Source organism: Rhizobium aethiopicum (assembly GCF_900094625.1).
GTDB lineage: Bacteria > Pseudomonadota > Alphaproteobacteria > Rhizobiales > Rhizobiaceae > Rhizobium > Rhizobium aethiopicum.
Window position 1 is genome coordinate 1 of sequence record NZ_FMAJ01000026.1, and the last position, 42800, is coordinate 42800.

The following is a 42800-nucleotide window of genomic DNA, read 5'->3' on the forward strand; positions in this document are numbered from 1 at the left end:
GCCCGGTCGTCGGTCACCGTCGCATCGACGACGATCGAAGCCGCATCGTTGGCGCCGGTGATGGCGACGACGATGTTGTGGCTGGCCGTGCCGTCGAGCGAGCTGACGCTCAGCGTGTCACTGACGGCGTCGCCCTGATTGAGCGCCTGCGTCGCCGCCCGGTCATTGTCGAGCGTATAGGTCCAGCTGCCGGTGGCGGCATTGAAGCTGAAGCTGCCATAGATGCCGTCGAGCGAGGCCGGGGCGGCAAACACCGCCTCGCCGTCGTCGACATCGCTGACCGTCAGCTTGCCGGAGGCACTCGGATCGCCGCTGCCGGCCGCACCCGCCTCGACCGTTGCCCGGTCGTCGGTGACCGTCGCATCGACGACGATCGAAGCCGCATCGTTGGCGCCGGTGAGCGAAATCGTGACATTTGCCTCGCTCAGCGTGCCGTTGCCGAGCCGTATCGCGTAGACGAAACTATCTTTGAGGATTTCACCGGCAGACAGCGTGTTGATATCCGCGCCCGAGCCAGCGATGCCGCTTCCATCGCTAAGACGGTATTCGATCTTTCCATTGTTGATCCTGACCCAATTGCCGAGCAGGGTCTTCTCCCAGGCAGATGCCCCGTTCGCTCCGACATCTTTCGCAAGTAGCTCATAGTCGGTGGTAATTGGATTGCCGTCTCCATCGTCGACGGAGAACAGGGATTTGGCATTCCCGCCAAGATCATTCGACATCACGTCGAGGGTTATGGTTTTGGTGGCCGCATTGTAGAGCTGGAGACTGAGCAGCTGGTCTTCCGTCCAAATGTAAGAGTCATCCGTCGCCTGTGGCGTATTGGTGAAAGAAGTCGTGCTGCCACCGCCGCTGCTCTGCGTACCCATCAAAATACCCCCCACAATAGAAAATAAGTAAACCAGCATGGATTCAAGATTATAAAACCGGCAGCAAGCGCAGAATCGCACCGCCATGCCGATATTTTCGGGAACAACGCCCATTTTTCTTAAATCTAAACCGTAATACTCCCCATCCCTAATAAAGTGTTAACATATATACTTTGAAATGGAAGACGATTTTCTTGCGACGGTTAATTTCTTCCCGAATTCGCTGCGAGAGAGGCCTCTGTCAGCGCGGCACGCGCGCGCCGGCGATCGCCGACGCTGAAATCGCAGACCTGGATCCTAATGAGCAATGAGGTGCGACGGCGCGCGCGAGGTGTTGACGAAGCGTCAGGAACTTCAGAGCGTTTCCATTTTCAAGCGATCAGGTCAGCATCGTCTGAGTCGACGCCGATCATTTCATCGACATGTCATGAAACTTCTAGCCCCGGATCGGCTTTCTACCAACGAAGCCAAACAAGGAGCTCCAAATGTCCGGCGAAGCCGAAAACAATGCTAAAACCGCGATTGTTCCAGTTCAGAACGCGTCAGCAGCCGAACAAGCCGCTACCGCGTCCGTGCTCGAAGAGATGCAGAAAGCACTCCCGAAGACCCGCCAGCCGGAACAGACGGTCGCGCTGTTTTCCTGGGAACTCGATCCACAGGAAGTCGCCAAGCTGATCTCTGAGGCGATGACACTGCCGATGGTCTTGTGGTCGACGGGCATATCCCTGACCTATTCCCTGTGGCTGTCTTCGCTGCTTCCCGCGCGCTAGACGATCAGCACAATCAAGCCAAGCGCTCATTGCGCTTAGAATTCGGCCGACCGCGGCCGACCACCCCCAGCCCCTGCAACTCCCGCCTCTCCGCCCCTACCACAGAATATTGTGGAATGACGGGCGGAGAAGTGGCAAGCGGCTGCGCGGCGCCGCTCGTCTAGTCTCGCGCATTTGCATCATTCGTTGATGTCAGGCTCGACCACCCGGGCCAGATTGCGGAGCGACTCCTGCCAGCCGAGGTAGCAGGCTTCGGGCGGGATGAGGTCTGGCACGCCGGCCTGGGTGATGTCCACTTCGGTGCCGACCGAAACCTTTTTCAGGGCAACGGTGACTTCCATTTCGCCCGGCAGGTTCGGGTCTTCGAACTTGTCCGTATAGCGAATGCGTTCGCCCGGGACGAGCTCGCGAAACTCACCGCCGAAGGCGTGGCTGTTGCCGGTCGTGAAATTGCGGAAAGACATTCTGAACGTGCCGCCGACAGTCGGCTCCAGGTGATGCACGGTGCAGAGGAAGCCGTTCGGCGGCAGCCATTTGGCGAGCGCGTCTGCTTCGATGAAGGCGCGATAAACCTTCTCCGGGCTGGTCGCAAAAACGCGGTGCAGGCGTATGGTGCTTGGCATGGTCGTGATCCTTTTAAGGTGACGGAATGAACGAGCTAAGGACGGACAAGCCTTCGCCGACCCGACACGGAGCCAATCTTTTCTCTAAGAAAAATCGAACGAAGCCGAACGGCACCGCACCGCAGACACGTTTCGCGTCATGCTGCGGCCTGATTGCCAAGCGCGTTGAGCAGCAGGCGCGCGGCCTGCTTCGACGAGGCCGGGTTCTGTCCGGTGATCAGCGGCCCATCTTGGACGACATGCACGGCCCAGTCCACGGTCGCCGAAAACTTCGCCTCCTGTTCTCTCAGCACGTCTTCGAGCAGATAGGGCACGACCTCGACGAGTTGGACGGCGGCCTCCTCGGAATTGGTAAAGCCGGTCACCGTCCGACCCTTTGCGATCGGCCCGCCGTCTGGCGCCTTGACATTGGTCAGGATGCCCGGCGCGTGGCAGACGAGCGCCAGTGGCTTTCCCGCCGCGAGCGTCTCCTCGATCAACGCGTGCGCATTGCGGTCGTTCGTCAGGTCCCAAAGCGGGCCATGGCCGCCGGGGAAGAACACGGTGTCATAATCCGCCTGGTCGATGTCGGACAGCCTCAACGTGTTGGCGAGGGCATCCGTCGCGGCCGGGTCTCTTTCAAATCGCCTCGTGTCTTCCGTCTGAAACGCTGGCTCGTTGCTCTTAGGATCCAGTGGAGGCTGCCCCCCTTTTGGCGACGCCAGCACGACCTCGGCGCCGGCGTCGCGGAAGACGAAGTAAGGGGCCGCGAGCTCCTCGAGCCAGAAGCCGGTCTTCTTGCCGGTATTTCCCAGCTGATCATGCGATGTGAGAACCATGAGGACTTTCATTGCTCAGTTCCTTCGACCCGGCCGGAAGCCAAAGCCTCCCGCGTCCGGTTTAACGGTGAAATACTGGCTGCAATCTCATGCTGAATTGTGAGAAATCATAGATCGGCTGCACCCGCGAAACAAGCTTTGCGTTGCGTCACTGCCTGTGCGTTGTGGCGCTCGGCTGTATGAAGAAGAAAAATTTACCCATAGGCTCGATCACATCGCGTTGGCATCCGAAGGACTTGGAAAGTGAGCAAGCCGAATTACCAGGATATCGCCCGCCATGCCGGCGTCGGAACGGCGACGGTCGAGCGGGTCCTGAACGGACGCGGGGGCGTTCGCCCGGAACTGGTCGAGAAGGTCATATCCGCCGCGCGTCTCCTGGACTACCCGCGCAAGCTTCCCGACGCCCATCGCGGCCTGCTCAGGATCGAAGTGCTGATGGTCCGTCCGGAAACGAGCTTTTACCGTCGCCTCTCCCACGCCTTCGAAAGGATTGCGGCGACCCTTGATCCATTGGTCGTCGTGCACCGCAGCTTCACCGACGAGATGAACGCGGAGGCGATTGCCCGACGCATCCTCTCCACCGAGCTTTCCCGTGCCGGCTTGATCCTCGCCGTGCCAAGCAGCCCTTTGATCAGCGCCGCAGTGGAAAAGGTAAATTCGCAGGGTCTGCCGGTGGTCCACGTCGTCACCCGCGCTTCCGAGTGGGTCGGGGAATTCGTCGGCATCGACAACAATGCAGCCGGCCGGACGGCCGCGCTCTATATCAGTCGAATGGCCCTTCGGGCCGGGCCTGTCGTTGCGATCTGCCATCCGATCTATCAGGTGCATCGCGATCGGATCCGCGGCTTTTCGGACTATTTTCGCGATCATCCCGGCGCCTCCAATTTCGAATGGCTGGGATTGGGTGGCGATGATGAGCGCGCCAGCGCCGATCTGTTGTGGCAGGCCCTGGAGATCTATCCCGGCCTTGCCGGCCTCTACAATGCCGGCGGCGCCAATTCCGCCCTCATCGAAGTGCTTCGCCGGCATCCGCGCGGTCGCGACGTCTTCTACGTCGGGCATGAATTGACGGACTATACCCGCGCGGCGCTAAAGGACGGCATCATGGATGTCGTGCTGGATCAGGCGCCGGAAGCGCAGGCGCGGCGGGCGCTCGACCTCATCCTGCGCCGCATCGGCTTGACCGATATCAATCCGGACCAGGCACCCATCCGTTTCATTACCATCACCAAGGAAGCGCTTTGATCTAATCAGATCAAGGAAGGCTTCGGCGTTCGCAACTGCCCCTGCTACTTTCGCGTCGGGAGAAGATCCGCGCGAGGTGCTCTCCTTATCCGAACGAGTCTGGCCCGCGGAGGAGATGCAATGGATGATCTGAACTTCGGCAAGCGTAACAAGCGCGGCGATTGGGCGCCGAACCAGCCGGTCGAAACCGCGCCGCTTTTCGCCTTCCCGCCGCAACTGACGGCAATCCGGAAATGGCTGCCGCACTATTTCCTTCCCTGGAACCTGATGTTTGCGGCGTCTGCGCTCGCCTATTGGGCCTGGATCATTCCCCCGGTCGCCACCTTGCAGACCTTGAGCCTCGGCTGGATCGCCTGGCTTTACGCCGTCAACGCCATTTCGGTCCTCCTTTTCTACGGCGCCTTCGAACTGCATCTCTATGTGTTGAAGCGGCAGGAAAACCGGTTCAAGTACAATGGCAAGTTCCCCGCCGAACAGACGAACAGCGCCTTCTGGTTTCAAAGCCAGAACCCCGACAATATCCTGCGTACCTTCCTGTCGGGCGTGGTGATCTGGACCGCCGTCGAAATCGGTATGCTCTGGGCCTATGCCAACGGCTATGCACCGTGGCTCGGCTTCGCCGAAAATCCATGGATATTGGCGCTCGTCGCGCTCGTTGTTCCGGTCATTCACGAGTTCCACTTCTTCTGCATCCACCGGCTCATCCACACGCCGTTTCTCTATAAATGGGTGCATTCGGTCCACCACAATTCCGTCAACCCCTCGCCCTGGTCGTCGCTGTCGATGCATCCGGTCGAGCATCTGCTCTATTTCGGAACGGCGTTTTACCACCTGATCCTGCCCTCCAACCCGGTCATCATGCTCTATCAGCTGCACTATGCCGGCTTCGGGGCAATTCCCGGCCATGTCGGCTTCGACAAGGTCGAGGTCGGCAAGGACAGGCTGGTCGATAGCCACGCCTATGCGCATTACCTCCACCACAAGTACTTCGAGGTGAACTACGGCGACGCCCTGATCCCGCTCGATAAGTGGTTCGGCACCTGGCACGACGGCTCCCCTGAAGGCGAGGCGCAGATGCAGGAGCGCTACCGCAGGCGGAAGGAAAAACTCGCCGCCCGCAAGGCGCGCCTGGAAGCCGAAGGAGCCGCCGAATGACCTGGGTTTCAGCTGGCAAACTCGACGACATCGAACAGGAAGGCGCCATCCGCTTCGACCATGGCGGACGCACCTACGCGATCTACCGCGGCCCGGATGACAGCGTCTACTGCACGGCCGGGCTCTGCACACACGAGGCGATCCATCTCGCCGACGGACTGGTGATGGACTTCGAGGTCGAATGTCCGAAACATTCCGGCGCCTTCGACTATCGCACCGGCGAGGCACTGAGGCTACCGGCCTGCGAGAACCTGAAGACCTATTCGGCGCAGGTGGTCGACGGCGAGGTGCACGTGGCCCTCGGCTAGGGGGCCTCTCGGACAGGCCCGTCGGCCTTCCGCGAGGAGAGCGGTGACCCGCACACAAGGGAGGGTGACCTGAAATCAATCTGTATTTCGGAGAACAGGATGGACGGTATCGTCATCATCGGCGCGGGCGAGTGCGGAACGCGGGCGGCCTTTGCACTGCGCGAGGCGGGCTATCGCGGATCCGTGACGCTGGTCGGAGCCGAACCCCACCTGCCTTATGAGCGGCCGCCTCTGTCGAAACCGGTCGGCGACGCGGTACAGATGAAGCTGATCTGCGCGTCGGATACGCTGGCGGCAGCGGGCGTCACCTATCTGAACGGATTGTCAGCCGCCAGGCTGGATGCCGCCGCTGCTACCGTAACGTTAAGCGACGGTCGCCTATTACCTTACGAAAAGCTGCTTCTGGCCACGGGCGCACGGCCGAGGCGGCTTGCATGTGCGGGCGCAGCGCGCGCGCTCGACTTCCGCACCCACGCCGACGCCGAAGCGATCTTCTCCCATGTCGCGCCCGGCCAGAGCGTCGCGATTGTCGGCGCCGGTCTGATCGGGATGGAGCTCGCATCCGTGCTTCGCGGAAAGGGCGTCACGGTCTGCATCATCGAAGCCGCGCCGAAAGCTTTGGGCCGCGCCGTCCCTGCCCGCTTTGCGGACAAGCTGCATGCCCGGCATGCCGCCGAAGGTGTGCGCTTCCACCTCAATCGAAGCGTTGCGGCAATCGGCGAGGATGGTGTCGTTCTGAGCGATGGCAGCATCCTGCCCGCTGATCTCGTCGTCAGCGCCATCGGGGTCCAGCCTGAAATCGCCCTTGCGGAAGCATCGGGACTGGCGACAGGCAACGGAATCCTGACGGACGCATGTCTTCGCACCAGCGCGCCGAACATATTTGCCGCGGGCGATTGCGCCGCCGTGGCCCAACCAGGCGGAGGGCATATCCGCTACGAAAGCTGGCGCAACGCCAGAATGCAGGCCGAGACCGCGGCGCGCAACATGGCCGGCGCCGCCGAGATTTTTGCCGCCATTCCCTGGTTCTGGTCCGATCAGTACGAGCTTGGACTCCAGGTAGCAGGACAGCCGCAGCCCGCGCACCAGACCGTCCTGCGTTCGGCGGTGGAGGGAGAGCTCGAATTCTATCTCGACAATGGGCGATTGGTGGCCGCCGCGGGTCTTGGCATCGGCAATGGCCTGGCCAAGCATATCAAGCTTGCCGAGATGCTGATTGCCGCTTCTATCAGTCCCGAGCCTGCAACTTTGGCCGACCCGGACGTGAACCTCAAGACCCTTCTGAAAAGCGCGCGGGCCGCATGATGCAGAAGCTGCTGATCTTCCAGTCGCTCTGGGCCATGGAACGCCGGCACACGGACGGGTTCGAGCCCAGTCGGGACGACAATATCGCCGCGATCTCAGAAGCGGGCTTCGACGGCATCAGCGCGCATTACACCAATCGTGAGGATGTCATCCGCCTCGATCAGGCACTGCGGGGCACCGGCTTGAAGATCGAGGCGGTCTGCTTCCCCCGCTGTGTCGAGGATCTGCGTCTGCCGCTGGAACTTGCCGCGGCCTTTCCGGTCAGCCACATCAACCTGCAGCCCGATATCCGCCTCCGCCGCATCGAGGACTGCCTGCCGCTTCTCGATGGCTGGATGCGGCTCGCCGAAGATGCGGGTGTTCCGGTATTCATCGAAACCCATCGCGACAGGATGACAACGGACCTGTTCTTTACGCTGGATCTGCTCGATCGCCGTCCAGATCTGCCTTTGCTGGCCGATCTGTCGCATTTCCTGGTCGGTCGCGAATTCGCCTTTCCGGTCGATGAGGAAAATCACGCGCCCATCCGGCGCATCCTGCAGAATGCCCATGCCTTTCACGGCCGCGTCGCTTCGCGCGAACAGGTGCAGATCGAAATCTCCTTTCCGCACCACCGGCCCTGGGTCGATCTCTTCATGCAATGGTGGGAGTACGGCTTTCGCCATTGGCGATCACGCGCGGCCGATGACGCCGAGCTGGTCTTTACCTGCGAATTAGGCCCCAAACCCTATGCCATCACCGGCAGAGACGGCAACGATTCCACGGACCGATGGGCCGAATCTCTGGCGCTGCGCCAGATGGTGCGGGAGCTATGGGCTGCCATTGCCTGAGCCGGAGCGCACGAACAACCGAGCTGAAATTCGTTTTTCCGTCAGCCCTGCCGCGGCTTCTCGACGGCGGTAACCCCTCCCCAGATCAGTGCGGGGGGTCCATAGCCGCCAGCGTGTCGGGCAGAGGTTGGGGATTGTTAATCAGAATTGCCTAATGTATTTCTTGACGTGCACAAGTTGTGCGGCAGTTAAGTTGCTATAATGTCTGGTATGACGTCCTATTGGGGAGAGCCTCCGACATGCGGAAAATTCCTGCTGCCCGCTTGGCCCTCGGAAAAACGGAGGCAGTAGCTTCGAGCTTGATCGAGCGGCTTTTGTTCTTTGACCGCGATCTGAATCCCATCGAAAATCTGCTTGGCAATGCACTGCCGGCTTCTGTCAAGCCAGCCGCGTCCTTTTGGGAGCATTTTCCCGAGCTGGACAAATCGTCGATCATGCTCGCTTTCCGTTCACTGGATGACAACGCCCAGCCTTTGCGAATATCGGGCGACTTCGGCAGCCCTGGAACGCACGGCCTGACGATCTATCGCATCGGCGACCTGTTTGCCGTGGTCCGGTCCGAGGAAGACGTTGACGATGAGCGCGCAACCCTTTTGCATCTCGCCACCCATGATCCGCTGACCGGACTGCCGAACCGGCGCCAGTTCAGCGAGGACCTGACCTCGCTGTTAGGGGAAACCGCAGGCTCGAGCGAAACGCTCTCATTGATGCAACTCGACCTCGACGACTTCAAGCCGGTCAACGACACGCTCGGGCATGCGGCCGGCGACAAGCTTCTTCAATCGGCTGCAAGGCGTATTCAAGCCTGCCTCTCCGGCGACGACAGCGCCTATCGATTGGCCGGTGATGAATTCACGGTGATTTCCGTTGGCGCGGGCCATCCAGCCAAAGCGCATCGCTTGGCGGAAGATTTGGTTGCCGCCTTCAAAAAACCCTTCACGATAAACGGCATCGCAGTCTTTGTCGGCACCAGCATCGGCATATCCACGGCTCCATCGGACGGCACGAGTCCGGAGCAGCTTATGAAGGCATCCGACCTCGCGCTCTACACTGCCAAGAAAGAAGGGCGCGGCCGTGCAAAGGCCTTCGACCCGGCCATGCTTGAATTGCTGGAGCAACGGGAACTGCTGCGCCGCAGCCTGCGCATGGCCCTGGAACAAAAGCAATTCTTTGTCGAATACCAGCCCATTGCCGAGTGCGGCAGCATTGTCGGCTTCGAGGCATTGCTGAGATGGCACCACCCGCTGCTTGGAAAAATTCCCCCGGCTGCATTCATTCCGATGGCAGAGGCGGATGGAATGATGCCGGACATCGGCGCCTGGGTTTTGGAGCAGGCATGTCGTGAGGCGATGAAGTGGCCGGAGCACTACATCGTCGCCGTCAATTTGTCGGTGGCCGAATTCCTGACCAGCGGCCTCACCGACCGGATCTCCCAGACGCTGGACCTGGTCGGACTTCCACCCGAGCGCCTGGAGCTCGAAATAACCGAAAGCGTGCTGCTCGAGCGCACGGTCAACAACATCGACACCCTGAACACCCTCAACGTGTTAGGAATACGAATTTCACTTGACGATTTCGGCACCGAATATTCTTCTCTGAGCTATCTGAAGACTTTCCCTTTCGACACGATCAAGATCGACAAATATTTCATCACCGATCTCGAAACCGATCTGAAAAGCCAGGCAATCGTCCGCTGTGTCGTGAATCTCGCCCATGACCTGGACATGCAGGTGACAGCCGAGGGGGTTGAGACGCCGGGTCAGGCGGAATGGTTGCGCAGCGTCGGCTGCGACAGGCTTCAGGGCTATTTGGTAAGCAGGCCACTTGCGGTCGAAGCGATTGACGCATTTATTACCCGGGCGGAAGCATCCAAGAGCCACGCTCGACCATAACGCGACCGCCTTTTGCCGTGCTTGAACCGCATGCAATCTGACTCCAGACAAACGAATGGAGGGGATATTGGAAGAGGAAGCATCCCGCTTCGACGACCACGCATTTTCGCCGATGGTATCGCTGGAAATGAATGTTGCAGCATTCAAGTCTCAATGGCAGTTTTGCGACGAGATAACCGAATATCTTTCCGACATTCTTGGCCAGGGTCACACCGATCCCGCTCGCTACTCCAACTTTCTCTCTGTCGCTGCGAACGAGCTCGTCGAACTCGCCTTCCGTGCGACGGATGGGCGCGGAAGAATAAGTTTCAGTCTCTATCGCAGCGCGACGTTCAATCGGCTGAGAATTGCCTTTCCTTGCGAGGGAGAATTCAGCCGCAAATCCAGGAAGCCACGATCAGGTGAAAGACAGCCTGCTCTCGACGGCGGGTCCGCTCACCTGATCGCCAACTCTGATGGGGCGGTTTTGCTCAGCAATCTGGCGGCAATATTCGGCGCCGCGATCCGCGTCGAGCAAGACGGCGCGGACGGGATCGAAGTGATTGCGGATTTCCCCTCGGGCGAGGACTTCCGATGAGCCTTATTCCCCTGCCCTTCACTGTCCGGTCTGATCCGACAAATCAAGAGCTCGTGCTGTCCGGCAAGATGCGGCCAGAAAGCACCGCCGAGATCGCCGACGCTCTCGAGCTGGTGCGGCAAAGTCTGGAAAGATACAGCGGAGTGGTTTACCTCAATGTCAAACGCCTGACGCACATCAATATGACGGCCTTCGCCGCCCTGTCCGAGGTGCTGGCGGCAGGCTGCCGAACCAGGCCGGAACGGCAGATCAAGATCATTACGTCGAGCGTGATGGCGTGGTCTGCCTCGCTGTTCGAGACCTTGGCGGCATCGCAGCCGAACCTGTCGGTTGAAATCTACGATTCGGCCTTTTATCCCGGGCAAAGCTTCGTCGAGGACGAGAGCTTCATTCCCATTCTGCGCACGCAGACGAAAATGACGTGGAGGCACGAACGCGAGCTCTTGCCACGCCATGGACTGCGCAGCGGTGTTGTCATGGCGGATATCTGTTGCGGCATTGGTGATTTCGCTGGCCTGGTTCAGCGGGAATTCAAACCGACGCGCCTTGTCGCACTGGACCATTCCGTGCGTAGTCTCGACTATGCCCGCAAGGTCGCCGCCGACTTCGGTCTGGAGGGCATCGAGTACACCTATGGCGATGCTTCGCAGATGCTGCTTCGGGACAATCAATTCGATTTTGTGACCTGCCGACATTCGCTACAGATTTTCAACCGCCCCGAGATGCTTCTGCGGGAGCTTTATCGCATCTGCAAGCCCGGAGGCCGTGTCTACATCACGAACGAAAAGAATTCGCATTGCCTGGGAGAGCCGCATGCGGAATCAATAAGATGGACCTACGAGGAAGTCGCGAAATTGTTCAGGCACTTCGACATGGACGTGGAGATGGGACCGAAAAGCCGTCATCTCCTTCTCAACGCCGGATTCGAGGACATCATGGTCGACTGCTTCATGGTGACGAACCTTGACGGCGATCCCCAGGATTTCGCCGATATCATCGAAGCCTGGGAAAATGTCTATGCAGGCGAGATGGCGGTGCGCCGCGGCGACTCGCCGGATTTCATTCGCAGGTTCCGGCAAGGGTTCAAGGATCACGTCTTTGCTGCTCTTCACCCCAAAGGTTACGCAGGCTGGCCGATCTGGGCAGCCTCTGGTCGAAAGCCGCTGTAATGGATGGGGGATTAGCAAAAAGGCCGATGGGACTGGGCTCGTTTCGAGCGAAATTCATCCTGCTCGTCGGTGGAGCCGTTCTCTTCGACTTGCTGGTCAGCGGTGGCCTGGCTCTTTGGAATGTTCAGCGGCTGTCGCGTGACGCAACGCTCGAGGTCGGCCAGGGCCTTGAAGCCGCCAGCCAGGAATATATACGCACCTATGCGGATTCGACCGCAGCCCAGGTAAGCCTGCTCCTGCGGCAGGTTCACAACGACGTCGACACTTTGGCAGGCGTGCTCCAGGGGCAGATCGACAATCCTGCCCGCAATTCCGACGTCGGCGCGGCGATCGCCCGCACATCGCCGGGCAGCGTCAGTCTGTCCTACGATGAGAAGGGAAAATGGTCTCAGAACGCGCCCGGCTCCGCTTCCGTCGTGAGCGTCTGGAGCTACCTGCTCGGACAGGACCACCAGCCGACAGCCGATGTCAAGCGTGACATAGAGACAAGCGCGGTTCTCGACCTCGTTGCGCCGAGCCTGCTGGAGCACGGCGCTTCGAAGCTGCAAATGTATTACATCGGATCGAAGGAAAGGCCGATCTTCAGGACGGCGCCCTACACCGACCAGGCTCAGACCTTCGACCGCCTTTATCCCGGGCACAACGAGGCCGATTTCTGGGACTTCTTTTTTCCGGGGCTTTACGAGTCCTGGCAGGCCTGGGCCAAGGACGCAAAAACGCGACCGGTCGCGGACGAGATCACACAGACGGCTCCCTATACCGACGCCATCACCGGCAAGCTGATCGTCAGTTTCTTTCATCCGCTTTGGACCGCCGACAGGAAGGATGTCGCCGGCACAGCCGGCGCCGACATTACGCTCGACCAGCTCGCCCAGACGGTTGAAAATGTGAAAGTGGCCCAGTCCGGCTTCGGATTTCTGGCGATGTCCGACGGAAACGTGATCGCGATCAACAGCACAGGCGAAGAAACGCTGGGCCTTCGTTCCGCAAGCGGTGCGAGCGGAACCGGAGTGACCGGGCTGGAGCGTTCCTTGAAAGGGAGCTCCCAGCCTGCGATTGCGAAACTGGCTCTCGACCGGGAACAGGGCATTCAACATCTGCTGCTGCAGCGAGATGGCAACGAGGTCCCCTATCTCGTCACCGTAAAGAAACTGCCGGCGACCAATCTCTGGTCCAGCGGCCCGGTTCGACAAGAGGCGATGCTGCTGGGCGTGGTTGTGCCGGAGCGGGAAATCGATGCCTCCCTCTATGCCGCCCAGGCGAAAATCTCCGAGGCCACCAACCGGATCGTGATCTACCAGATCGTGGCGATCCTGATGTCGCTGATCATCGTGGCGATCGCCGTGTTTGCGGCATCGAAACGCATAACGAGCGGAATCAGCGCACTTGCGGGCGCCGCCAAGCGGATTCAGGCGCAGGACTATTCCGTCAGGGTGGCGATAACAAGCAAGGACGAGGTCGGTGCTGCCGGTGAAGCATTCAACCGGATGGCCGAACAGATCAGCTATCACACCGAAAATCTCGAGCAAATCGTCGAAGAACGAACGGCCCAGATCGAAGACCAGAAGGAAGAGATTTCGGCGCTGAACGCTCAGCTCCAGCGAGAAAATCGCCGTCTCGGAACAGAGCTCGCCGTCGCCGAGAGAATCCAGCTCATGGTTCTTCCGTTGCAAGAGGAGCTGGAGGAATTTCACGACATCGAGATCGCAGCTTATATGAGACCCGCGGAAGAAGTCGGCGGTGATTATTACGACGTATTGAAGAACGGGACGCGGCTGAAGATCGGCATCGGCGACGTCACCGGCCATGGGCTGGAAAGCGGCGTATTGATGCTGATGGTCCAGTCTGTCGCCCGCGCTCTTCAGGAGGCAGGAAACACCGACGCCGTCGAATTTCTGGCGAATCTAAACAGCGCCCTGTTCAAAAACATAGTGAGGACCAGAATAGACAAGCATCTCACCCTGGCCTTTCTCGATTATGACGGCAAGGAGATGATCTTGTCCGGGCAGCACGAGGAAATTGTCATTGTGAGGGCGAACGGTGAGATCCAACGCGTCGACACCATGGATCTGGGCATACCGATCGGGTTGGAAGCCGATATTTCTGCATTCATCAAAACCCGTAGAATAGCCTTCGAGAAAGGCGACCTCATACTCCTGCACACCGACGGCGTAACAGAGGCCGCAAACGACGCCGGAGAAATGTTCGGCATCGAACGTCTCTGCAGCGAAGCGCTGCGATTGAAGGGTCAGAGCGCCGACAATGTTGTTTCCGGAATTATCGCGACGCTGATGTTGTTTATCGGATCGCAGAAAATCTATGACGACATCACGCTTCTTGCAGTAAGGCATAGGTGAGGCATGATGACGCCCAAAATATACGGCATCGAATCTCTGACGGACATCAGCCTGGATGCCGGCGCTCGCCTGACATTGAGCGATGGGCCGCTTCAGCTTGGGTGGAAGCATTCGGGAATGACGTCGGACTTCATAGCGGAGATCATGGCGCTGCCCTATTCGCGTTCGAGGAAGGATTACCTGCAGGCGCACCATGACATCGGATACCTCAGCAACGAGCTGATCGAAAATGCCGTCAAATTCCGACAGCCCGGCGAAATCCTCATCGAAGCCGGCATGATCGACGGAAGCTTCTTGCTGAGGGTGAAGAATGCCATCGACAGCGCAACAGCCTCTCGCTTTCAAGCACTGCTGCATCGCCTCCAATCGGACGAACCCGGCGCGCTTCTTCTTGAGCAAATCGAAACCAACGCCATATCGCCAGAAAGCGGTTCCGGCTTGGGTTTACTCACCCTTCTGAGCGACTACGATGCGAGAATGGCATGGACATTCGAAGAGAATGATGACGAGCATATCATACTGACGACGACTGCAGCTGTGGCGATGCCCCCCTCCTCCAATCTGTGAGCGAAGAATGGAAATCAGCGACGAAAACTTCCGCGTATGGGCGGAAAAGAACGAAGTGTATTTCGATGGCGTCTTCCGTCTGGCAGGACCGGACGCCTACGCGCCGATTTATTCATTGATAACAGGCCTCCTCCACGAAGGACACAAACAGGTGACGTTCAACCTGACCGGCCTCGAGTTCCTCAATTCCTCCGGCATCAATCTCCTGGCGAAGCTGACGATCGAAGCGAGAAAAATGGGCGACCTCCTGCTCGTCATCAAAGGCACCAATCAACATCCGTGGCAGGCGAAGTCGCTTCCGAATTTGAAGAAGTTGCACCCGCTTCTCGATTTGCGGCTGGCGTAATTTGCGGCGAGTTGTAGGCGCGCCATACGTACGACCGCGGTAATGCCCACCCAATTGACTTCCCACGTCGACATCACCGCCGTGACGGAGACAGCAGCTTCGCGCTCACCAGCGATCCTGCGAGGCAGGCACCTCAGGTCGATCGGCCGAACAAAAGCAAGAGGCTTGCTTCGCCGCCCTCAATGACGTCTCTGTGTGGACGAAAGCCGGCAGACAACGAACAGCGAATGGCTACCTTGTTCGCTTTCGCATGACAGACGAAACAATTGAGGGTTCCGGAAAAAAGGGAAGGAACCACATCCTGCACATACGAGCGAAGCATTGCTTTACCAAGGCCCTGCCCCATGAACCTCTCGTCACCAATGAACAGGTCGATGGCCACCCCGTCATCTTCGCCTATCTCAGCCGCGAAGTCAGGATAATCTTGCAGTAAATAGCACTGTATTTTCCCGAAAGGCTCGCCCTGATAACAAGCCAAGTGGCAGCGAGTTGGATGGCTTGGACTAAGACGCGGCGAATATTTTTTCTCAACATCCGCAATTTCTACAGGCACCTTTTGATAGTGCGCGCGCATATGCGGTCGATTTAACCAATCACACAATCTGGGGAAATCCGTTTCGGTGAGCGGTCTGAAATCGATCATCCTATCACTCCTTTGGGCGATGACTGTTACCCCTACTTCGCTCGTCCGGCCAGGAAACTGCATGCTGCACAGCAGCACGATCTCACCCGTCCGGATGATTGCAATCACTGGTCCGGTCTGTAGCTTAGAGCAGGTTTCCGACGACGGCACGCGAGATGTCGTCGATTTCGGGCTCGATCTTTCGCGACGAGATCATGCCCGAGCAAGAGATGTGGCTGGTTAAAGGAACTTTCATGGCTGGAGCAGCCTTGATCGATCCGATAGGCTCCATGTCATTGGATGATGTTTGAGGGGTAACGACATGCACAGAACAATAGCAGTCGGCCTGGCCGGCTTGATCGCAATATACTTTCTCGGCGGCATGAGCGCGAGACAGGAGATCTTTCCTTGGCCACAACTTTCTGCGCTGAAGAAAATGGTTGGCGGAGAGAAGCCGGCGGCTCCGAGCCGTTATACTTTCGACGACAAGGAACGCCTCGTCGGGGATGAATCGAAAACGCTTGTGACCTGCCCGACGCAAACTGATCGAACTGCTGTCTTACTCATTCTTGGCCAATCGAACGCCGCCAACTACGGTGGACAACGGCACAGGTCAAATCATGGCGCTCGCGTCGTCAACGCCTTTGACAAACGGTGCTTCATCGCGGCGTCGCCGCTTCTTGGATCGACCAATACCAGGGGAGAGTACTGGACGCTTCTGGGGAACAAACTGATCGATTCGGGACAAAATGACAGCGTCGTCCTCGCACCTCTTGCATATTCGGGGTCTGAGGTCGCACGATGGGCGGCAGGCGGCGACTTCAATCCTGTGCTGGTCGATGCAATGAAAAAGCTGCAGGAATCCGGTTATCGGGTAACGAGCGTCCTCTGGGTGCAAGGAGAGGCGGATCTGGTTATCGGCACCACTGCGGAGGCCTATCGGGAGCGTTTCATGTCGATGGTTGACACAATGCGTCAGCACGGCGTCGAAGCACCCGTCTACATTTCGATCGCATCGAAATGCCTCGAACCGAGCAACGGCGGCTTCAAGGAGCATATTCCAGAGAATGCGGTCGTACAGGCACAACTGGCGCTGGCAAAAAGCGGCAACGGTATTCGACAGGGCGTGAATTCCGACGCGTTGCTCGATGGCGATGACCGGTACGACGATTGCCATTTCGGGGCTACAGGCGGAGAGAAAGCGGCGCAAGCCTGGCTGAACCTTCTGCGCAGCGATAGCGGCCTGGAAAGCTCGCGATAGTCTTCCCTGAACCGGTTTTTGCGCCTTCGCGAGCGTCGACCATCACCGCCGCTCGCACGCCGCGTCCCGAAGGCTTAGGACCATAGCCGGTCCCACGAACAGGACCTCAGTCCGATGTGCAACGGCCGATAGCACTCTATCCTCCAAGTCAGGTTACGTCGTGCAGTTGCATGGCACCTGATGGTCTCATTCGGAGGAAAACGATGCGGATAGCAACCTTAGCATCCCTGGCCGTGCTTTCACTGACGCTCGCAGCAAGCCCGGCAACGATTGTCGGACTCGACATGACCGCCCTTGCAAAGGACGGTGGAAACGGTGGCGGCAATGGGGGCGGCAACGGCGGCGGCAATGGCGGCGGCAACGGAAACGGTGGCGGCCAGAACAGCGGTTCAAACCATGGCAGCTCCAAATCGTCCGGCGTGAAAGGCAAATCGTCGGAGGCTGGAAGCAAGTCCAAATCCAAGAAGACGGACAAGGCAGCAGCCGGCACGAAAGAGAAGAACCTGTCGGCGCAACTTGCCGGCCTGAACTCCCTGAAGCGGAATTATCGGGCGCTGATGAATACATCGGACCCACGCATGGCCGCCATCTCGGCCTACGCCGTGGCTTATGCCCAGTATGAACTCGACAACGGTATCGAGCCTGCGGCCGATGATCCCCTGCTGGGCGACCAGGCGCTGGAGGATGCCTTGGCTTCCGCAACGAAGACCGGTGAGGTCAGCCCGGCGGTCCTGGATGAAGCCAAGACCATTCTCGGGGTCGGCGATGCCGACGGCAAGATCGACCAGATCCGCACCTCGCTGGAAAACGCCGCGTCGGCGGCGCCAGACGAATAGCCACGGGTGAGGTGCGTGCGGTGCGAAGCTGAGTCTGGTAGGGCTTCGCACCAAACTAGGAGAGCATTTCCGTTTTGTTTGAGTACCGGAAATGCTCTATTTTTTTCTAAATTTCCCGGCGGTTTTCGGCCTTTATGCCTCGGCCAGCTCAGCGTTCAGATCGGCAAAGGCCTCTTTCACATAATCAGCGAACGGCCTGCCGCCCTGCTCTTCCGCCCAGCGGTCGGCAGCAAGGCGCAACGCGCCGACAGACACCATAACCACTACGCGTACCGGCTTGCTTCGCGCCGGTTGCGGCGAGATTTCGCACAGCACCTCGAACCTCGCCTGTTGGAGCAGCGCTGCGGCGGGTGCTTCGAGGCTCCGCCCTTTAGGCCAACCGGTCGCTTACGAAGCTGGTCCAGGATCACCCTTTCCGCAGCATCGACGCCAACCGATCAGCTCCTCTCGTCCGCCTAAGGCTGCCCCTGGAGCCGATCGCCACCGTCATCTCCTGTTTCAGATCTTCGACCGAGAAAGGCTTACCGACCACCGGACAGCCGGCATATTCCTCCGGCAAGCTGCCTTTTCCGTAGCCGGTGCTGAACATGAACGGTATTCCCCGTTCGCGCAAAATTTCGGCGACAGGAAAACTCGGCTGACCGGCCAGGTTGACATCGAGAACAGCCAGATCGAATTCGCTGCCTGCGGCGGCTGCGCATGCTTCAGGCAGCCGCGCCACCGATGCCGCGATGCTGCAGCCGAGATCCTCGAGCATGTCCTCTATCATCAGCGCTACGACGCCCTCATCCTCGACGACAAGAACCTTAAGATCGGAAAACTCAATCATCTGCTGACCCGCAACGGGATCGAGATCCTGCAGATGACACCCGCAGGCTCGAAGGCGAGATCGATTGTGCCGCCGAGATCCCGCTCGATGCAGCGCTCCATCAGGCGGCTGCCGATGCCCCGCCGCATAGGTGCTTGTACTCTCGGACCTCCCTGCTCCTGCCAATGGAGAAGCAACTCCCGTTCGGACCCGGTTTCATCAGCGAGGCGCCAGTGCAGCGAAAGCGTACCTGCATCCGATGACAAGGCTCCGTATTTGAGTGCGTTCGTTGCGAGTTCGTTGAGAACAACCGTCAGGCTGAGAGCGGTTTGGGGCTCGATATCCGCCGAAGCCCCGCTGATCGTCACCCTGCTCGCAGCCTCGTCCAGAAGCGGCGTCAGCACCTCGCGAGCAAGGCTATCCAGAGGAGTGTCCTTCCACTGCCGCTTCGTCAGCAGATCATGGGCGCGCGAAAGAGCCAGCACACGCGCTTCGAACCGCTGCCGAAAATCGTCCAGATCGCTGGAATACCTTGCCGTTTGCCCCGCCAGCGACTGCACGGTCACAAGCGTGTTTTTGACGCGGTGATTAAGCTCATCGATCAGCAGCTTCTGCCGGCTCTCGGCATCCTTGCGCTCGGTAATGTCGACAAGCATGTTTATCGCCCCGATAAGCTTTCCGTCGGCATCGTGAAGGGGCGTCGGATAGGGAATGAACGGAACCCGGCTGCCGTCGGGACGTTCGGCGATGGCTTCGGCCCCGCGGACCGGGCGGTCTTCCTTGAGGGCGATGGCCATCGGGCACTGGTCATGCGGCAGAGGCGTTCCATCGGTATTGTATAGACGCCAGGTAACGCACCACATGTCGCCGGGTTGGGGTACACGGCCGGACATCTCGATTGCCGCCTTGTTGTAGAAGGTGATGCGGCCTTCAGCGTCTGTCGTATAGACGGCCGCCGGCAGAGCTTCCAAAAGGTCGCGCATGCGCTGTTCGCTCGCTCGGATCTGATCCTCCATCTGCTTTGCCGCAGTGACGTCCTGGATCACCCGAACGCCATAGCGGAAGTGACCGGATTCATCCCGCACGGACGAGCTGTGAATATCAAGGTAGATGGTCTGCCCATCCGGCGTCACCGAACGTTTGCGCAACGCATAGCTGTCCAACTCGCCACGCACCTGGCGCTCATAGAGCGCGCCATCCTCGGCGCGATCGCTTTCATGCGTGTAATCGAAGAAGCTCATGCTGAGAAGTTCCTCGCGCGAGCGCTTCAACATCTCGCAGAGGGCGTCGTTCACCCGCAGAAGCCGGCCCCCGGCATCGGCTTCCGCGATCCCGATCGTCGCAGCATTATATGTTGCCGCCAGCCGCTCCTCGCTTTCGCGGCGCGCGCTTTCGGCCTCGTGAAGATCGGTCACATCGGTCGTGAAGCAGCGGGTACTGACGAATTTGCCGTCCTGAAGGCGGCTGTTCGAGGTAATCAGCACATGCTTGATCGACCCGTCCTTTGCCCGCAGCCGCGCCGGATAGCGGTCCAGCTTCTCGCCGCATGACAATCTCTGAAGGATATCTCCGATGACAGGCGCATCGGCGTGAAACTCGGCAATGTGGCGGCCGACATATTCGTCGGCGCTATAGCCGAGCAGAGCAAGCTCAGCCTTGTTGGCGCGGCGGATGATGCCGTCGCCGCTAACGATATGAAGGCCAACAGCGCTGTTTTCGAAAAAGTCCTCGAGCTCTCCGATCTTGCGGCGCACCTCTTCCTCGGCCGCTTTATGCGCCGAGATGTCCTGGAAGCAATTGATCGCGCCCTGAATATTTCCCTGGTGATCTCTGAGCGCGCGAATGTTCACCAGTGCAGGAAAACGAAAACCATCCGGCCGCTCGATGATGACTTCGGCATTGTGCGCCGGCGTGCCCAGCGAAACGGCCGCCGCCATCGGGCAATCGCCGTGCGGCAAGGGCGTGCCGTCGGGCAGAAAAAGGCGGTAAGATCCGCAGAAACGGTCATGCTTCTGATCGAGCGCCGGCGCGCGCCCCCAAAGCTCGGCAGCCTCGGAGTTGTAGCGCACCAGCCAGCCTTCATGGTCGCAGACGTAGACGGCGCCGGGCATGGCATCGAGCACGCTCGGCGCCAGACTGAGAAGCGCCTCGAATTCGCTCAGCTTTCGTGAGGCGGCCGCAGGGAATTCTTCTACATTCGACATCAAACGTCCTAACTCAATGCCTCCGCCAGCCTTCAGCTATCGCAGACGGGAACAGCAGCGGGATATTGAGAGTCCGCCCTGCATGACTCCACAACGGGTCAACAGCCACAAACGCCTGACTCGCGGATTGGTTTCAACGACTGGCGAAGATTTGTTCGGCGTGGCTCCTACAGCCCACGGCAGCCAGGCCGCGCCGCCGACGTGATCGGCCTCCGAAATCACTTCCGGCCGGAGCCGCCGGCGGACTGGTCGCCTGCGGCTCGGAGCAGATAGCCTTGCCCCTACCGCGAGAAAGCGAGGGAAGGCCCCGTCGATCGCCGGACTCGCGTTCGGCAGCTCACTCCTGCGCAAGCAATATCTTTCCCGGCGCAAATCGGAGTTCATAGAAAATCCGCACGGACAGAACGACGCCGGCGATCAGGACGACAATCCCGGCACCTTCGATCGGGGTCGGCCAACGAGCATGCACGACAAGTCCGCCGATCACGCCGAAGGCCGTTTCCGAGACGATCAATTGCGCCGCCAAGGCAACCGGCAGGCTCCGCGACGCAATGTTCCAGGCCCAGACGCCGCCTACGGTTGCCAGCAGCGCGAAAGAAACGCCCCAAACATACAAGCTGCCGGCGGCACTCCAACCGAATCCCAGCGTTGGAAGCCGGAAGAGGTCCAGCGCGGCACCGAAGGGGTAGAAGGCCAGCATCAGGATACCACCTCCGACCAATATCAGGGCAGCCCACACACCAGAGGGCATTTCCGGCCGGGCCGCCAGTGCAGCCTGATTGGCAAGCGCGAACCAGACCCAAAGTCCCACGGCGGCGAGCGCCAGCGGCACACCAACCCACAATGATCGCACGGAATTCAATCCTTCGGCCGTGAATGCCGTGCCGTTGACGAGAGCAAGGCCGGCCAGCACCAGTGCGAGCGGTATCATGAGGGATCGCCATGGCAATGATCCCTGACGCTTGTTACAAATGACCATCAATACGATCGGCACCAGGCCGAGAAAGGCGGGAGCGATGACCGGGCCGGCAAAGACGGCCGCGCCCGTCACGGTCAGGAAGTAGCCGACATATCCGATGAAAGCGAGCCAGATGGCATTCAGGCAGTTGCGAAGTGTGAGGTGGCGCAGGACACCCTTTTCGGAAAACAGGATGTAAAGCCCGACGAGCGCCGAGACAACATGACGGATGAGGGCAAAATCAAAGGTGGAATAGCCGCCGATGATGAAGGGCACGATAAAGTTGAGCGAAAAGGCAAAGGCCGCAAACAGAGCGGCCGACACGCCAACGCAGAAGAGTCTGTCCATGACGATTACCCCTTGAGTTGCGTCTCCTTGATCGGATGGGGGAAATGTACCGGCCGGGAGCCCCGGCCGGCAGCCGCTGAAAATGGGAGCCACCCTCTCGATGCTCATCCACCGGATCGTGAAGCGGTTCTGCATCATCGAGGCCGTTTGAACGACAAGAGGTTAGCCGGGGTGATGATGAGGCGGCGCCCGCGGCCATTGCTGTTCATCAGAACCGATTTCCCATATCCTCAAGATCGAGGCTTTCAATCGTCGGGGTGTCATGGATCGGCTTGATGCAATGCGGGTTCTGCTTGCGGTGGTTGACGCCGGCAGCTTGTCGGCGGGCAGCCGGAAGCTGAACGCGCCGCTGCCGAGCGTCAGCCGCAAGGTCGCCGATCTGGAGCGATATCTCGGCGCAAACCTCATCATCCGGACAAGCCGCAACCTGCAGCTCACCGATGCCGGTCGCGACTATGTCGATGCGGCGCGCAGGATCATCGCCGATCTCGAGGAGGTCGAACGCAGGGCGTCAGGCGAATATCAGACGCCACGGGGACTGCTGACCATCACGATGCCGATCGAGTTTGGCCACCGCTACGTTCTGCCGATCGCGCTCGATTTCATGAACAAGCATCCCGAAGTGACCTTGAACCTCCTGTCCCTCGACCGCTCTGTGCATCTGGTCAACGAACAGGTCGACGTCGCCATCCGACTTGGCGAGTTGGCCGACAGTTCGCTCCATGCGGTGAAGGCCGGCGAGTTCCGTCTGTTGACCTGCGCAAGCCCGGCCTATCTGGAACGGCACGGCATTCCCCGGCATCCGACCGAGCTCGCCGATCACGACGGCATCATGTTCAACGACAGGTCCTTCTTCTGGAATTTCGAGATCGACGGGAAGCCGGTCGAGGTAATGCCACGGAGCCGGATCGAGGTGAATACGGCGGCCAACTGCGTCGCCGCCGCGTGCAATGGAGCCGGGATCGCCCGCCTCTTCGACTATCAAGTTCCGGAGGAGCTGTCTTCGGGCATGCTCGTGCAGATCTTGAAGGATTATGACGGCGGGCCCAAGCCCATCCACATCGTTTATTCCCGTCAGGGCCTGCTTGCCCTCAAGCTGCGCGCCTTCATCGATTGGATTCTGCCGCGGCTTCGCGCGGCCTGCAACAATTATGGCAATGCGCCATCACCGGAATGAAACGCGTACTTCCCGACCGTCCGCGCCAAATCCTGTAGATGCTGATCGTCAAGCATAGTCATTTGTCAAGCCGGCCGCCGAGGTTCTGTTCGTCAGCGGACGATGCGGTCGACCTGCGCCTGAAGCTGTGGGCCAATCAGCAGGATGGCGGGAATGACGATGAGATAGGCGATGCTCCACGAGCGCAGCCACGTCAGCACGAATCCCTCGGAAAAACCCAGATTGAGCGCGAGCAGCGTGAAAGAGATGAGCCCTGTCGTTACGATGCCCATCGACAGGGCGAAGGCGATCTTGCGTTTGAGATGCGTGTTCATGTCCGTCTCCCGACTGGATGAGAGATCAAGACCGCCTCGGCAGGTCTCAATCCCGGTTAGCGCTTCGAAGATCGCGCAATGGCGGCACCGGCGGTAGCGCGGAAACCTGAGAGGCAGCCTCTTGAGTTCGGCAAGTTTCGAACGGCGGGCAATCCTCGGCAGTTGGGAGCGATATGCCCCGCAACGCGCTGCTTTTCGACATCCTCCACATCGCTCCGGCTTCTCGCAACCTGATGCAAGACTGAGCGAAAACGAGAGGCTTGCTCTCACTTCTGCTCGCTACCGGACGCATCTTGCCGAACTCATATTCCCGTCATTGCCGCCCGGAACCCTGCTGGGCTGTGGCGGCGCTCAACCAGCAGTGCGCTGTCTCACCAGCTGAAATTGAACAAGGAGCATCCAAATGTCGAAAGTCATCTATACCGGCACCACCAACACGACCGGCGGACGGGACGGCGCGTCTCGCACGTCCGACGGTCGCCTCGATGTGAAACTCTCCCCTCCCGGTTCCTCGGCTCCGGGCACCAATCCCGAACAGCTCTTCGCTGCGGCCTGGTCCGCCTGTTTTCTCAGTGCGATCGGACGAGCCGCTGCCGAACGCCAGCTTCGCGTGCCCGCCGATGCTGCCGTCAATGCCGAGATCGACCTCCTCTCGAACGATGACGGCGGCTATGTCCTGCAGGCGCGACTGAACGCGAAGCTGCCGGGCATCGAGACTGACATCGCCAAGTCCCTGGTCGAGCGCGCTCACCAGCTCTGCCCCTACTCCAAAGCCACCCGCGGCAACATCGCCGTCGAACTCAACGCTGCCTGATCGGCCTCAATTCAACGTCGCGCCGGTGCCCCGGCAATGCCGGTCACGACTGGCGCGACCACAAAGGATTATGTCATGACCACGACCGCAAGAGCCCTCGCAACGGCAGCTTTCCTGCTCGCCGGCACATCCCTCCACGCGCAGACGCCGCATCAGGCGGCCACGCAGTTCCTTCCGATCAAGAACGAAGCCGCACCCGAGCTCTTCGTGGATCAGCCCCTTGCAGAACCGCTGGCCACCAGAGGCGTGGCCATCATCCCCTATCGAACCGAGAACTTCCGCATCCTGCCCATTTTCGGCGCCAGCGCGACCGATGTCTCGCCTCGGGCCGGGCACCTTCATGTCAGCATCGACGACCTGCCATGGCGGTGGGCCGATGCGGGCGGCACCGGCGCCATCGTGCTGACCGGCCTGCCGCCCGGCGAACACAAGGTACTCATCGAACTCGCCACACCAGTGCACGAAGTGCTGGGCGGAAAGCTTGTGAAATTCACAGTACCATCAATCGGCGGTGCGCAACATTAGAGGTCTGTTTTCCGATCTCCCCAATTTCACCCAAGCACCATGGTAGTGAACTTGGATGAGGGGAATCTGGGATGTCGATCTTGCTGAGAAGTTTGTCGCTGCTGGTTGGAATAACATTGGCGGTACCGGCCTTTAGCAACTGCTTGACCGCCAATGAGACCAAACAGGGCGTGCTGCTGACCAGAGAAGCGCCTTTCTATTCCGTATTCTACAAGCCGGACGGCCCGGGTCTCACCGAACAACGGCTGATGGAGCGCGACGGTTCACTGCAGCCGGTTTCGGCGGTCTATCTGCACCCCTTGCTCGTCGAAAAGAGAGTGAGTGCCAGCGGGACGCATGAGCTGAAATACGCGAATGCGATTGCGTTGGACGATCTGCCACAGAAGAAGAACTGGCAATCTGACACCACGCTTTTCATCAATGGCAAAAAATCCGTTTCGGGCACGACTTTTATCAGGTTCGACGGCTTGGGAGAGGAAACGATTGGATCTTGTTCCTACAAAGTCTGGGCCATCAACAGCCGTCTGAAACTGACGGAATTGCCTCCGATCATTTTCGAACAATACTATTCCCCCGAGCTTCATCTCGTTCTTCGTTCGGTAAGGCTAAACCCCTCCAACCAGCCATTGAGCGAGGTTCGATTTGATCGGTTCCAAATTGGCTGGGGCAACTAGGGGGACATTGTGTCGCCTCTATCATCTCAGAAAGCCCGCCGGGCGCTCCCTCCCTTCCTGCCACTCTGTCGTCGCGAGTCGATGGCGACCATCTTCGTATGTGACTTTCGCCGTCCTACCGACGCAGATATGCACGATAACCGACTGTAGTTCCTATCCCTGGTGGGGCACTCTGCATAATTATGGCTACGGCTTGTCGAGGAATATGACTCCCGCCTTTCCAAGACGATCAAGAAAATCCTGCACATTTTTGAAGCCACGGCTGTCTTGTGCGAACGTAAACTTGATGCGCTCTCTTGCCCTCGAAAGGGCAACAAGGAAAACATTCGCGTCATCACCACTCTTCCAGAACGCATCGTCGTTCAGCTCTACGAATATGACGGTATGGAATTCCAATCCTTTGGACTTGTGGATTGTCATGAGTTTGACGACCCCGCGGCCCTCGATCAGGTCGACGCAGTCCTTCCATTCGGCGTGTTGTCTGGCACTTTCGTCGAAGAGGAGACAAAAAGCATCCACGACCTCCGCAAGGCGACTTGAGCCCCGGTATTCATTGTATGCGCGCGAGAACTGGTGCCGTCTCGACTGAGACATCACTAGGTTTACGATCTCCTGGCCGCTGATATCGGCGGCGCGTTTGGCGACCAAAGCTCCGCTAAGGTCGCTGACAAGCCTCTGAACTGCCTGCAAACTACTGGAGCTCCCTCGCTCAGTGGAAATGTCGTGTCCGTCGAGGTCGGCAAGCGTGTCTCGGCAGACCTGAAACGGATCGCCTTGTCGTACGCCCACCGCCATCTTAAGCGCGGCCATGATGAACCGGAACACTTGCTCCTTCATCAAATCCTGTATTTCGAGTTCGCCCACTTTTCGGGACTCGTTGCGCAGGCGCAGCCCGGCCTTAACAAAGTGGGGTTTGATGCGCTGCTCAACGTTATCGACACGAACCCGCGCAAGCAGCACGAAATCATCGGGCACCCTCGTAGGATGCGCCCCAAGCTCTTCCTGTATGAAGCGTGCAATGTATTCCCCCTCTGCCTCTCGATCCTTAAACACCCATCCTTCGATCGCGTCGGGAGGAACCGGATCGTCTTTCCGTGCCGCCTGCGTCATTACAGGATTGGCTTCAAACATCGAAGCGAGGCTATTGATAAGGGTTACAATCGGCCTATTGGAGCGGAAGTTGAACAACAGCTTCGATGATACAGCGGCGAAGTCGACGTTGAAGCGGTTGAAGATGTCGGGAAGCGCACCCGCCCATGCCATGATAGCTTGGTTGGTGTCTCCCACGGCGGTGACGACCGCGTCACCGCCGTGGAACGCGGCCTTTATCAGCCTGTACTGCAGCTCATTGACGTCCTGAAACTCGTCTAGGAAGACGTGAGAGTACGTTTGCCTAAGGGCGGAAACGATCGACTTCTGGGTCTCAAGAATTCGAACGGCCAGGAGCATCACCATTTCGAATGTGATTGTGGACCGGCCTATACAGTAGGTCCACCAGGCACTGCGAATGCCGTCAGCAGCGTTGGCAAACAGATCTCCGGATGGAAAGGAATGGACGAGCTTATAGAGGTCGCGGTCGTTATAGTTCATGACGGAAGGAAATTGGGGGGAGACCGAGTTTCTGAAGTCGTCCCATATGCCACGATTTGGAGAAAAGATGCGGTAACCGGGTGACGGTCTTGCGTCCTTCGGCAGCGCTTCGAGGAACTGGTCGAGCAGTCTTTTTGCGAAGCTGTGCAGGGTGAGGGATTCGAATCTAGCCGAGAGGTTTGGGTCGCATCTCGCCGCCACTCGCTCCTGGAGGTTTCTCGCCGCGTCGACTTTGAACGCAACGGCAAGGATTCGTCTAGGATTGGGGCAGGCGCCTGTTGTGAGCAAGAAGTTGGCTCGCTGCGCAAGCAACTCCGTTTTTCCGGCACCCGGCCCTGCGAGAATGGAGCGCGAATTCGTAGAGCGTACAATTTCCAGCGCGTCGCCTTCCAGGGAGACACCCTTGGACGGCTTCCAATGTCCGGGATCCAGGTAGGTCACGGCATCACCTCAGTCTGTGCCTTGCCCGCGGACACGAGAGACCTCGCCTTTTCGATGAGCGCTTGTAGTGGTTCCGGGCAGCCAGTCTCCAGCCGTTCCTTCGAGAGCTTCGAAAATGCAAGAAGATGTGAACCGGGCTTTGACGACGATTTGAAGAGTTCTCGATAGATGTGCACCTGCTGCTCGGTAATCTTGTTCCCCGTTGCCTCGATCTCGGGCGGTCCCTTGCCGGACTCGCTGAAGACGGCCTCCATCAACTTCTTTCTTGTCTCGTCGTTGTAGTTCTCCGCCACATATGGCTTCTCGGCAGTGTATGCCTCGGGAAACGCCTGGATCATCATCATGTCGAGGTCTAGGGGCGCTGAGTAATAGATTCCCCACTTCCGTAACCACTTCACCCAGCTGTCATAGTTCTGAGGGGTGATGTCGTCGTTCTTGGGTATACCGTTGACGGTAGCGGGAACTTCCACGTCCGGTTGGCTGGTGTGAAAGTAGGTCGGGATGAACTCCGGGCCAAGCGCGGTCAGCCATGTAACGGCGTTCTTTAGCCGCCCGGTGCCGCCTCCGTACCGCCCCAGGTCGAAATCGAGCAAGGTGAGGTGAGGTATTTCTAGCCCATTCAAAAGTTTCCAGAGATGCTGGGCGTGACGCCCACCGATGGAAACGTATGCGATGAAGGACGGATCGAGGCTTGCCCCGCGCGCTTCGGCAAGTTTGGGAATGACGATCCGCTCTGTGTCGCCCTCCCCGATGATAACGAGACGGGCAAAGTAGATCTCCGGATTGGCAAGGATCACTTGCTGGATGAATTTGTCCTCTTCCGTCTTCTCCGGCGGCAAGGGGAGCGGCAAGGCTGTACTTGTGAGGGTCTGCGGCGAATTTCGGAAATACCGGACGTTCTTCGGAGGCACGCGGCTGAGGATACTTGTGGCATGGCTTGTCACGATAGCCTGCGCCGATCCGGTCGTGTTCAGGCTGTCCAGAAGAGCGATTAGGCGAGGTAGATAAAATGGCGAAAGATGGTTTTCAGGCTCCTCAAGCGCAAAGATCGTAAGGGCGGGCATTGTGAAATCGGATGTTCTGAAGCCTGCGAGATTGCCGGGTAGCGAATTCTGCATTTGCCACATGAGTGTCTGGTAGGTCGCCGCCAGAGCGAAGTAGAGCAAGGATGTTTGCCCCTCGCTGAGCTCGTCGAGATATCGTTGGCCGCCACCGGGAGACTTGGTGAATCTCAGGGTCAAATCCTTGATGAGTTTCTGAAACTCGGTAGCAACAACGCCGAGCTGAGGTGTGCCGTCATAATGGCCGTCATGGAGCGACTTCCAGAAACCGTCGAGAGTCGCGCTGACGTACTTCATAGCATCAGTGGAATTTAGATTCTGCTCGAGATCCGCAGCGAATCCTTTTGATTTCGACCGTGTGTCCTCGCTCCAGTCCGCAGCGCTTTCGAGGCGACTGAGAAGGTTTTTAAGCGCTGTCTGGCTTACTCCGCGAGCGTCACGGTGCGCCGGGATGTAGATCACTTCGGCGTACTGCGTCGGACGACCCCGGAGAGGACTTTTCCGTTCGTCGTCTGGCCCGAATGGAACGGCATCTAGCGTCTTAACGGAGTATATTTTTGTTTCGAGATCGTCGGTCAGGACGTCGGAGGTCGAATACTTGCATTCTAGACGAATCCTGACCCGGAGTTTGCTGTCAGCCGCCGAAAAGAATAGATCGCTGAAGACCATGGGATACGCCGCTGGACTCTCAAATCCAAAAACGGCATCGATCACGATTTCCCTCTCTAGTCCTTTCAGCATTTGGAGATCTTCGGTAGGCCCAAAATGGACGTCTGTCTTCCGGATCTGACGCTCCGCCGCAATTGGCGAAAACAGTCGTTTCAGAGCCTCGAGAGCTGCGGTCTTTCCCGAGCCGTTGTTGCCGACGAAAGCGTTTATGCCGGACTTGAAGGTAATGGCTACGGGCTTCTGGCCGAAGCAGCGGAAATTTTGGAGGGTCAATGTTTCTAAATGCACAGCAATGCTCGGTGTCGGAATCGATGGCTAAGATTGTCGCATAGGTGAAGGTGAAAGCAACTAGGGCTTGTGCGAGATCGCATCACTCCGTGGCAGAGAATAGTCGCGTGCAGACCCAACACCGTTGCGCCTCTTCCGACAAGGCGCTTCTTTTAGTAAGACATCTCAATGAAAAACGAACTGATCCACGAAATCTGGCTCGACCCCGGGCCTGATGGTCAGATGCTTCCCGGCCTTTGTCTTGCCGGCCCCATGGGAAACAGCTTCAGGTCCCTCCTCAATCAAGGAGCTGTGAAGGTCGGCGAGGTAACCGGGCATAGCCACTTCGATGTGATGGCGAAATTCTGGAAGCTTCGGGGCTGGGGTGAGTACCAGACGGCGCATCAGCAAGATCACGAGCCATATCCTGACGAATGGGTCGCAATCCAACGGGCCATTATCGATAGCCTGTGAATTTGCGGATTGACGGCGATCGATGCACAGTTGCCTTGGCTTTCAAAGGCAACTGGCTTTCGAAACTAACGCTGTCCACTTTCCCTAATTGCCTTTCTAGGCGCGCCGTCCCCTCACCCCGCCAACTCCACAATCGCACATCCATACCCCTCAAGCTCCAGCCTCCCCGCCACCCTCTTCTCCCCATCCAGCAGATCCCGCCCCGCCGGCACCCCGCCAACCGTCACAGCCTGATCCATATAATTCTGTACGAACAGCAGCCGCCTCTCTTCATTCATCCGCATCGTCACCTCCACCCCCTCAGGCAGCCCGCCGACCAGCGGCTCGATGCCGGCGGGTGCGAACAACCGCTCCGTCAGCGCCTCGGTCAGCTCCGGCGTCAGATACGTCCCGAGATAGACCACCCGCCCCTTGCCGACCTTGCGGGAGGTCGCCATCGGCTGACCTTCGGCGTAGCGGTTGGACCAGGCGGCGATAATCTCGACGTCGGGGGCGACGGTGAGGTTTTCGTAGAAATGGCCGGCGGCCATTTCGCGGTTGCCGATCTTGAAGCGGCGGACGCGGCGGTGGCTTTCGGCCGGTTTGTTCGGCGGGATGACGAGGCCGCCGGAGCGCTCCATCACGTCGAAGAGGCCGTTGGCGCCGGGGGCGGCCAAGCGGCCGAAATCTTCGACGCGCACACCCGTCAGCCTGGAAAGCGCAGTGCCCGGTGCGGTTTCGCGGATGACGTGGTTATCTTGCGTGCGGGTGCCGGTGCGCGCGCCGATGACGACGGTGCCGCCGGATGCGGCGAAGGCTTCGAGCCTTGCCGTCCATTCGTCCTTCCACATCACCCAATGGGGCACATAGAAGAGCTTCAGCTTGGAGAGATCGTCCTCCGGGTGGATGAAGCCGCAGGCGATGCCGCGATCGTAGCAATGCTGATGCAGCAGGATCGCGTCGTCCTGCGGGCTCGGCAGGCCGATCGGATAGGTCTTGTGGGCCTCCTGATTGTCGAAATCGGAGCCGGCGATGCCGACATCCATGCGCACATAAGTGCCGAGGATCTTGTCTTTCAGCGCCGTCATCTCGGTCGCGAAGCGCGTCGCCTCCTCATAGCGGTGGCGGCCGATATCGTCATGGTCGATGATGCCCATCCAATAGATCTCGGCGCCGAAATGGGCGGGCCGCCAGCGGAAGAACATCAGGCCGTCGGCACCATGGGCAACGGAGGAGAGCGCCATGCGGCGCAGTTCGCCCGGCTCCGGCGTCAGCGTGCAGAAGCCCGGCTGGCTGCCGAAACCCGATTGCTGCTCGGGCACGATGTAATTGCCGGAGAAGCCGCGGCAGATATCGAGGTGCAGCGCCTGCACCTTGGCGTGATTGCCGAGCCGCATGAACTCGTCATAGAGCATGGGATAGATGTCGTAGCCGACGAAATCGAGATCCTTGCTGAACTGGCCGCGGAAATCGATATCGCGCAAGCCGCCGAGATTGTGGAAGACGAACCAGGAGGATTTCACCTCCCTGAGGATCTCCACCTGATCGTGCTGGAAGCGCGCCGTGGAGAAGGCGAGGAAGCGGTGGTAATCCTGCAGATGGCCGGGGCTCGGGAAGGTCGGGCCGAATTCGATCGGCAGCACCACCTGATCGAAACTGTCATAGGCCGTCGCCCAGAAATCGCCGCCCCAGGCGGCGTTGAGCTTTGATATCTCGCGGTATTTATCGGCGAGGAAGGCCTGGAATTCGCTGAGCGTCGCCTGGGAAAAGCTCTCCGGCATGCTGGTGTTCAGCTCATTGTCGGTCTGCCATCCCACAACAAAAGGATTGCCGCGATAATGCTCGGCCATCGCCCGAGTGATGCGCTTGCTGTGCTCGCGGAAAACAGGGCTTGCCGTATCGCAATGCTGGCGCGAGCCGTGGCTCATCGGCCGGCCCTTGCCATCGACCCTTAAAATTTCAGGGTGTTCAGCCGTCAGCCAGCGCGGCGGCGTCGCCGTCGGCGTGCACATGATCGAATCGATGCCGTGGCGCCCGAGGATTGCTATGGCGCGGTCGAAGAGATCGAAATCATAGGTGCCGAGCTTCGGCTCCAGAATGTGCCAGGCGAATTCGGCCATGCGCACGACATTGAAGCCGGCTTTCGCCATGCGCTCGGCATCGCGCTCCCAATAGCTTTCGTCGACATGTTCGGGATAATGCGGCACACCGACGAGGAAGCGGTCGGTCTGGACGGTGTTCCATGCGGAGAGGGTCTTGTCGGACACGGGCGGTCTTTCCTTATTTGTCGAGAATGGTCTTGCGGGCGCTGATCGTGCGGCCGCCATCGGGCGAGAAGAGATAGAGTTCGTTCGCATCGAGCTTCAGCGCCACCTTCTGCCCGGCGGCAAAGGGCGCGACATAGGAGAGCTGCGCGGTGATGTTGCCGGTGCCGCTTTCTGACGCGATGGTGCGAAGATTGCCGGCATCGACATAGAGGATGGTCTCGCGGCCGAGATGCTCGACGAGGCGGACTTCGCCGTGCACAGCCCCACCCTCGCTGCCCTCGGCGACAACGGAGATCGCCTCCGGCCGCACGCCGAGCGTGAGAGCCGCTCCTTTCGCAAGCGTCGTCGGCTGGGTAAGCTCCACGGTCAGCGGTGCGAGGCCAGGTGCGGAAACGGTCACGCTGCGGCCGGAGACGGCGTCGAGGGTGACGCCGAGGAAATTCATTCTGGGCGCGCCGAGGAAGCCGGCGACGAAGAGATTGTCAGGGTTGCGATAAAGCTCCAGCGGCGAGCCGACCTGCTCGATGATGCCCTTGTTCAACACGACGATGCGGCTTGCCATGGTCATCGCCTCCACCTGGTCATGGGTGACGTAGACCATGGTGGCGCCGAGCTCGGCATGCAGGCTGCTCAATTCGACGCGCATCTGGGTTCTGAGCGCCGCGTCGAGGTTCGACAGCGGCTCGTCGAACAGGAAGACCTCGGGCGAGCGGGTGATCGCCCGGCCGATCGCGACGCGCTGCCGCTGGCCGCCGGAAAGCTGCTTCGGCCGCTTGTCCAGCTGGTCGTCGATACGCAGGATCCTGGCGGCGCGGGCGACCGCCGCATCGATCTCGGCCTTGGGGCGCTTGGCCATGCGCAGGCCGAAGCCCATATTCTCCGCCACCGTCATGTGCGGATAGAGCGCATAGGATTGGAAAACCATGGCGATGCCGCGATCGCCCGGTTCCTGCCGGCTGACGTCCCGGCCGTTGATCAGGATCTGGCCTGAGGAGATCGCCTCCAGGCCGGCAATGCTCTTCAGAAGCGTGGACTTGCCGCAGCCGGACGGACCGACCATGACGATGAACTCGCCCTGCGCCACGGAAAGATCGATGCCGCGCAGCGCGTGATAGGCGCCATAATTCTTGTTGATCTCACGAAGTTCGAGACTGGTCATATCCTGGCCCTCTCTTGTTGAAACGGAAGACGCCGGCTCATCCCTTCACCGCGCCCATGGTGAGGCCGGCGATGAAATGCCGCTGCATCAGGAAGAACATCACGACGGGCGGCACGGCGACGACGATCGTGCCCGCCGAAACGAGGTTCCAGGCCGAGACCCACTCGCCGCGCAGATTGGCAAGGCCCGCCGTCACCGGCTTGACGCTGTCGCTGACGGTCAGCACCACGGCCCAGAAATAATCGTTCCAGACGAAGGTGAAGATCAGGATGGCGAGCGCGGCGAGCGCCGGCCGCACCAGCGGGATCGCCACATGGATGAGCGTCTGGAAGGGCGAGGCCCCTTCGGCGCGCGCCGCCTGGAACAGCTCATCGGGAAGGGCCGCGATGAAATTGCGCATGAAGAGCGTGGCGAACCCCGTCTGGAAGGCGACGTGGAAGATGATCAGCGCCACGGTCGTATCGATCAGGTCGAGGCGCACCATCAGGTCGCGCACCGGGATCATCATGATCTGGTGCGGCAGGAAATTGCCGCCGACGAAGAGCGCGAAGATCAGCATGTTGCCGCGAAAGCGGTAACGCGACAGCACGAAGCCGGCGAGCGTCGACATGACGAGCACGCCGATGACCGAGGGAATGGTGATGATCAGGCTGTTGAGGAAATAGCGCGCCATCGGCGTGTCGGTGAAGACGGCCCTGTAATTGTCGATGACGCCGATCTCGGTCGGCCAGCCCCAGAGATTGCCGCCCATCACATCGGCCGTCGAGCGGAAGGAGGTCAGCACGATCGCAAAGAGCGGGCAGAGCCAGAGGATGAGCACGACGACGACGGCGAACACATAGAAGTGGCGCTGCCAGATCGCGGTTTCGGGTATCGGACGAGGGTACATCAGCCTCCCCTCTCTTCGCTGCGGATGATGTGGGTGAGATACCAGGCGATGAACACGGCCATGATCACGAAGAGCACCGAGGCGATCGCCGCGCCGTAGCCGAAGCGGTAGGAGAAGATCGACTGCTCGTACATCTGGTAGGCGAGCACCGAGGAGGAGCCGAACGGCCCGCCCGCGGTCATGACGGAGATCATGTCGAAGGAGCGCAGCGCGCCCACGACCGTCACGGCAATGGCGATGAAGGTGACCTGCGTCAGCTGCGGCAGCACGATGTGGCGCAGCATGTTCCAGCCCCGAGCGCCATCGACGCGGCCGGCTCCGATCAGCTCTTCGCTCAGATTGTTGAGGCCGGCGAGATAGAGCACCATGCAGAACGTGATCTGCGGCCAGAGTGCGGCGATGACGATCGCGAAGGTGACGAAATGCTCATCGGAAAGCACGGCCGGCGCCACCGCCCCGAAGGCCTTGAAGATCAGCGCCAGCAGCCCGAATTCCGGCGTATAGACCCAGGTGAAGACGACGCCCACGGTCACCGATGCCAGCACCAGCGGAATGAAGAACAGCGACTTCAGGAAGCGCATGCCTGATATTTTCTGGTTGACCAGCAGCGCGATCGCGAGCCCGATCGGCGGTGCCGCCATGAACATGATCAGCCAGATCAGATTGTTCTTCAGCGACACGTAGAATTGCGGATCGTTGTAGAGCTCGACGTAATTGCCGAGCCCGATCCACACCATGTCGCCGAAACCGTCCCACTCGTGAAAGCTGATCCAGACGCTGCGCACCGCCGAGAGCAGGATGACGGTGAAGAACAGCGCGATCGCAGGCGCGATGAGCAAGACCGGAGTCAGCCACCACCGCTGGCGGCGCCATAATGTCTGCATGTCAGGAGCCCTCATTTACGGCAAGAGTGTTTGGCGCATGCCCCTCATCCGGCTGCCGCCACCTTCTCCCCGTAAACGGGGCGAAGGGACCGAGCCGCACGCTTTCCGTCCCCCGCACACGTCAAGCAGGGCACGTCCCCTCTCCCCGTGTCTACGGGGAGAGGGTTAGGGTGAGGGGCAGTCAGAGCACGTCGCCGATGATCAGATCTTGTAAATCCGCTTCCGCGTGCCCTCGAGCCGCGTCAGGATCGCCTTGCGCCGATCGGGCTTGGCCATGAACTCCTGGAAGCCGACAAGGCCGGCCTGGGCCATGTCGGGGTCGCTGTCGCGGTCGTAATATTGCGAGGCGCCTTGCACCGTCTTCATCGTTTCGACGGCGACATTGACGAGCGGATCCTTGCTCGGCGGGAGGTCGTTGCGCGGCGGCACGTTGCCGCCCGGCTCCAGATAAGCCGCCAGGTTCTCCGGCTTGTAGAAATAGGCGAGGAAATCGCGCGCGCCCTGCTTGTTCTTCGCCTTGGAGGGAATATGGACTGAATTGACCGAGAACTCCTCGAAATGGCCGATCTTCGGATCGAGCACCGGGAAGGTCGCATAAGCAAGCTGCGGCAGATCAGCCTCGGTAAAGGCCGAGCGCAGGAAGGCGCCGAGGTTCATCATGCCGGCTTTCTTCTGCGCCAGAAGTGCTGCGGCCTCCTGCCAGCCGAAGGAGGTGTGGTTCGGCGTGAAGAAGCCCTTTGAAATCATCGCTTCCCACTGGTCGAAGACCGGCGTCAGCGCCGGATCGAGATAGCTCATCTCGCCGTTCATCAGCGCCATGTGCCTGTCGATGCCGTTGATGCGCAGGTTCATCTGGTCGAACCAGCCGGCCGCCGGCCACAATTCCTTGGTGCCGATCGCAACCGGGGTGATGCCTGATGCCTTGCACTTTTCGCCATAGGCCAGGAACTCCTCCGCCGTCTTCGGCACGGTCAGCCCATGCTGCTCGAACACATCCTTGCGGTAGAACATGCCCCAGAGCGTGCCGCCGGTGGGCAGGCCGTATTGCTTGCCGTCTTCGGTGACGGCGCCGGCCGTCGCACCCAGCACGTCCTTGTATTTTTCCTTCTCGAAAAGGTCAGAAATATCGTCGAACAAGCCGCGCTTGACGAAGGCGCGCATGCGGTTGCCGGAGAACCAGAAGCAGATGTCGGGCGCGCCGGCGACGAGATAGTTGCGGATCGCCGTCTTGTGGGCCTCGTGGTCCATATTGTTGACGACGACGTTGACGCCGGCTTCCTTGCCAAAGCCCGCCGCGATCGCCTTCAGCGCATCGAGGGCGGCGCCGTTATTCTCCGACGAGATGATGCTGATTTCCTGCGCCTGCGCGATCGCAGGTATCGGAAAGCTGCCCGTCGCCGCCGCCGCCGAAACCACGCCCGCCCCTTTCAGAAAGCTTCTGCGGGTGGTTGAGGGAAAATGCTTTAAGAATACCATTGAATTCCTCCCGGTTGATCGACAACACCGCCTGGCCCGAGCCGCCTCCTCCTTGGAGCGCGCTCACGCAGGCCTTCCACGCGCCGATCCCGCCTCCTGAACTCGACCGTACAATCCGGCTGCCTCAGTTGATCGGCGGCCGAACTTATGCATAGATTGTGCGAGCCCGCAATAATTAATTTACAAAATTAAGGAATGCATCGTGAAGCTGAAAGGCGACCAGACCACGGCGAGAGCCATGAACCGACGCCTCATCCTCAACCTTCTCCGCCGCGAAGGGCCGAGGAGCCGCGCCGATATCGCAACGGTGATCGGGCTCAGCCCCGCCGCCGTCACCTTCGTCGTCGCCGATCTCCTGGAGGAAGGCATCGTCACCGAGGGCAAGGCCGTGCCCGGCCCCGCCGGCCGCCGGCCGATCCCGGTCGAGATCAATTACGAGCATTCGCTCGCGCTCGGCTTCAAGCTGATGGTGGATTCGGTGGAATGTGTGGCGACGGATCTCGCCACCAATCCTCTCGCCGCCACGCGCGTCGATCTGAAGGGCCACGATCCGGATTATGTCGCCGATCTCCTGGCGGCCACCGTCCCCGAACTGGTGAAGCTCGCCGGCCGGCCGAAAGCCAAGCTCGCCGGCATCGGCATCTCCATGCCCGGCGTCATCAACCACGAGCAGACGGCCTGCGTGCGCAGCCACCGCTTCAAATGGGACAACGTGCCCCTCGCCGCGCTGGTCGCGAGCCGCGTCCACGTGCCGGTCTGGCTGGAGGACGATACCAACGCCTATGCCATCGCCCAGCAGCTCTTCGGCCTCGGCCGCCAGCACCGCAACATGGCGGTGCTCGCCGTCGGCGTCGGCATCAGCTGCGCGCTCGTCATCGATGGCAAGCTCTATCGCGGCGCCAACGGTGCGGCCGGCAAGTTCGGCCACACCCTGTTCGAGGAGAACGGCCGCCTCTGCGAATGCGGCAAGCGCGGCTGCCTGATGGCCTATCACTCCGAACTCTCGATGCTGCGCCGCTGGCGCGAGACGACCGGCCGCGAGGACCTCGGCCTCCCCGAACTCTGCGAAGCCCTCGCCTCGGGCGACGCCACCGCCACCACCCTCGTCGCCCATTCCGGCCGCGGCATCGGCATCGCACTCGCCAACCTCGTCAACATCACCGACCCCGAAGTCATCGTCGCCGGCGGCGAAGCCGTCTCACTCGGCGACCCCTTCCTCACGCCGCTGCGCGACGCGCTCTCCGCCCGCACCTTCCGCACCGCCCCGCCGCTGCTGCCCGACTGGGAGGACAACTCCTGGGCAAGAGGAGCGGCGGCGCTGGTGACCCAGAAGATCTTTGATTTCGAGTCATCGGGGGGCGTGACGGATATTGCGACGCTCGGCGTGAGAGGTTCGACTTCGGCGGCTTGAAATACGAGGGAGCTGCGGGATCGCCCTCGCCGGGCAAGCCATGCCGCACACCCCCCTCTGCCCTGCCGGGCATCTCCCCCACAAGGAGGGAGATCGGCAAGAGGTTGGACCATTGCTCCCTCGCGATCATAGCGCAGCAGCTATACGGCAGTTATTTGGGGAGCGATCACGCCCAGCCGATCTCCACCCTTGTGGGGGAGATGGCCGGCAGGCCAGAGGGGGGTACGGCACGGCACAACGAAACAGGCTATCCCATCGGCAGCATCGGATCAGGAGACAATCACTCTCGCACTTGGCCCGTTGCATTTGGCGCTCACGCGACTACCTTTCATGCCAAGACGCTGCCCTCCGGCGGCCAGAGAAAATCACGTGAGCAAGCCATGTGCCGAAACATAAAACCTCTGTTCAACTTCGATCCGCCGGCGACGGACGAAGAGATTCACGATGCCGCGCTCCAGTTCGTGCGCAAGCTCAGCGGAACGACCAAGCCGTCGAAGCGCAATGAGGCCGCGTTTGAACGCGCGGTCAGCTCGATCGCTGCCTGCGCCCGCGAACTGCTCGATTCAATGGAGACGTCGCAACCGCCTCGCGATCGCGAGGAAGTGGCGGCGAAGGCGCGTGCGAAATCCGCGATGCGGTTCGCGTAGGGAGCATCCGTCCTCGCAAGAAATCCGAGCCAGCCTGCAGATACACAAGCTTACAAAAATACAGGTTTCCAGACACATGCCTGGTTCAATCATCGACTGAAATGGCGATGCGGCCAACGAGCCGGAACGGTCAATTCAGGAAGGATGACACGATGAAAATGATCCAGGCCATGGTGCTCGCCCTTGTTCTCGGCGGCGTGGCGGCAGCGCATGCGGAGCAGCCGATAGAGCGCACCGACCTCGTCAAGAACGATATCGACGTGCCCGGCCACGAGGTCGTCCAGGTGCGCGTCGACATCGCTCCGGGCGTGCTCGCGCCGAATCACTCGCATCCGGGCGAAGAGGTCGCCTTCGTGCTTGAGGGCACGCTGGAATACAAACTCGAAGGCCGTGAGCCGGTGATCCTCAAGGCCGGCCAGTCGCTGTTCATTCCCTCCGGTGTGGTGCACTCGGCCAAGAATGTCGGCAGCGGCAAGGCTTCGGAACTGGCGACCTATATCGTGCGCAAGGATGAGGCGCTCGTCGTGCCTGCCAAGTGAAAACACGTCGCAGCCGGAGGTGTTCGACCGGCTCCGACGGGAAAAAGCGGGGTCGAAGCAGCGCAGGACCAAACGGCGGGCACTGCGCTTGAGGCAGAAGCCTATTGCTGCGGCTGCGCCGGTGGCGGGGTGCCGATCTTTTCCAGAACCTTCTTGGCGAGCGCCGGGTCGCTCTGCGCGGCCGTCAGGATCGAGGAATATTCCTCGACGGAGATGTCGGGAGAGGACTGGACGGTTTCGACCATCTGTTTCTGGGCCTCATCCTGGAGCTTCTGCTTCGCAGCCTGATCCTGCGTCGCGTCGATTTTGGCCGAATATTGCTGCCGGACCTTGTCGACCTGCACATAGGCGACGGCGAAGGCCTCGAGTTTCTGATCGCTGACAGGGGCGGCCGCACCGCTGCCTCCGCTCTGTCCCTGCATTGGCGCCTGGCCCTGTGCCGGCGGCTGCTGTTGTGCCTGGGCAAGCTCCGTAGCATATGCCGGGCTGAGAGCAAGAAGGCTGAAGGCCGCGGCGGTCATCGTTGCGAGGGATGTGTAACGAGTGATCATTTTCATTCCTTTTCCGGTGATTTTGGACGGCAGCAAGACCGCCCCGGTCAATCGCTCAGCCGCTAAAAAGGCTGGCGAGGTCGCGACGATGAAGCCTGAAAAGGGCTCGATGCGGCGATAACGGGGCGATTTGCTGACGATTGAGCGGCGGCTTTGTGGCCGCCGCCCGCGTTCAGCGCGCAAACTTCCGCGCCCCCATCACGCAGAGAATGACCGCGACCGTCACGCCGAGCATCGTCCATGTCACCGGCTCGTGCAGCAGGGTGGCGGCGAGCGCCAGGCCGAAGAAGGGCTGCAGCAGCTGCAGCTGGCCGACGGCGGCGATGCCGCCCTGCGAGAGGCCGCGATACCAGAAGATGAAGCCGATCAGCATGGAGAACAGCGAGACATAGGCCAGCCCGAGGAGCGCCGGCGTCTCGATGCCGGCGAAACTTGCCGGCCGGTAGACGAACGCGACCGCGATCATGATCGGCAGCGACAAGACCAGCGCCCAGGAAATCACCTGCCAACCGCCGAGCGTGCGCGACAGCCTGCCGCCCTCGGCATAACCGAGGCCGCAGGCGAGGATTGCCGCCAGCATCAGCAGGTCGCCGACCGGCGAGGCCGTCAGATCTTGCGTCAGGGCAAAACCTGCCACCAGCGTACTGCCGAGAACAGAGAACAGCCAGAAGGCCGGTTTCGGCCGCTCCCCACCGCGGATCACGCCGAAGGTTGCGGTCGCAAGCGGCAGCAGGCCGATGAAGACGATCGAATGGGCTGATGTGACGTGCTGCAGCGCCAGCGCCGTCAGCAGCGGAAAACCGACCACGACGCCGAGCGCGACCACGGCAAGCGAGAGGATATCGCGCCCGGCCGGCCGCTTCTCACGAAAGACGATCAGCAGGCCGAGCGCCAGGAGCCCGGCGATCGCCGCGCGCGCAACGGTCAGGAATACGGGATCGAACTGCGCCACCGCCACGCGTGTCGCGGGCAGCGAGCCACTGAAGATCACCACCCCGATCAAACCATTGATCCATCCCGCCGTCATGCGTTCCATATGCACTCCTTCCGATGCATGCCACCGTTTGCGACACGCATAAAAACAATGACCTAAGGCGCGCTCCTGACTCGAATTCGCAAGAACGGGCCGTCCATCCTTATCAGCCGATACGGATAGCCATGACAGTGACGGTCTGATACGATTTCGCAAAACTGTTATGGTTCAGAAAGCAGTACGGATGAACGAAGAGATGACGGGGCGCACCCGCGTCGAGATGGTGATGGCGACGATCCGTCAGCGTATCGCCGGGCGCAGCCTGACGCCGGGGGCAAGATTGCCCTCGGTGCGCGGCCTGGCGGCGAGCATGAAACTTTCGACATCGACCGTCGTCGACGCCTATGAGCGGCTGGTCGCCGAGGGCGCGATCCTTTCGCGTCCGGGCTCGGGCTTCTATGTCGCCAACCAGGCAGCCCCCTTCGCGCTGGCGGAGGCCGGGCCGAAGCTCGACCGCGCGGTCGATCCGTTCTGGATCTCGCGGCAATCGCTTGAAGCCGGCGAAAGCGACTTGAAGCCCGGCTGCGGCTGGCTGCCGCCCTCCTGGCTTCCCGACGAAGCCATGCGCCGCGGGCTCAGAACCCTTGCCCGCGTCGAGGGACCGGCCCTTGCCGAATATGGCTCGCCGCTCGGCCTGCCGCCGCTGCGCCAGCTGATTTCCCGCCGCATGGGAGAGCGCGGCATCGAGGCTTCGCCGGATCAGATCCTGCTGGCCGAGTCCGGCACGCAGGCGATCGACCTGCTCTGCCGTTTCCTGCTCGAACCCGGCGATACCGTGCTGGTCGACGACCCCTGCTACTTCAACTTTCACGCACTGCTGCGCGCCCACCGGGCAAAGATCGTCAGCGTGCCCTACACATCCTCCGGCCCGGATCTCGAACTCCTGGTGCAAACGCTCGCCGAACATCGGCCGCGGCTCTACATCACCAATTCGGCCATCCACAACCCAACAGGCGCGACACTGTCTCCGGTGACCGCCCACCGCGTCCTGAAACTCGCCGACCAGTTCGACCTCACCATCATCGAGGACGATATCTTCGCCGATTTCGAATATATGCCAGCGCCCCGCCTCGCCGCTTTCGACGGGCTGGAGCGGGTCATCCATATCGGCAGTTTTTCCAAGACGCTTTCGGCCTCCGCCCGCTGCGGCTTCGTCGCCGCCAGGCCCGAATGGATCGAGGGCCTCACCGACCTCAAGATCGCCACCTCCTTCGGCGGCGGCCGGATGACGGCCGAGCTGGTGCTCAACGTCCTGAGCGACGGCAGCTACCGCAAACACATGGAAATGCTGCGGCAGCGCCTCGCCCGCGCCATGACCGAGGTCTCGGCGCGGCTGAAGGGCTTGGGAATAAAACCTTGGCTGGAGCCGCAAGCCGGCATGTTCCTCTGGTGCCGCCTCCCCGACGGCATCGACGCGGCAAACGTGGCGCGGGCGGCACTGGAAAAGCGGATCGTGCTGGCGCCCGGAAACGCCTTCAGCCTGTCGCAATCGGCGACGAATTTCATGCGGTTTAATGTGTCGCAGACGTCGGATGCGAGAGTGTTTGCGGTGCTGGGAGATGTGTTGGGCAGGTAGGAGGATGAAAGTAGCCGCTTGCGGAACCTCCGATGTCTGGCGCTAACTCTTCCTCTCTCATTCCTGTGCTCGTCACAGGAACCCAGCCACCGCGTCTGCGGTGAATGAATCTTATCCAAACAAGAGAGTCTCCCGCGCCCAAGGACTTGGGCGCACTGGATTCCTGTGACAAGCACAGGAATTGTCTCTCAAATCTATGCTTTACTGCAGGGGAAGCTGGGACACGAGCCCCGGGATGGCCATCCCGGGGCTCGTGCGGCAAAGCGCCCGTACAGGAATAGGTGTCAACGACCGACCTCATGAAGGGACTTTGCCGCTCCAGCTTCGCATCGCTTGCTGACTTGAATGGGCTATCCGAAGGACACGCCCGCAGACAATTCGAAGCATGGAACCCAATTATGATGGCAGAACCCCATGAAATCCAGTCCGCCCTCGGCCTGGACGTTTCCTGCAATTCCGTCACCTTGTTCGACAGCCGCACCCGCCGCACCGTGACGATCCCCAATGACGTCGAG

The 42800-nt window shown here is 60.2% G+C and carries 41 protein-coding genes and 1 pseudogene; 24 read left to right on the forward strand and 18 right to left on the reverse strand.

The window, feature by feature from the left end; genetic code table 11:
* Window positions 1-869, reverse strand: an 869-nt coding sequence (locus GA0061105_RS29260) for a VCBS domain-containing protein (RefSeq protein WP_208601712.1), incomplete at its 3' end; no start/stop codon positions are given.
* A gap of 485 nt (window positions 870-1354) precedes the next feature.
* Here GA0061105_RS29260 and GA0061105_RS29265 point away from each other — a divergent pair.
* Entirely contained in the window at window positions 1355-1639 is a 285-nt protein-coding gene (locus tag GA0061105_RS29265; RefSeq protein WP_141130246.1) for a hypothetical protein, read from the forward strand.
* A gap of 179 nt (window positions 1640-1818) precedes the next feature.
* On the opposite strand, the gene GA0061105_RS29270 is transcribed toward GA0061105_RS29265, so the two are convergent.
* Together GA0061105_RS29270 and GA0061105_RS29275 are read right to left on the reverse strand one after the other, a co-directional pair.
* Window positions 1819-2262 carry an SRPBCC family protein gene (locus GA0061105_RS29270; RefSeq protein WP_092754628.1) on the reverse strand — a complete coding sequence of 148 codons (444 nt, stop codon included), beginning with the start codon at window positions 2260-2262 and terminating at the stop codon, window positions 1819-1821.
* 137 nt (window positions 2263-2399) lie between these two features.
* Window positions 2400-3092 carry a type 1 glutamine amidotransferase domain-containing protein gene (locus GA0061105_RS29275; protein WP_092754631.1) on the reverse strand — a complete coding sequence of 231 codons (693 nt, stop codon included), beginning with the start codon at window positions 3090-3092 and terminating at the stop codon, window positions 2400-2402.
* Between the two features lie 231 nt (window positions 3093-3323).
* Between GA0061105_RS29275 and GA0061105_RS29280 the strand changes: the two genes are divergently transcribed.
* From GA0061105_RS29280 to GA0061105_RS29330, 11 genes are all read left to right on the forward strand, one after another.
* Window positions 3324-4325, forward strand: a complete 1002-nt coding sequence (locus GA0061105_RS29280) for a LacI family DNA-binding transcriptional regulator (protein ID WP_092754634.1) — start codon at window positions 3324-3326, stop codon at window positions 4323-4325.
* Window positions 4326-4445: 120 nt separating this feature from the next.
* Window positions 4446-5480: a sterol desaturase family protein gene (locus tag GA0061105_RS29285; RefSeq protein WP_092754637.1), complete on the forward strand. Its 1035-nt coding sequence runs from the start codon at window positions 4446-4448 to the stop codon at window positions 5478-5480.
* Window positions 5477-5788: a MocE family 2Fe-2S type ferredoxin gene (locus GA0061105_RS29290; RefSeq protein WP_092754640.1), complete on the forward strand. Its 312-nt coding sequence runs from the start codon at window positions 5477-5479 to the stop codon at window positions 5786-5788. The genes GA0061105_RS29285 and GA0061105_RS29290 overlap by 4 nt, the downstream gene beginning before the upstream one ends.
* A 99-nt stretch (window positions 5789-5887) precedes the next feature.
* Complete coding sequence (locus GA0061105_RS29295; RefSeq protein WP_092754643.1) at window positions 5888-7093, forward strand: NAD(P)/FAD-dependent oxidoreductase; 1206 nt, start codon at window positions 5888-5890, stop codon at window positions 7091-7093.
* Complete coding sequence (locus GA0061105_RS29300) at window positions 7090-7923, forward strand: sugar phosphate isomerase/epimerase family protein (protein WP_167358596.1); 834 nt, start codon at window positions 7090-7092, stop codon at window positions 7921-7923. Before GA0061105_RS29295 ends, GA0061105_RS29300 begins: the two co-directional genes overlap by 4 nt.
* 239 nt (window positions 7924-8162) lie before the next feature.
* Window positions 8163-9815, forward strand: a complete 1653-nt coding sequence (locus tag GA0061105_RS29305; RefSeq protein ID WP_092754646.1) for a putative bifunctional diguanylate cyclase/phosphodiesterase — start codon at window positions 8163-8165, stop codon at window positions 9813-9815.
* A gap of 67 nt (window positions 9816-9882) precedes the next feature.
* Window positions 9883-10392, forward strand: coding sequence for a hypothetical protein (locus GA0061105_RS29310; protein WP_092754649.1), 510 nt, complete (start codon window positions 9883-9885; stop codon window positions 10390-10392).
* Window positions 10389-11561 carry a class I SAM-dependent methyltransferase gene (locus GA0061105_RS29315; RefSeq protein ID WP_064694505.1) on the forward strand — a complete coding sequence of 391 codons (1173 nt, stop codon included), beginning with the start codon at window positions 10389-10391 and terminating at the stop codon, window positions 11559-11561. The genes GA0061105_RS29310 and GA0061105_RS29315 overlap by 4 nt, the downstream gene beginning before the upstream one ends.
* Window positions 11561-13918: a SpoIIE family protein phosphatase gene (locus GA0061105_RS29320; protein ID WP_092754652.1), complete on the forward strand. Its 2358-nt coding sequence runs from the start codon at window positions 11561-11563 to the stop codon at window positions 13916-13918. Before GA0061105_RS29315 ends, GA0061105_RS29320 begins: the two co-directional genes overlap by 1 nt.
* 6 nt (window positions 13919-13924) lie before the next feature.
* A complete protein-coding gene (locus GA0061105_RS29325; RefSeq protein WP_092754708.1) occupies window positions 13925-14485 on the forward strand; it encodes a slr1658 superfamily regulator in 561 nt (186 codons plus the stop codon).
* Between the two features lie 7 nt (window positions 14486-14492).
* On the forward strand, window positions 14493-14831 hold the full coding sequence (locus GA0061105_RS29330) for a slr1659 superfamily regulator (RefSeq protein WP_064694507.1): 339 nt from the start codon (window positions 14493-14495) through the stop codon (window positions 14829-14831).
* Window positions 14832-14964: 133 nt separating this feature from the next.
* Here GA0061105_RS29330 and GA0061105_RS29335 read toward each other — a convergent pair whose 3' ends face one another.
* Window positions 14965-15474 carry a GNAT family N-acetyltransferase gene (locus GA0061105_RS29335; protein WP_092754711.1) on the reverse strand — a complete coding sequence of 170 codons (510 nt, stop codon included), beginning with the start codon at window positions 15472-15474 and terminating at the stop codon, window positions 14965-14967.
* A 301-nt stretch (window positions 15475-15775) separates the two neighbouring features.
* On the opposite strand from GA0061105_RS29335, the gene GA0061105_RS29340 reads away from it, so the two are divergent.
* Window positions 15776-16714 carry a sialate O-acetylesterase gene (locus GA0061105_RS29340; protein WP_092754655.1) on the forward strand — a complete coding sequence of 313 codons (939 nt, stop codon included), beginning with the start codon at window positions 15776-15778 and terminating at the stop codon, window positions 16712-16714.
* A 203-nt stretch (window positions 16715-16917) separates the two neighbouring features.
* Window positions 16918-17550, forward strand: coding sequence for a hypothetical protein (locus GA0061105_RS29345; protein ID WP_092754658.1), 633 nt, complete (start codon window positions 16918-16920; stop codon window positions 17548-17550).
* 132 nt (window positions 17551-17682) lie between these two features.
* Here the strand turns inward: GA0061105_RS29345 and GA0061105_RS32600 are convergent, their stop codons facing one another.
* From GA0061105_RS32600 to GA0061105_RS29360, 4 genes are all read right to left on the reverse strand, one after another.
* The gene (locus GA0061105_RS32600; protein WP_141130247.1) at window positions 17683-17865 is read right to left on the reverse strand and encodes a hypothetical protein; all 183 of its coding nucleotides are present in this window, start codon (window positions 17863-17865) and stop codon (window positions 17683-17685) included.
* A 91-nt stretch (window positions 17866-17956) separates the two neighbouring features.
* Window positions 17957-18379, reverse strand: a complete 423-nt coding sequence (locus tag GA0061105_RS29350; protein ID WP_092754660.1) for a response regulator — start codon at window positions 18377-18379, stop codon at window positions 17957-17959.
* Window positions 18376-20562: a PAS domain-containing sensor histidine kinase gene (locus GA0061105_RS29355; protein ID WP_092754663.1), complete on the reverse strand. Its 2187-nt coding sequence runs from the start codon at window positions 20560-20562 to the stop codon at window positions 18376-18378. Before GA0061105_RS29355 ends, GA0061105_RS29350 begins: the two co-directional genes overlap by 4 nt.
* A gap of 337 nt (window positions 20563-20899) precedes the next feature.
* The gene (locus GA0061105_RS29360) at window positions 20900-21868 is read right to left on the reverse strand and encodes a DMT family transporter (RefSeq protein ID WP_141130248.1); all 969 of its coding nucleotides are present in this window, start codon (window positions 21866-21868) and stop codon (window positions 20900-20902) included.
* A gap of 262 nt (window positions 21869-22130) precedes the next feature.
* Here GA0061105_RS29360 and GA0061105_RS29365 point away from each other — a divergent pair, with 262 nt between their 5' ends.
* Window positions 22131-23045, forward strand: coding sequence for a LysR family transcriptional regulator (locus GA0061105_RS29365; protein WP_092754665.1), 915 nt, complete (start codon window positions 22131-22133; stop codon window positions 23043-23045).
* A gap of 92 nt (window positions 23046-23137) precedes the next feature.
* Here the strand turns inward: GA0061105_RS29365 and GA0061105_RS29370 are convergent, their stop codons facing one another.
* Window positions 23138-23359, reverse strand: a complete 222-nt coding sequence (locus tag GA0061105_RS29370; RefSeq protein WP_092754668.1) for a DUF2798 domain-containing protein — start codon at window positions 23357-23359, stop codon at window positions 23138-23140.
* Window positions 23360-23762: 403 nt separating this feature from the next.
* On the opposite strand from GA0061105_RS29370, the gene GA0061105_RS29375 reads away from it, so the two are divergent.
* The 3 genes from GA0061105_RS29375 (at window position 23763) to GA0061105_RS29385 (ending at window position 25372) form a co-directional block, all read left to right on the forward strand.
* On the forward strand, window positions 23763-24173 hold the full coding sequence (locus GA0061105_RS29375) for an organic hydroperoxide resistance protein (RefSeq protein ID WP_092754671.1): 411 nt from the start codon (window positions 23763-23765) through the stop codon (window positions 24171-24173).
* A 75-nt stretch (window positions 24174-24248) separates the two neighbouring features.
* Window positions 24249-24698, forward strand: coding sequence for a DUF6130 family protein (locus tag GA0061105_RS29380; protein WP_092754714.1), 450 nt, complete (start codon window positions 24249-24251; stop codon window positions 24696-24698).
* A 71-nt stretch (window positions 24699-24769) separates the two neighbouring features.
* The gene (locus GA0061105_RS29385) at window positions 24770-25372 is read left to right on the forward strand and encodes a hypothetical protein (RefSeq protein ID WP_092754674.1); all 603 of its coding nucleotides are present in this window, start codon (window positions 24770-24772) and stop codon (window positions 25370-25372) included.
* A 186-nt stretch (window positions 25373-25558) separates the two neighbouring features.
* Here GA0061105_RS29385 and GA0061105_RS29390 read toward each other — a convergent pair whose 3' ends face one another.
* Complete coding sequence (locus GA0061105_RS29390) at window positions 25559-27403, reverse strand: UvrD-helicase domain-containing protein (RefSeq protein WP_092754677.1); 1845 nt, start codon at window positions 27401-27403, stop codon at window positions 25559-25561.
* A complete protein-coding gene (locus GA0061105_RS29395; RefSeq protein ID WP_167358597.1) occupies window positions 27400-29421 on the reverse strand; it encodes an ATP-dependent nuclease in 2022 nt (673 codons plus the stop codon). The genes GA0061105_RS29390 and GA0061105_RS29395 overlap by 4 nt, the downstream gene beginning before the upstream one ends.
* A 168-nt stretch (window positions 29422-29589) precedes the next feature.
* Between GA0061105_RS29395 and GA0061105_RS29400 the strand changes: the two genes are divergently transcribed.
* The gene (locus tag GA0061105_RS29400) at window positions 29590-29874 is read left to right on the forward strand and encodes a hypothetical protein (RefSeq protein WP_092754682.1); all 285 of its coding nucleotides are present in this window, start codon (window positions 29590-29592) and stop codon (window positions 29872-29874) included.
* Window positions 29875-29987: 113 nt separating this feature from the next.
* Here the strand turns inward: GA0061105_RS29400 and GA0061105_RS29405 are convergent, their stop codons facing one another.
* The 5 genes from GA0061105_RS29405 to GA0061105_RS29425 all read right to left on the reverse strand — a co-directional run bounded on the left by GA0061105_RS29405 (window position 29988) and on the right by GA0061105_RS29425 (window position 36528).
* Window positions 29988-32120, reverse strand: a complete 2133-nt coding sequence (locus GA0061105_RS29405; protein WP_092754685.1) for a beta-galactosidase — start codon at window positions 32118-32120, stop codon at window positions 29988-29990.
* A 13-nt stretch (window positions 32121-32133) separates the two neighbouring features.
* Window positions 32134-33279 (reverse strand): ABC transporter ATP-binding protein, encoded by a 1146-nt coding sequence (locus tag GA0061105_RS29410; protein WP_092754687.1) that lies wholly within the window; start codon window positions 33277-33279, stop codon window positions 32134-32136.
* 37 nt (window positions 33280-33316) lie between these two features.
* On the reverse strand, window positions 33317-34168 hold the full coding sequence (locus GA0061105_RS29415; RefSeq protein ID WP_092754689.1) for a carbohydrate ABC transporter permease: 852 nt from the start codon (window positions 34166-34168) through the stop codon (window positions 33317-33319).
* Window positions 34168-35052 carry a carbohydrate ABC transporter permease gene (locus tag GA0061105_RS29420; RefSeq protein WP_092754691.1) on the reverse strand — a complete coding sequence of 295 codons (885 nt, stop codon included), beginning with the start codon at window positions 35050-35052 and terminating at the stop codon, window positions 34168-34170. Before GA0061105_RS29420 ends, GA0061105_RS29415 begins: the two co-directional genes overlap by 1 nt.
* A 201-nt stretch (window positions 35053-35253) precedes the next feature.
* A complete protein-coding gene (locus tag GA0061105_RS29425; protein WP_092754693.1) occupies window positions 35254-36528 on the reverse strand; it encodes an ABC transporter substrate-binding protein in 1275 nt (424 codons plus the stop codon).
* Window positions 36529-36730: 202 nt separating this feature from the next.
* On the opposite strand from GA0061105_RS29425, the gene GA0061105_RS29430 reads away from it, so the two are divergent.
* From GA0061105_RS29430 to GA0061105_RS29445, 3 genes are all read left to right on the forward strand, one after another.
* The gene (locus GA0061105_RS29430; protein WP_092754695.1) at window positions 36731-37939 is read left to right on the forward strand and encodes an ROK family protein; all 1209 of its coding nucleotides are present in this window, start codon (window positions 36731-36733) and stop codon (window positions 37937-37939) included.
* A gap of 380 nt (window positions 37940-38319) precedes the next feature.
* Window positions 38320-38586, forward strand: a complete 267-nt coding sequence (locus tag GA0061105_RS29440; RefSeq protein WP_092754697.1) for a DUF2277 domain-containing protein — start codon at window positions 38320-38322, stop codon at window positions 38584-38586.
* 152 nt (window positions 38587-38738) lie between these two features.
* Window positions 38739-39125 carry a cupin domain-containing protein gene (locus GA0061105_RS29445; protein ID WP_092754717.1) on the forward strand — a complete coding sequence of 129 codons (387 nt, stop codon included), beginning with the start codon at window positions 38739-38741 and terminating at the stop codon, window positions 39123-39125.
* 101 nt (window positions 39126-39226) lie between these two features.
* On the opposite strand, the gene GA0061105_RS29450 is transcribed toward GA0061105_RS29445, so the two are convergent.
* Window positions 39227-39676, reverse strand: coding sequence for a DUF4168 domain-containing protein (locus GA0061105_RS29450; RefSeq protein WP_064694788.1), 450 nt, complete (start codon window positions 39674-39676; stop codon window positions 39227-39229).
* Between the two features lie 172 nt (window positions 39677-39848).
* Complete coding sequence (locus tag GA0061105_RS29455; RefSeq protein ID WP_092754699.1) at window positions 39849-40712, reverse strand: DMT family transporter; 864 nt, start codon at window positions 40710-40712, stop codon at window positions 39849-39851.
* A 160-nt stretch (window positions 40713-40872) separates the two neighbouring features.
* Here GA0061105_RS29455 and GA0061105_RS29460 point away from each other — a divergent pair, with 160 nt between their 5' ends.
* Both GA0061105_RS29460 and GA0061105_RS34145 read left to right on the forward strand, forming a co-directional pair.
* The gene (locus GA0061105_RS29460) at window positions 40873-42285 is read left to right on the forward strand and encodes an aminotransferase-like domain-containing protein (RefSeq protein WP_092754701.1); all 1413 of its coding nucleotides are present in this window, start codon (window positions 40873-40875) and stop codon (window positions 42283-42285) included.
* A gap of 398 nt (window positions 42286-42683) precedes the next feature.
* Window positions 42684-42800 (forward strand): annotated as a pseudogene (locus GA0061105_RS34145) (IS110 family transposase); the annotation flags it as partial.

Coding starts and splice junctions, on each gene's coding strand:
- GA0061105_RS29315 (WP_064694505.1), top strand. CDS start 10,389: ATGAGCCTTATTCCCCTGCCCTTCACTGTCCGGTCTGATCCGACAAAT.
- GA0061105_RS29410 (WP_092754687.1), bottom strand. CDS start 33,279: ATGACCAGTCTCGAACTTCGTGAGATCAACAAGAATTATGGCGCCTAT.
- GA0061105_RS29300 (WP_167358596.1), top strand. CDS start 7,090: ATGATGCAGAAGCTGCTGATCTTCCAGTCGCTCTGGGCCATGGAACGC.
- GA0061105_RS29360 (WP_141130248.1), bottom strand. CDS start 21,868: ATGGACAGACTCTTCTGCGTTGGCGTGTCGGCCGCTCTGTTTGCGGCC.
- GA0061105_RS29415 (WP_092754689.1), bottom strand. CDS start 34,168: ATGTACCCTCGTCCGATACCCGAAACCGCGATCTGGCAGCGCCACTTC.
- GA0061105_RS29460 (WP_092754701.1), top strand. CDS start 40,873: ATGGTTCAGAAAGCAGTACGGATGAACGAAGAGATGACGGGGCGCACC.
- GA0061105_RS29345 (WP_092754658.1), top strand. CDS start 16,918: ATGCGGATAGCAACCTTAGCATCCCTGGCCGTGCTTTCACTGACGCTC.
- GA0061105_RS29335 (WP_092754711.1), bottom strand. CDS start 15,474: ATGATCGATTTCAGACCGCTCACCGAAACGGATTTCCCCAGATTGTGT.
- GA0061105_RS29425 (WP_092754693.1), bottom strand. CDS start 36,528: ATGGTATTCTTAAAGCATTTTCCCTCAACCACCCGCAGAAGCTTTCTG.
- GA0061105_RS29420 (WP_092754691.1), bottom strand. CDS start 35,052: ATGCAGACATTATGGCGCCGCCAGCGGTGGTGGCTGACTCCGGTCTTG.
- GA0061105_RS29320 (WP_092754652.1), top strand. CDS start 11,561: ATGGATGGGGGATTAGCAAAAAGGCCGATGGGACTGGGCTCGTTTCGA.
- GA0061105_RS29385 (WP_092754674.1), top strand. CDS start 24,770: ATGTCGATCTTGCTGAGAAGTTTGTCGCTGCTGGTTGGAATAACATTG.
- GA0061105_RS29325 (WP_092754708.1), top strand. CDS start 13,925: ATGACGCCCAAAATATACGGCATCGAATCTCTGACGGACATCAGCCTG.
- GA0061105_RS29445 (WP_092754717.1), top strand. CDS start 38,739: ATGAAAATGATCCAGGCCATGGTGCTCGCCCTTGTTCTCGGCGGCGTG.
- GA0061105_RS29305 (WP_092754646.1), top strand. CDS start 8,163: ATGCGGAAAATTCCTGCTGCCCGCTTGGCCCTCGGAAAAACGGAGGCA.
- GA0061105_RS29365 (WP_092754665.1), top strand. CDS start 22,131: ATGGATCGGCTTGATGCAATGCGGGTTCTGCTTGCGGTGGTTGACGCC.
- GA0061105_RS29340 (WP_092754655.1), top strand. CDS start 15,776: ATGCACAGAACAATAGCAGTCGGCCTGGCCGGCTTGATCGCAATATAC.
- GA0061105_RS29375 (WP_092754671.1), top strand. CDS start 23,763: ATGTCGAAAGTCATCTATACCGGCACCACCAACACGACCGGCGGACGG.
- GA0061105_RS29400 (WP_092754682.1), top strand. CDS start 29,590: ATGAAAAACGAACTGATCCACGAAATCTGGCTCGACCCCGGGCCTGAT.
- GA0061105_RS29330 (WP_064694507.1), top strand. CDS start 14,493: ATGGAAATCAGCGACGAAAACTTCCGCGTATGGGCGGAAAAGAACGAA.
- GA0061105_RS29295 (WP_092754643.1), top strand. CDS start 5,888: ATGGACGGTATCGTCATCATCGGCGCGGGCGAGTGCGGAACGCGGGCG.
- GA0061105_RS29440 (WP_092754697.1), top strand. CDS start 38,320: ATGTGCCGAAACATAAAACCTCTGTTCAACTTCGATCCGCCGGCGACG.
- GA0061105_RS29285 (WP_092754637.1), top strand. CDS start 4,446: ATGGATGATCTGAACTTCGGCAAGCGTAACAAGCGCGGCGATTGGGCG.
- GA0061105_RS29275 (WP_092754631.1), bottom strand. CDS start 3,092: ATGAAAGTCCTCATGGTTCTCACATCGCATGATCAGCTGGGAAATACC.
- GA0061105_RS29265 (WP_141130246.1), top strand. CDS start 1,355: ATGTCCGGCGAAGCCGAAAACAATGCTAAAACCGCGATTGTTCCAGTT.
- GA0061105_RS29380 (WP_092754714.1), top strand. CDS start 24,249: ATGACCACGACCGCAAGAGCCCTCGCAACGGCAGCTTTCCTGCTCGCC.
- GA0061105_RS29455 (WP_092754699.1), bottom strand. CDS start 40,712: ATGGAACGCATGACGGCGGGATGGATCAATGGTTTGATCGGGGTGGTG.
- GA0061105_RS29350 (WP_092754660.1), bottom strand. CDS start 18,379: ATGATTGAGTTTTCCGATCTTAAGGTTCTTGTCGTCGAGGATGAGGGC.
- GA0061105_RS29290 (WP_092754640.1), top strand. CDS start 5,477: ATGACCTGGGTTTCAGCTGGCAAACTCGACGACATCGAACAGGAAGGC.
- GA0061105_RS29355 (WP_092754663.1), bottom strand. CDS start 20,562: ATGTCGAATGTAGAAGAATTCCCTGCGGCCGCCTCACGAAAGCTGAGC.
- GA0061105_RS29370 (WP_092754668.1), bottom strand. CDS start 23,359: ATGAACACGCATCTCAAACGCAAGATCGCCTTCGCCCTGTCGATGGGC.
- GA0061105_RS29270 (WP_092754628.1), bottom strand. CDS start 2,262: ATGCCAAGCACCATACGCCTGCACCGCGTTTTTGCGACCAGCCCGGAG.
- GA0061105_RS29450 (WP_064694788.1), bottom strand. CDS start 39,676: ATGATCACTCGTTACACATCCCTCGCAACGATGACCGCCGCGGCCTTC.